Origin of the sequence: Nocardiopsis sp. YSL2, assembly GCF_030555055.1 — a bacterium.
Lineage (GTDB): Bacteria > Actinomycetota > Actinomycetes > Streptosporangiales > Streptosporangiaceae > Nocardiopsis.
In genome coordinates this window covers 629,315-686,107 of record NZ_JAMOAO010000001.1, presented here as the reverse complement: position 1 = coordinate 686,107, position 56,793 = coordinate 629,315, and the positions used below count along the sequence as shown (strand labels likewise).

The window sequence follows — 56,793 nt, the reverse complement described above, 5'->3', positions numbered from 1 at the left end:
GTTCGACGAGTTCAAGCCCTCCTACGGCGGCGGCCTCGTCACCGGCTGGGCCGATCTGCACGGCTACCCCGTGGGCATCCTGGCCAACGACCACGGCGTGCTGTTCAGCGCCGAGGCGCACAAGGCCGCCCAGTTCATCCAGCTCGCCAACCGCGCCGACACCCCGCTGGTCTTCCTGCACAACACCACCGGCTACATGGTCGGCCGCGAGTACGAGCAGGGCGGCATCATCAAGCACGGCGCGATGATGATCAACGCCGTCTCCAACAGCACCGTCCCGCACTTCTCGGTGCTCATCGGCGCCTCCTACGGCGCCGGCCACTACGGCATGTGCGGGCGTGCCTACGACCCCCGCTTCCTGTTCGCCTGGCCCAGCGCCCGCTCGGCCGTCATGGGGCCGCGCCAGCTCGCCGAGGTCCTGTCGATCGTCGCCCGCCAGTCCGCGGCACGCAAGGGCGAGCCCTTCGACGAGGACCAGGACGCGGCCCTGCGCGAGATGGTCGAACGGCAGATCGAGGCCGAGTCGCTGCCCCTGTTCCTGTCCGGCCGGGTCTACGACGACGGCGTCATCGACCCCCGCGACACCCGCACCGTCCTGGGCCTGTGCCTGTCCTTCGCCCACAACGCACCCGTGACCGGCACCGACCGCTTCGGCGTCTTCCGTATGTGAGGCCAGAGTGAACGACCTACCCGGGCCCGTGCCCGCCACCGCCCCCGTCACCACACTGCTCGTCGCCAACCGCGGGGAGATCGCCCGCCGCATCCTGAGCACGTGCCGCGCCCTGGGCATCGCCACCGTCGCCGTCCACGCCGACACCCCCGAGGAGGCCGCCGCCGCGCACGTGGCCGAGGCCGACACCGCCGTCCGCCTGCCCGTCCCCGCGGGCCGGGGGCCGGTCGCCGCCTACCTGGACCCCGACGCCCTGGTCGCGGCGGCCCGCACGGCCGGCGCCGATGCCGTCCACCCCGGGTACGGGTTCCTGTCCGAGAGCCCCGATCTCGCCCGCGCCGTCACCGCGGCCGGACTGACGTGGGTGGGGCCCGCGGCCGAGGCCATCGAGCGGATGGGCGCCAAGACCCGGGCCAAGGACGTCGCCCGCGCGGCCGGGGTGCCCGTCGCCGCCGCACTGGACCCCGACGACGTGCGCACCGAGCACCTGCCGGTCCTGGTCAAGGCGGTCTCGGGGGGTGGCGGACGCGGTATGCGCGTGGTCCGCGACCTCGCAGACCTGCCCGCGGAGGCCGCCGCCGCCCGCACCGAGGCCGCCTCGGCCTTCGGCGACCCCGCCGTGTTCTGCGAGCCCTACGTCGAACGCGGGCGCCACGTCGAGGTCCAGGTCCTGGCCGACGCCCACGGCACGGTCTGGGCCCTGGGCGAGCGCGACTGCTCCGTGCAGCGCCGCCACCAGAAGGTGATCGAGGAGACCCCGGCCCCCGGCCTGTCCGAGGATGTGCGCGCGCGCCTGCACGAGGCCGCCCGCCGGCTGGCCCGCGCCATCGGCTACACCGGGGCCGGGACGGCCGAGTTCCTCGTGCCCGTGGGAGAGGGCACCGACCCCCTGGGCGCGCCCGTCTTCCTGGAGATGAACACCCGCCTGCAGGTCGAGCACCCCGTCACCGAGTGCGTCACCGGCCTGGACCTGGTCGAGTGGCAGATCCGGATCGCCGAGGGCGAGCCCCTGCCCCCGGGCGGACCGCCCGCTCCGCGCGGCCACGCCGTCGAGGCGCGCCTGTACGCCGAGGACCCCCTCGACGGCTGGCGTCCACGCACCGGCACCCTGTACACCTTCGACGTGCCCGCCACCGTCCGTCGCGCCCCGCTCACCCGGCCCGGAGTGCGCCTGGACAGCGGCGTCGAACCCGGCGACACCGTCGGTACCGACTTCGACCCGCTCCTCGCCAAGGTCGTCGCCCTCGGCCGGGACCGCCGCGACGCCGTACGCCGTCTGACCGCCGCGCTGGCCTCCGCCCGCGTTCACGGTGTGGGTACCAACCGCGACCTGCTGGTGCGGGCCCTGCGCCACCCCGCGTTCGCCGACGCGCACACCGATCCCGCCCGGCTGCACACCGGGCACCTGACCGGCGACCGGCTCACCGCCCTCGCCCAGCCGCTGGCCGACCCCGCGACCCGGAGCCTGGCCGCGCTCGCGGCCACCCTCGCCGAGGCCGAGGAGAGCCGCACCGGCGCCACCGTCCCCGCGGGCGTGCCCGCCGGCTGGCGCAACCTGCCGTCCCAGCCGCACACGCGCCGGTACACCGCCGCCGGTACGGGCGGCGGAGCCCCGTCCACCGGACACGGGGCTGAGCGGGCACCGGACGCGGGCCCAGGGGCCGGCGCGGGGGGTGGGACCGACGGGAGCCGCGTGAGCTCGGCGTACCGCAGCGTGCGCGGGTCCTACGTCCCCGACCTGCCGGGCGTGCGCGTGCTCGCGGCCGCCCCCGGCCGCGTGGTGCTGGAGGCCGACGGCCTGCGCCGCACCTTCACCGTCCACCGCGCCGGCGGCGAGGTGTTCGTCGACTCGCCCCTGGGCTCGGTCACCCTGACCCCCGTCGACCCGCTTCCGGTCCCCGAGCCCGCCGTCACCCCCGGAGCCCTGCCCGCGCCCATGCCCGGCACCGTCACGGCCGTGGACGTGTCCGTGGGGGAGAAGGTGCGCGAGGGCCAGACGCTCCTGCGCCTGGAGGCCATGAAGATGGAGCACCGCGTCACCGCGCCCGCGGCCGGCGCCGTCCGGGAGCTCCCGGTCGCGCCGGGGCAGAGAGTGCCCGCCGGAGCGCTCCTCGCCGTCCTCGACCACGCCGTCCTCGACCACGAAGGGCCGACCCCGTGACCGCTGCCATGACCTTCAACGAACCGGCCGAACGCGTCGAGCTGCGCTCGGCCGTCGCCGCCCTGGCCGCCGAGTACGGCTCCGACTACTACAGAGCCAGGGCCCGGGAGGGCGCCTACCTCACCGACCTGTGGCGGGCGGCGGGCGCCCTGGGCTACCTGGGCGTGAACCTCCCCGAGGAGTACGGCGGCGGAGGCGGCGGCATCGGCGACCTGGCCGCCGTCCTGGAGGAGCTCAGCGCCGCCGGGTGCCCCACCCTGATGATGGTCGTCTCACCGGCCATCTGCGGCACCGTGCTGTCCCGGTTCGGCACCGACGACCAGCGCGGGCGCTGGCTGCCCGGCCTGGCCACCGGTGAGACCATCATGGCCTTCGCCATCACCGAGGCCGACGCCGGATCCAACGCCCACAACATCACCACCACGGCCCGACGGGACGGCGACGGGTGGGTGCTCAACGGGCGCAAGACCTTCATCTCCGGTGTGGACGTCGCCGACGCCGTCCTGGTCGTGGGCCGCGTCCAGGACGAGTCCACCGGCCGGCTCAGCGCGGCGCTGTTCACCGTCCCCACCGGCACCCCCGGTTTCGAGGCCCGGCCCATCGAGATGGACCTGGTCAGCCCCGACCACCAGTTCCAGCTGTTCCTGGACGACGTCCGCCTTCCGGGCGACGCCCTGGTCGGCGATCCCGACGCGGGACTGCTCCAGCTCTTCGCCGGACTCAACCCCGAACGCATCATGGCCGCCTCCCTGGCCACCGGCTCGGCCCGCCACGCCCTGGACCTCGCGGTGGCCTACGCCAAGGACCGCAGGGTGTGGCGCGACACGCCCATCGGCGCCCACCAGGGCCTGGCCCACCCCCTCGCCCAGGTGAAGATCGAACTGGAGCAGGCCCGGTTGATGACCCAGCACGCGGCTCTCCGCTACGATTCCGGCGACGACGCGGGGGCGGGCGAGGCGGCCAACATGGCCAAGTACGCCGCGGCCGAGGCGTGCGTGCGCTCGGTCGACCAGGCCGTCCAGACCCTCGGGGGCAACGGCCTGGCCAGTGAGTACGGGCTCGGCGCGGCGATCGCCGCCGCGCGCCTGGCGCGCATCGCCCCGGTCAGCCGGGAGATGGTGCTCAACTACGTGGCCCAGCAGTCCCTCGGCCTGCCCAAGTCGTACTGAGGCGAGGACGGGAAGGGGCGCCGACGTGGACGCCGGTCGCGAACCACAGCAGGAACGCAGCAGGGCCACCCGCGCCCGGCTGCTCGACGCGGCCGTACGAGTGCTGGCCGAGCGCGGAGCGGCCGGTGCCACCGTGGGTGCGGTCGCCGAGGAGGCCGGGGTGTCCCGTGGCGCCGCCCAGCACCACTTCCCCACCCGTGAGGACCTGTCCCTGGCGGCCCTGCGGCACATGCTGGACCGGCGCGGCGAGGAGCTCAGGCGCGGGGTGGCCGCCGTCCCTGAGGGGGCGGGGCGCACCGAGGCCGTCGTGCGGATGGTCGTGGACGCCTTCAGCGGCGTGGACTTCCGCGCCGCCCTCCAGCTGTGGGCGGCCGCCGCCAGCGATCCGGTCCTGCGCGAGCGCGTCACGCCACTGGAGGAGCGGATGGGTCGGGAGGTGCACCGGGCCGCCGTGGACCTGCTCGGCGCCGACGAGTCGGTCCCCGGGGTGCGCGAGACCGTGCAGGCCACCCTGGACCTCGCCCGCGGCCTCGGGCTGGCCAACCTGCTCACCGACGACGGCCCCCGGCGGGCCCGGATCGTGCGCCAGTGGGCACTGACCCTGGACGGCGTCCTGGCCCGGCCCCCGGGCGGATCCTGATGCGCCGACGACGACCTGCACCGATACGAGCCGACCGGCCACCGCGAGTCGTCGCGGTCGGCCGGTTGTCTATCATCGCAAAGGCGGGGCAAAAACCGCGGTGACGGTGTGTTCGACGGACGGCGCGGACGGGGCGGTGTGACGGTGAGTGCGGACACGGGCAGGGACCTGCCCGGCCTGGCCAGGAGGACGACGGACGCGTTCGAGGAGAGCGCCACGCGACGCAGGGACCGCGACGCGCTGATGGACGACGCGTTCGCGGCGCTCTTCGAGCTGTACCGGGCGACCACGCGCGCCGAACGCGAGTCCCCGGCCGGGCAGAACCTCAACGCCGCGCTCGCCCGGCTCCTGGTGTCGGGTAACAACCCCGACCGGCTGGGCCTGTACGTGGTGCGCACCCAGACCGCGGCCGAGAACGGTCGGCACGAGGGCTACCGGCCCGCCTGCTGGCGGCGGTCCATGCTCCAGATCCTGGGCGAGGAGTTCGTCCCCTGGGAGACCTTCCTGCGCCCGGGCGACCTGGAGGCCCTGCCCCGGATCGACGACGCCCTGGTGGCGGTCGCGGCCGAGGCGAGCCCGGTCAGCGGCGAGGAGGTGCCCGCCTGGGTGCCGGAGTCGCACTGGTGGTGGTGGGAGCCCGCGCGCCAGCGCGGCGAGGCCGCCCCCGACCGCGCCGACAGCGGCCCCCTGGACACCGTGGCGGGCGAGTAGCCGCCCCGGGCGGACCACCGGCGCCCGAGCGCGGTGCGGACGGGTCGGCGGACACCGGACCCGCCCCGCGCCGTGCCCGGAGGCGGCCGGCGACCGGGCCGTGCCGACGCCTCCTCTCACCGATCGCCCTCCGCGGAACCCGAACGGCGGGCGATCAGCGACCGGTACCAGTCGAAGGAGTCCTTGGGGCGGCGCCGCTGGGTCGCGTGGTCGACGTGGACCAGGCCGAAGCGCTGGTGGTAGCCCTCCGCCCACTCGAAGTTGTCGGTGAGCGTCCACACGAAGTACCCGCGCACGTCCGCCCCGCGCTCACGCGCCCGGTCCATGGCCTGCACGTGCCCGGCCAGGTAGGCGATCCGCTCCGGGTCGGCCACGCCGCCGCCCGCGTCGACCTCGTCCGGCTGCGAGCAGCCGTTCTCGGTCACGTACATCGGTACGAGCGCGTCGCCGTAGCGGTCGCCGAGCAGGAGCAGCAGGCGCTCCAGGCCGTCGGGTACCACCGGCCACCCGAACGCCGTCGTGGGCACCCCGGTGATCTCGGCGAAGTCGAACGGCAGCGCCGACCCGTGCGGGGGAGCGGCGATGAGCGTGGGGTTGTAGTAGTTGACGCCCAGCCCGTCCGCACTGCCCGCGATCGTCGCCAGGTCCCCCTCGCGCACGGCGTCGATCCCGTCCGCGCCGAACGCGCCCAGGTCCGGGTAGGCGCCGGTGAGGACGGGATCGGTGAACAGGCGGTTGTGCAGGGCGTCGTAGGCGCGGGCCGCCGCCGCGTCGGCCTCGCTGCCGGTGGCCGGGCCCACGGGGGAGTAGTTGTTGGTGAGCAGCACCTCCAGCCCGCGTGAGCGCAGTGCTCCGGCGGCCAGTCCGTGCGCGAGGAGCTGGTGGTGGGCCACCGTCAGCACGTCCGGCACGTCCAGCGCCCTGCCGGGTGCGTGGACGCCGAACGCGTGCCCGTAGGCCATGTGCACGACCGGCTCGTTCAGCGTGATCCACCGGCGTACCCGGTCGCCCAGGCGGTCGGCGACCGCGGCGGCGTAGTCGGCGAAGGCCTGGGCGGTTCCGCGCGCGGACCACCCGCCCGCCTCCTCCAGCGCCTGCGGCAGGTCCCAGTGGAACAGGGTCGGCACCGGCTCGATACCCCGTTCCGCCAGGGCGTCCACCAGGCGGTCGTAGAAGTCCAGGCCCGCCTTGTTGACCGCGCCGCGCCCCTGCGGCACCACCCGCGGCCAGGAGACCGAGAACCGGTAGGCGTTCACCCCCAAGCGGTCGAGCAGGTCCACGTCCTCGGCCCAGCGGTGGTAGTGGTCGCAGGCGGTGGCGGGGCTGTGGCCGTCGCGGACGGCGCCCGGCCGCGCGCTGAAGACGTCCCACACGGACGGGGCGCGCCCGTCCTCGGCCAGGGCCCCCTCGACCTGGAACGCGGACGAGGCCACTCCCCACAGGAACGGTGACGGCACGGTCGACTCCTTCTCCTCGTTCGGGGTCACGCGACCCCCCGGATCTTCCAGACCAGCGCGGCCCCGAGCAGGGTGACCACGCCGCAGGCGGTGTACAGCACCGGGTAGCCGCCCAGGTACACCACGATCGGTCCGGCCAGGGCCGGGGCGATCACCTGTGGTCCGGCGCTGGCGATGTTGACGATCCCCAGGTCCTTGGCCCGGCCCAGGGCGGTCGGGAGTACTTCGGTGACCAGGGCGTTGTCCACGGAGAGGTAGACGCCGAAGCCCATCCCCAGCACCACGGCGCACACCAGGCTCATCGTCCAGGTGGGGGCGAGGGCCAGCAGGAAGGCGGGCACGGCCATGACCACCCCGGACAGGCACACCAGGGCCCGGCGGCGCCCGAGGCGGTCCGACACGGCCCCCGCCACCACGGTGGTGGCGACGACCGCCGCCGTGTAGACGAGGATCAGCACCAGCAGCCCGTCGGCCGCCGACGAACCCGGGAACAGGTCCTCGTAGCCCACGCCGTCGCGCAGGAAGTACAGCAGGTACAGCACGAACATGGCGTTGCCCGTCTGCATGAGGAAGCGGGTCAGCCAGGCCCAGCCGAAGTCGGGATGGCGGCGCGGTGACACCCAGAACCCGCGGGTGAACTCGCGCCACGGGGGGCGGGCCCCGTGCGGCAGCGGTGGGTCGGGGGACAGCAGGGCGAAGGGCAGCGCGCACGCTGCGGTCAGGACGCCGATCAGCGTGTACCCCGGCGCGATCCCGGTGGTCACGACGGTGACCAGCAGGACCGCGGCCACCACGCCCGCCGACTGGGGGATGCCGATCCACCCCGAGACGGCGCCGCGCTGGCGGACCGGTACGTGGTCGGGGACGGCGGCGAGCAGGGTCGCGTTCAGGCAGGACAGTGCGGTCTGGACGAGCGACCAGCCCACCATCACACCGGCGACGGTGTCCTGGCGGCCCAGGACCACCAGGCCGATCCCGCCGAGGACGGCCCCCGCCACCACCCAGGGGCGGCGGCGCCCGAAGCGCCCGGTGGTGCGGTCCGAGAGCGCCCCGGCCAGGGGCGTGGCGACCATGGCCAGAGCGGCGCCCACTCCGGTCACCCAGGCCAGAGCCGTCTCCTTGGCCTCGGGGGCGGCCAGGCCGATCTGCTCGGGCAGCAGGACCTGGAGGGGGCCGAAGAAGGCCATCCACATGCCGAGGTTGGCCAGGCTGAGGCCGGCCACCCACAAGGCGCGGACGGGACGTCGGGGTTCGGCGAGCGCGGCGACGGGGGCGGGGCCGGGCGTGGGGGGTTCGGGCGTGGGCTGGGGCGCGGGGGGCGTGCGCACGTGTGACCTGCCTAACGTGAATTTGCTTCATGTTAGGCAGTGGGGGCGGCGAGCGGAAGGCCTGGACGCGCGCGAACGCGGAGAGCGCTCCGGCGCAGCGGTCGACTTCGGCTCGCGGGTTCCCGGTGCCCGCGCTCGGGGCCGTACCCGCGTGACGCGTGAAGGGAGGTGCCATCGCCAACCGGATCATCGTCACCTGGCGCGACGAACCCCAGGAATCGGAGCACGGCGGTGCCCCGGAGCCGGAGGGCCCGGCCGGGACACTCGACCAGGCCCGCATCTTCCGCGAGTTCCAGCGCGACGACCGGGCCGCGCTGCGCCACGTGCGCTCAGCGCTGCGCAGACACGGAGACCACGCTCGGACGGTGGACGCGGCCCTGGCACCGGCGCTCCTGGACGAGCCCGGTCAGGTCGCGGACACCGCCGCGCCCTCGCCCTGGCGGGCGTGCTCGGCGCCCAGGGCGATGGGCGCGCCCAGCCACTCGTCGCGCAGGCCGAAGGCGTCCGCCAGCGTGACCGCGTAGGGGCGCAGGCCCCGGCACAGGTCGTTGACCGCCTGGGTCACCGCCTTGGCCCGGGACGTCGACAGGCGCTCGTGCTCCAGGAACCACGCGCGGTTCTCCTCCGCGACGGAGAGCACGTACAGGTCGCACAGGCGGTTGAGCAGCTTGGCCGTGGACTGGTCGCCGCAGCGGTCGATCCCCGCCACGAACGCCTCCAGCACCACGCGGTCCATGTGCGCGCGCCCGGCGGTGAGCACGTGGTCCTGGGCCCGGTTGAACACGTCGAAGGCGTCGCTGCCGTCCTTGCGGGCCCGGCGCAGGCGTCCGGCGAGCCCTTCGATGACGTGCTGCTCCCGGTCCTCCAACAGCTCCAGCTGCCAGCCGCGGTTGTACAGGCTCGTCTCGGTGCCGCGGCCCGGAGCGGCGGCCACCAGCCGTTCGATGAGGGGGGTCGCGGCGGTGCGCTCGATGACCGCCTCCACGAACCGGCCGGCGACGAACTTGACCAGTCCGAGCTGGTCGAGGTCGCCGAAGTAGTCCTGGAAGTTGGTCAGCAGGCCCTTGGTGAGCTGCTGGAGCAGGACGGTGTTGTCGCCCTCGAACGTGGTGAAGATGTCGGAGTCGGCCTTGAGCTGCGGGATGCGGTTCTCGGCCAGGTATCCGGCACCGCCGCAGGCCTCGCGGCAGGTCTGGATGGTGTCGGTGGCGTGCCAGGTCGCGATCGCCTTCAGCCCGGCCGCGCGCGACTCCAGCTCGCGCTGGGCGTACTCGTCGCGCTCGCCGCGCTCCTGGGCCCCGTAGAGCTCGTGCAGCCGGGTGACCAGCTCCTCCTGGGCGAAGTGCAGCCCGTAGGTGCGCGCCAGCGCGGGCAGCAGCTTGCGCTGGTGGGCGAGGTAGTCCAGGATCCGCACCTCCTCGGACCGGCCGTCGGCGGCGGGGCGGGCGAACTGGCGGCGGGTGTCGGCGTAGCGCACCGCGATCGCCAGAGCGGCCTTGGTGGCGGTGCCCGCGCCCCCGGCCACGCTGATCCGGCCGCGGATCAGGGTTCCGAGCATCGTGAAGAAGCGGCGGTTCTGGTTCTCGATGGGGCTGGTGTAGGTGCCGTCGGCGGCCACGTCCCCGTACCGGTTGAGCAGGTTCGTGCGCGGGACCCGGACCCGGTCGAACCACAGACGGCCGTTGTCCACGCCGTTGAGCCCGGCCTTGGCGCCGCAGTCCTCGATCCGCACGCCCGGCATCGGGCGGCCCTCGGCGTCGCGGACGGGGACCATCAGGGCGTGGACACCGTGCTCGGCGCCGTCGGTGTTCAGCTGGGCGAAGACCACCGCCATCCGACCGTCCCTGGCGGCGTTGCCGATGTAGTCCTTGCGCGCCGACTCGTCGGGCGTGTGGACCACGAACTCCTCGGTGGCGGGATCGTAGGTGGCGGTGGTGCGCAGGTGCTGCACGTCCGATCCGTGGCCGGTCTCGGTCATCGCGAAGCAGCCGGGCAGGTCCACCGACATCACGCCGGGCAGGTACTCGGCGTGGTGCGGCTCGGTGCCCAGGGCGCGGATGGCGCCGCCGAACAGCCCCCACTGCACGCCCACCTTCACCATGAGTGACAAGTCGCACACGAGCATCTCGAACGCGACGACCGAGGCGCCGATGTCGTCGGACCCGCCCACGGACTCGGGGAACCCGTAGCCGGGTACCTCGGTCCCGGCCAGGGCCTTGAGCTGGGTCAGCACGCGCGCGCGGTGGTCGTCCACCGACAGCCCGGAGACGGGGGCGAACTCGTCGCCGCGCAGCAGGTCGCGGGCGCGCTCGCGCACTCGTGCCCAGCGCCCGTCCAGCAGACCGCGCAGTTCGGCCTCGTCCACCTTCAGTGCCTGATCGGTCATGGTCTCCCCCTGCGATTCGACGCGGCTCCCACGTGCCTACCACTCCCCGGTCCTCGCGGAGAGCGGGAACACGCCCGGGCCGCGGGTACGAGTCACACGATAGGCGTGCGGCGGGGGCCGGACCACGGGGGCCCGGGCACCGCGCGCCGGGACCGGCCGCCGGGGCGCCGTCCGCCGCGCCGGGGCGGGCGCACGCACCCGACGGAGCGGGCGGCCTGCTCACCCGGGCGGCACGGGGCGGCGGTCTCAGACGGCGACGGCGGCGGTGTCGCCGAGGCTGCGCAGCAGGCCGTCCAGGGACAGGCCCAGGGCGTCGGCGATCGCCGCGACGGTGAAGAAGGCGGGGGTCGGGATGCGGCCGCCCTCGATCTTGCGCAGGGTCTCGACCGAGATGCCGGCCTGGTGGGCGACGTCGACCATCGTGCGTCGGCCCCTGGCCTCGCGGAGCAGCCGCCCCAGCAGCCGGCCGCGGGCGATCTGCTCGGGGGTCAGCGGTTCTCGAACCATGCGACGAGTCTATCCACGCATTTCTATACCGGTAGCCCCGAAAAACTCGCCGGGGGTAGCCTTTCCGCGCGCGTCGAAGGCCCGCACCGCACGTCGAAGGCCCGCACCCCGTGGTGCTCCATGACGCCCCGGGTGGAGGGATCGGACCTCTCCCAGTGCGTCAGGACCGGCGCCGACCGCTCACACCAGTCCGGGAACGGCCAGCTCCAGGGTGCCGCGCTCGGCGTCGAGCTCGGCGGGCACGCCCAGGGGCACCGTCAGCTGGGCCGGGCAGTGCCCGAACTCCAGACCCCACAGCACCGGTACGCCCAGCGGCTCCAGGCGTTCGCGCATCAGGTCGGCGATCACACCGAGGTCGGGCGGGCAGTCCGTCCACGTGCCCAGCACGACCCCGGCCACCCCGTCCATCCACCCGGTGCGCAGCAGGTGCGTGAGCATCCGGTCGATCCGGGCGACGTCCTCGCCGATGTCCTCCAGGATCAGCAGTCCGTGGTCGGCCGACAGGCGGCTGTGCGGGGTGGCCAGGCCGTCGTTGAGCAGGCTGAGGTTCCCGCCGAAGGTCACGCCGCGGGCCCGCCCGGGCACCAGGGCGTGCGCGCCCGGCGACGTCAGTACCATGCGCTGGTCGGGGGCGAAGAGCGTCGTGTGCAGCTCGTGCTGGGCCTGCGGGTCGCCCACGAAGTAGCGCGTGCCCACGACGGGGCCGTGGACCGTTCCCACGCCCAGTTCCACGGCGAAGGCCTCGTGCAGCGCGGTGACGTCGCTGAACCCGACCAGCGCCTTGGGCTCGGCCCGCCGCATCGCGTCGAAGTCCAACAGGTCCAGGGTCCGGTGCGCCCCGTCGCCGCCCCGGACGCAGAACACCGCGGCCACGTCCGGATCGCACCAGGCCGACTGGAGGTCGGCGGCGCGCACGGCGTCCTCACCCGCCAGGTAGGGCAGGCGGGCATGCCGCTCGCGTACGTGCGGTGCCGGCTCGACGCGCAGGCCCCACTCGCGCAGCACCGCGACCGAGGCGTCCAGCTGGGCGGCCGGGACCGGACTGCAGGGCGTGACCAGCCGGACCCGGTCGCCGGCGCGCAGCCGCGGCGGCCGCGTCAGCGCGGGCACCCCGCGCGCGTGCACCGTTCTGCCGGCCGGAGCCCCCCGCACGCCGTAGACCCCGGTCGCGGCCCGCCGCCCGCCACCACCCTCAACGGACGCCTCCGGCGCAGCTCCACCCACTCGTCGTCCCCCATCGTCGGCTCATCGGTTCACTCGTTCGGACGCCGCCCGCACCCGAATCGTTCCGGGGGCGGGCGGGCCCGGTCAGGCTCGCAGGAACGTGTCCAGCACGCGCACCCCGAACCTGAGACCGTCCAGCGGAACCCGTTCGTCCACGCCGTGCAGCAGCCCCGTGTAGTCCAGCCCCTCGGGCTGGCTCATCGGGGAGAAGCCGTAGCAGTCGATGCCCAACCGCGCGAAGACCTTGGCGTCGGTGCCGCCCGCCAGACACACCGGTACCACCTGGGCCTCGGGGTCGTGCGCGCGCAGGGCGGCGCCGATCGCGGCGAACGCCGGGCCGTCGACGGGCGCCGCCACCGTCGGAGACCGGTGCGCGTACTCCCAGTCCACGCGGTCGCCGGTCAGTGCGTCCATGGCGGACTCGAAGGCCGCCTCGGCGCCCGGCAGCACGCGTCCGTCCACCGCCGCGGTCGCCTCGCCGGGCACCACGTTCAGCTTGTACCCCGCCGAGAGCATGGTGGGGGTGGCGCTGTTGCGCACCGCGGGGGCGATCAGCGGCGCCGCCTCGCCCAACCGGGCGACCAGGGAGTCGACGGCCTCGTCCGTGGCGGTGTCGCCGGGCGCGCGCTCCACCCCCAGCGCCTTGGCGACCGCGTCGATCGCTTCGAGGGTCACCGGCGTCAGGTGGGACGGCCACGTGTGCCGGTCGATCCGGGCGACCGCCGCCGCGAGCGCGCCCACGGCGTTGTCGCGCGGGGGCCGGGACCCGTGCCCGGCCGTGCCACGGGCACGCAGGGTCAGCCAGGCGCTGCCGCGCTCGGCGGCGCCCACGGGGTAGAGCCGGACCGGGCGGCCGTCGGTGCCGCGCGCGTGCACGGTCTCCCCGCCGCCCTCGCCGATCCCCACGGAACAGCCCTCGAACAGGTCGGCGTGCTCGCGCGCCAGCCAGTCGGCTCCGTAGGCGGCGCTGTCCTCCTCGTCGGCCACGAACGCCAGGACGAGGTCGCGGCGCGGCCTGAGACCGCGGCGGGCCCAGTGGCGTACCACGGCGGAGACCATCGCGACCGTGTTCTTCATGTCCACCGTGCCGCGACCCCACAGCGCGGGGACGCCCGTGACGGGGCAGTCGGCGATCTCACCCGCGAAGGGCGGCAGAGTCCAGTCGCCGGCGTCGGCCGGGACCACGTCCAGGTGGCCGTGCACGAGCAGGGCCGGGGCGGACGGATCGGTGCCGGGCACACGCACGACCACGTTCGCGCGGCGCGGGGCCGACTCCAGGACCAGCGGTTCGAGCCCGGCCTCGCCGAGTGCCGCCGCCGTGTACTCGGCGGCGGCCCGCTCATCGCCCTGTCCGCCGCCGCGGTTGGTGGAGTCCCGGCGCACGAGATCGCGGGCCAGGAGGATCGCGTCCTCCCCGGCCTCGTCGAGACCGGCCTCGGGGGACGTCACGGTGTGGACCACGTGAGCGGCCTCGCTCTCCGGTGGATGGGTGCCAGCAGCGGGAGAGGGTCCCCCGGTCCAGTCTTACCCGTAGTGCGCTTCCATTGCCTGGGAAACGAGAGTAGTCACCGTCTTGAAGCAGCGGATCATCTCGTAGGCGTCGGGCGAGGTGTAGCGGACGCGCCGCGCTCCCACGCGGGTCACACCCGGCACCAGCGCGGCGGCCTGGGCGAGGTGGGCGGCGTCGACCTCCACCTCCACCGCCCGCGCACGCGGCTCGTCGGGGTCCAGCCGCCCGGCCAGGAGCATGGCGGCGCGCGCCCCGGCCCTGATGTCCTCCGCCGTGCGCGCGGGCGGACGGCAGCGCGCGGCGTAGCGGCTCACGTGGTCCTTGACCGCGACGGTCCGCGCGAAGGGGGCGTATCCGGCGGCGTCCTCACAGGTCAGGTCGTCGCCGGTGACGAGGATGACGGGGGTGCCGTACTCCGCGACCACCGCGGCGTTCAGCCGGCCCTCGCTCGCGGGCTCTCCGTCCAGCCACACGCCGGTGATGGCGTTGGGCAGGTAGGTGTGGGCGAGCACGCCCTCGTCGCCGGCGCCGCAGTGGTAGCCGAGGAACACCACCCCGTCGCAGTCGCCCGCCTGAACGCCCTCGACCATGGACAGGTCCTTGTGGCGCCCGGTGACCATGGTCGCGTCCTGGTGCAGGTCCTCCAGGAGGAGGTTGCGCATGGTCGAGTGGGCCTCGTTGACCAGTACCTCCTCGGCCCCGCCCTCGAACAGGCCCGCCACGGCCGCGTTCACGTCGCCGGTGAACATCGTGCGGCAGCGCCGCCACTGCTCGGTGCCCGGCTCGACGTCGGCGGGCCACGTGACGCCCGTGGCCCCCTCCATGTCGGCGGAGATGAGGATCCTCATCCGGCGACACTAGGCCATCCCGTGCGCGCGGTCACCCTGCCGCCCGGCGCCCCGCCCCCGCGGTGGTCCGCGGTGCGGGGGCGGGGCCCGGTGTCACGGCAGGGTGAGGATCTCCGCGCCGGAGTCGGTGATGACCAGGGTGTGCTCGAACTGCGCGGTCCAGCGGCGGTCGGCGGTGACGGCGGTCCAGCCGTCGTCCCACATGTCGTACTCCACCGCGCCGAGGGTGATCATCGGCTCGATGGTGAAGGTCATCCCCGGCTCCATGACGGTGTCCGCGCGCGGGTCGTCGTAGTGGGGGATGACCAGGCCGGAGTGGAACTCCGGGCCCACGCCGTGGCCGGTGAAGTCGCGCACCACGCCGTAGCCGAACCGCCGGGCGTAGGACTCGATGACCCGGCCGATCACGTTGATCTGCCGCCCCGGACGGCAGGCCTTGATCGCGCGCATCGTCGCCTCGTGGGTGCGCTCGACCAGGAGCCGGTGCTCCTCGGTGACGTTCCCGGCCAGGAACGTGGCGTTGGTGTCGCCGTGCACCCCGTCCTTGTAGGCGGTGATGTCGATGTTGACGATGTCGCCGTCGGAGATGACGGTGTCGTCGGGGATGCCGTGGCAGATGACCTCGTTGAGCGAGGAGCACAGCGACTTCGGGTAGCCCTTGTACCCCAGCGTGCTGGGGTAGGCCCCGTGGTCGAGCAGGAACTCGTGGCCGATCCGGTCCAGCTCGTCGGTGGTCACGCCGGGCTCGACGTTCTTGCCGACCTCCTGCAGCGCCCGTGCGGCGATCTGCGAGGTGGCCCTGAGCTTCTCGATGGTCTCCGGGGTCTGCACGTCGCCCAGGACACCCTCCACGGGGTACTTCTGACCGACGTACTCGGGCCGGACGATGTGGGAGGGAACCGAGCGTTGGGGCGATATGCGCCCAGGAACCAGCGGAGTAGTCATGAGATCCGATTGTAGTTCGTGGGTACCCCCGGACGGTCTCGTCAAGTGCCCGCTCCACAGGGGTGTGAGGGCGGTCCCACCACGGGTAGGTGCCTCTCGACGGAGACGACGACAAGGGGGCGAGATGGACGAGAGATCGGACCAGGACCGCTGGTGGTACTGCCTCGTGCACCATCGGGTCGAACACGGTGCGGGCTGCCCCAACAAGAAGCGCATGGGCCCCTACGACAGCGAGGAGGCGGCCTCCCACGCCCTGACCACCGCGGCCGAGCGCAATTCGGCCTGGGAGGAGCAGGAGAAGGAGGACTGGTGACCTGGGTGCGGTCGTGCCGGGGGTGCTCTGACAGGATCGGTGCATGAGTGAACAGAGCACGCCGGAGGGCGTGGACATCGCTGGGCAGACCATCGCCGTCCTGGGCGGTACGGGTGACCAGGGGCGCGGGCTCGCGCGCCGGTTCGCCCTCGCGGGGCAGACCGTGATCATCGGATCGCGCAGCGCCGACCGCGCGGCATCGGTCGCCAAGGAGTTGGTCGACGCGGAGGACGCGCGGGTCGACGTGCGGGGCCTGGACAACGCCGCCGCCGCGGCGGAGGGCGACATCGTCATCGTCGCCGTGCCCTGGGAGGGGCACCGCGACCTGCTGGCGGGACTGGCCGACGAGCTCGCGGACAAGATCGTCGTCGACTGCGTCAACCCGCTGGGCTTCGACAAGCGCGGCCCCTTCGCGCTGGACGTGCCGGAGGGCAGCGCCGCCCAGCAGGCCGCCGAGGTCCTGCCACGGAGCCGCGTCACCGCGGCCTTCCACCACGTGTCCGCGGTGGTGCTGCTGGACCCGGAGGTCTCCGAGGTCGAGCTCGACGTCCTGGTCCTGGGCGAGGACCGCGCGGCCACCGACGTCGTGCGCGCGCTGGCCGACCTGATCCCCGGGGTGCGGGGCGTGTTCGGCGGACGGCTGCGCAACGCCCACCAGGTCGAGGCGCTGACCGCCAACCTCATCGCGGTCAACCGCCGCTACAAGACCCACGCGGGCGTGCGCGTCACGGGGCTGTGAACCCCGGCCCCCGACCCGCGGACCGCGGGTGATCCATGGCCGTGATCCCGGCGCGTGGCGTCGGGAGGGCGAGTCCGGGCCCGGGGCACGGGGCCCGGACTCGGGTCCCGTGCCGTGCCGCGCCGGTCGGGGAACCGGGGGCGCGGCACGGCCGGGAGGTCCGGGTCAGCCGCAGAAGGCGGCGCGCTCCTGATCGGTCATCGGCCTCGTGGACTGGGTGACGGTGCCGCCCTGGTCGTCCGTCGGCCCTTCGGCGGTGAAGGGCGCGTACCAGATGTAGTGGCCCCACTGGCGGCTGCCGAAGTGCAGCTCGTAGGTGCCGTGCACGCGCTGCATCCTCGGCCCGTAGTACACGGTGGCGACCTCGCCCGGCTGGGCGGTGATCTGTGTCCGCTGGGTCTGTGTGTGCTCCGAGCTCCACTCGTGGCCGTAGGAGACGCTGAAGCTCTGCTTGAAGACCACGCCGAACGTGGCCGTCATCGACAGGTTCACGCTGTTGGACTCGCCCGTGGTCTTGGACCAGGCCACCTGGGACAGCTGTTCGTGGTCGGTGCAGTTGTAGACCGGAGAGCCCACCCGCTCGGCGGTGTTCTGGAAGTACTCCGGTGCGCCCGAGGGGTGGAACTCGCACAGGTCGGTGCTCTCACCGCACCTCTCCAGCAGCTCCCGGACCGTCGGGGTGTCCTCGTGGTCGGCCGCGGCCGGGGCGGGGGACAGCGCCAGGGCCGCCGCCACCGCTCCGGCGGCGAGGGTCCGCATCGCGGTGCCCCTCCTGGGGCGGGGGATCACGGGCATGCCGCCTCCTCAGCGTCGGTCATCGGGCGCACGTTCTGTGTGACGACCTCGTCCGGCGAGCCCGGGACGGGTCCTTCGGCGGTGAAGGGCGCGTACCAGATGTAGTGGCCCCACTGGCGGCTGCCGAAGTGCAGCTCGTAGGTGCCGTGCACACGCTGCATCTGCGGTCGGCGCTCGACCCAGCCCACCTCACCGGGGCCGGTGTTGACGAAGGTGGTCTGCGATTCGGTGTGCGAGGTCGTCCAGGTGTGCTCGAAGGACTGCTCGTAGGACACCGAGAAGACCTCGCCGAAGCCGGCCTCCGTGGTCAGGGCCAGGCCGACGCTGTTGCTCTGGGACGTGGTGTCGGACCACCGCACGGCCATGTTCTGGCGGCCCGAGGTGCAGTTGAACACCTCCGATCCCACGACCCGGCCGCCGGCGGCGAAGAGCTCGGGCTCTCCTCCGGGGTGGAACTCGCACAGGTCGGTCGTCACGCCGCACCTCTCCAGCAGCTCACGCACCGTGGGCGTGCCCTCGTGGTCGGCGTGGGCCGGGGTCGGTGCCGTGGTGACCGCGGTCGCCACGGCGACCGCGGCGGCGGTGAGCACGGCGTACGTGCGTCTCATGTCGGTTTCTCCCATCGGAGCGGGGGCGGGGGAAGGGGAGACGGGCGTCAGCCCAGAGTGGTGGAGACGGTGCGGTCGTTCATGTAGCCGCCGATGTCGGGGGTGTTCTCGCGGTAGGGGCCGTCGCGGTCGCCGGTGCCGTCCGGGCCCGCGTGCAGCCACAGCGAGCACCGTGCCCAGGGCTGGGCCGAGGAGATGATGCCCTGCCAGTCCGAGGGGAAGGTGAACCAGAACTCGATGTCGTCACCGCCCTGGCAGGTGTTGTCCCCGTAGAGGGTGAACGTGGCGCCGCCGTAGTTCGCGTGCTCGAAGTAGGTGCCGATGATGACGTCGAAGTCGCTCGCGGCGGCGAGCGTGCCGGTCCGGGAGACGGACAGGGCGCGCTCCTGTTCGGCCAGCGTGCGTCCGACGCGGTCCTCGGCCGCGTCGATGGCCTGTGCGTAGGTGTCGAAGCACTCCTGGCCGCCGCCGTCGATGTCGCCGACGCAGTGCCGCGCGGGTGCGGGGGCGGCGGTCGCCGGCAGGGGGGAGGCCAGGGCCGAGGCGAGGGTTGCCGCCGTGAGGAGGGCGCTCGCGCCGAGTCGGCGGGGTGCGGGGGGCATGCGTTCTCCGTTTCGTCCGGGGGCGGGACGTTACTGAACGCATGTTAACAGGGCGCTACGTGGGGATTTGGCTACCGAGGGTAGCGTTCGCGGGGTGCGCTGCGCCTTCGTCCGAAAAAGAAAATTCGTGTCCCGTCGGGCGCCGCGTGCCCCACGTGAGTGCGGGGCACGCGACCTGGAGTGACGGGTGGGTCAGGAGATCCAGCCCTTGACCTTCTCCACGAGCTTGGCCGGGTTGTCGCCGACGGGGGTCACGTTGAGTTGCGTGACCCCGGCCGCGCGGAAGGCCTCGACGCGCTCGCGCACGTAGGACTCCGGGCCGACCATGTTGGTCAGCTCCACGAACTCCTCGGGCACCGCCGCGGCCGCCTCCTCCTTGCGGCCCTCCAGGTACAGGTCCTGGATCTTCTCCGCGGCTTCCTCGTACCCGTACCTGCGAGCCACGGTGTTGTAGAAGTTCTTGCCCTTGGCACCCATGCCGCCCACGTAGAGCGCGATCATCGGGCGGACGAGGTCGAGCAGCTTCTTGGTGTCCTCGCCCTCACCGATGGCCAGCAGTCCGCCCGCGGAGATCTCCAGCTCCCCCAGGGACGGGTCGCGCTTGGCCTTGCCGGCCTCGATCGACGCGCCCCACACGCTCTCCGCCTTCTCCGGGATGAACAGGTGCGGCAGCCAGCCGTCGGCGATCTCGGCCGTCATCGCCACGTTCTTCTCGCCCAGGGAGGCCAGGTAGATCGGGATGTCGCTGCGCCGGGGGTGGTTGACGAGCTTGAGCGCCTTGCCCAGCCCGGTACCGCGCTCCGGCGGAAGGGGGAGCTGGAAGACGGAGCCGTCGTGGGTGAGGCGCTCCTCCCGCGCCCAGATCTTGCGGCAGATCTCGACGGTCTCGCGGGTGCGCGCCAGCGGCTTGGTGTAGGGCACGCCGTGCCAGCCCTCGATGACCTGCGGCCCGCTGGCCCCCAGGCCGAGGATCGCGCGCCCGTCGGAGAGGTCGTCCAGCCCCGCCGCGGTCATCGCGACCAGGCTGGGCGTGCGGCTGTACAGCGGCAGGATGGCCGAGCCGATGGCCACCGTCTCGGTCCGTGCGGCGATGTAGCCCATCAGGGTGGGGCTGTCGAAGCCGTAGACCTCCGCGACCCACACGGTGTCGAGTCCGGCCTTCTCCAAATCGACGACCAGATCGACGGCCGCCTTGGGCTCGCCCGCGTACTGGAGCGGCATCGAGATGCGCATGTGTCCTCCCGGAGGGCCGGACCCCGGCCCGTGTCGGTGCTCGGTACGGTGCGACTCTACTCCCGAGTACCGTTCGGGTTGTCGTCCGCCTCACACTCCGGAACGGGTCCCGGGCGGAGCCGTGCGCCGACGGGCGGCCGTCGGCGCACGGGTCCGGCGGGCCGTACCGCCGACCGGGACGGACCCGACCGGCGGTACGGCGGTGGTGCGGTGGTGCGGCCGGACCGGCCGCGACCGGGTCAGGCGCTGTAGGAGTGGCGCTCCTCGGGGAAGGCACCCTGGACGACGTCGTCGGCGAAGCTCGACGCGGCCTCGCGCAGCGTCTCGTTGAGGTTGGCGTAGGCCTTGACGAACTTGGCCACCTTGGGGCTGAGTCCCGCCATGTCCTGCCACACCAGCACCTGGGCGTCCGTGGACGGGCCCGCGCCGATGCCGATGGTGGGGATGGACAGCTGCTCGGTGACCTGCGCGGCCAGCTCGGAGGGCACACACTCCAGCACGAGTGAGAACGCGCCCGCGCGCTCCAGCTCCTTGGCGTCCTTGAGCAGGTCGGCCGCGGCCTCGCCGCGCCCCTGGACCCGGTAGCCGCCCAGCGTGTTGACCGACTGCGGGGTCAGGCCGACGTGGCCCATGACCGGGATGCCGGCGGAGACCAGCAGTTCGACCTGGTGGGCCACCGTGTGGCCGCCCTCCAGCTTGACCGCCTGGGCCCGGCCCTCCTTCATGAAGCGGCTGGCCGCTTCCAGGGCCTGCTGGGGCGAGCCCTGGTAGGAGCCGAACGGCAGGTCCGCCACGACCAGTGCCCGCTGGGTGGAGCGCGCGACGGCGGCCGTGAGCGGGACGAGCTCGTCCATGGTGACGGGAACGGTGGTGTCGTAGCCGTAGACGACGTTGGCCGCGGAGTCGCCGACGAGCAGGACGGGGATGCCCGCCTCGTCGAAGACCCGGGCGGTGAGGGCGTCGTAGGCGGTGAGCATCGGCCAGCGCTCGCCGCGCCGCTTGGCGGCGGCCAGGTCGCGGACCGTGACGCGTCGGGAGGTCACTCCGCCGTACAGGGTGTTCCCGCCGGTGGAAGCCTTGGCTGTGGTGTTCATGTGTGAATTCCTCCGTTGTCTCGAAGCACCTCGGGGGTGTCTCCGGACGTATGGACGAGTTGTCGCGCTCGGGCGCGAAGGGCCCTCGGGGGCCAAGGGTGTGCGGCGCGCCGCACGACAGCATCATCGCACGGCGTCCCGACGCCGAATTCCTTGGGATACAACCCGTTTGCGCGGGCGCCGCATTCCCGATAGCCCTGAGTGTCACGGGGCGTGGAGTCCCAGCTCACATCGGAGGTGTCCGTGGATCGGCAGACGGGGTATCGGCGCAGGTGGGGCGGACTGGCGGTGCTGATCATCTGCCTGTTGGTGATCGTCGCCGACAACACGATCCTCAACGTGGCACTGAGAGTGCTCTCCGACCCCGCACTCGGGTTGGGGGCGAGCCAGTCCCAGCTGGCCTGGGCGATCAACTCCTACACCCTCGTGTTCGCGGGGCTGCTGTTCACGTTCGGTGTGCTGGGGGACCGGTGGGGGCGCAGGCGCCTGCTGGTGGCGGGCCTGGTGGTGTTCGGGGCGGCCTCGGCCCTGTCGGCCTACTCCCAGAGCCCCGAGCAACTGATCCTGGCCCGCGCCGTCATGGGGTTCGGCGCGTCCATGGTGATGCCGCAGACCCTGTCGATCATCACCAACGTGTTCCCGCCCGAACAGCGCGGTCGGGCCATCGGCATCTGGGCGGGGTCGGTCGGCCTGGCCCTGGCGATCGGCCCGTCGGCGGGCGGACTGCTGCTGGTGAACTTCTGGTGGGGTTCGATCTTCCTGATCAACGTGCCGTTCGTGCTGATCGGGCTGGCCCTGGTGTTCTTCCTGATCCCGGAGTCGCGCGACGAGAACCCGGGGCGCCCGGACGTCGTCGGCGTCCTGCTGTCCGTCCCGGGCCTGGTGCTGCTGATCTACGGCATCATCACCGCGGGGGAGCGCGCGTCGCTGGCCGACTGGGACGTGTACGGTGCCCTGATCGCTGGTGTGATGGTCATCACACTCTTCCTGTTCCATGAGTCGCGCACCACCGACCCCTCCCTGGACGTGCGTTTCTTCCGCAACCCCAGGTTCAGTGTCTCGATCGCCATCATGATGGTGCTCTTCTTCAGCATGTCCGGGCTGATCTTCTTCCTCAGCTTCTACTGGCAGAGCGTGCGCGAGTTCACCCCGTTCGTGGCGGGGCTGCTGGTGCTGCCCGCCGCGGTGGGGCAGATGATCATGGCGCCCCTGAGCCCCACGCTGGTGCGGTGGGCCGGGCCCCGCCGGGTCGCGGCGGCGGGGGTGCTGGGCGTGTGCGCGACCTTCGCCTTCTTCACCCAGCTCCAGGTGGCGACCCCGCTGGTGCTCATCATCGTCATGACCTTCGTCCAGGCCTCGTCCATGGCGATCGTCCTGACGCCCGCGACCGACGCCATCATGTCCTCCGTCCCGCCCGGCAAGGCCGGGGCCGCCTCCGCGGTGCAGAACACGGTCCGCCAGGTCGCGACCGCGATGGGGGTCGCGGTCCTGGGCGCGCTCATCTCGTTCCGGTACCGCGCCGGGATCACCCCCGAGCTGGAACGGGTCGCCCAGGACGAGGGCACGCCCGACCTCGCGCCCGCCGAGCTGCACGAGGCCGGTGAGTCGGTCGAGGCCACCATGGCGCTGGCGCGGCGGCTGGGGGAGCAGGGGCGGGCCCTGGTCGAACCGGCCAAGGAGTCCTTCCTCGACGGGCTGCACCTGGGGGCGACGCTGTCGCTGGGCTTCGCCGCGCTGGGGCTGGTCGTGGTCCTGATCTGGATGCCGCGCGAGGCGGGCCGCCACCAGTCCGGAGAGGACGCGCCCCGCGAACCGGAGCCAAAGGAGAGCGCGAACTGACCGGCGCGGTGCCAGGGGCGCGGCGTTCCCCCCGGCGGCCCGACGCGGTGTCCTCGGTTCCGGCTACCGTGGTGGCATGCGCCTGACCGCCTTCACCGACGTCTCCCTGCGCCTGGTCATGCGCCTCGCGGTCGCCCGCGAGGACGAGCGCCTCACCACGCGGGACGTCGCCGGCACGCTCGCCGTGCCCTACACCCACATGGCCAAGGCGGTGGCGCGACTGTCGGACCTGGGTCTGGTGGAGGCGCGGCGGGGCCGGGGCGGCGGTCTGCGCCTGACCCCTTCGGGTCTGCGGGCCACGGTCGGGGACATCGTGCGCGAACTCGAGGGGTCGGGCGACCTCGTGGGCTGCGAAGACGATCCGCCGTGCCCGTTGCGGGCCGCGTGCCGTCTGCGCGGTGCCCTGAGCAGGGCGCGCGAGGCCTTCTACGCCTCGCTCGACGAGGTGACGGTGGAGTCCCTCGTCTCGGCGCCCGCCGATGAGGTCCTGACGCTGCTGCGAGGGCCCGAGACACCCGCCTGAGCAGGGGTCTCCTCCGTTGACGCACCCCGGGGAGGGGCGGCCTGCGGGCGGTTTTAATATGCATATCAGATACCAATTATCTGACCCGGGACACCGCCCCGGGAAAGGGAGGACGCATGCTCTCCACCGAGTCCGCCGCCACGGTCCGGGCCACGATCCCCGCCGTGGCAGGGGCCCTGGACGCCATCACCGCGCGCTTCTACCTCACGATGCTCGGCGAACGGCCCGAACTCCTCGACGGCATGTTCAACCGCGGCAACCAGGCCTCGGGCGAACAGCGCCGGGCGCTGGCGGGCTCCATCGCCGCCTTCGCCACCCTGCTGGTGGACCACCCCGACGAGCGCCCCGACGCCATGCTCGCCAGGATCGCGCACAAGCACGTCTCCCTCGGAGTCACCGAGGACCAGTACGTCATCGTGCACAAGTACCTCTTCGACGCCATCGCCCACACGCTCGGCGAGGCCGCCACCCCCGACGTCGTCGCCGCCTGGGACGAGGTGTACTGGCTCATGGCCGGGGCGCTCATCGCGCTGGAGGCCCGGCTGTACGCGGAGAGCGGGATCACCGGGGGCGACGTCTGGCGGCCCTGGCGGGTGGTGGAGCGCGACGAGCAGACCCCCGACACCGCCTCCTTCACGTTGGAGCCCGCCGACGGTGGCCCAGCGCCCGCGTTCCTGCCCGGCCAGTACGTCAGTGTGCGGGTCCGGCTGGCCGACGGCGTCCGCCAGTCGCGCCAGTACTCCCTCATCGGCGCCGCCGACGACCGGCGCCGCATCACGGTCAAGCGCCTGCGCGCCGATGCCGCCCCGGCGGGGGAGGTCTCCACGCACCTGCACGAGCGGACCCGGCCCGGTGACGTCCTCATGGTGTCCGCTCCCGCGGGCGACGTCGCGCTGTCCGAGGGCGAGCACCCGGTCGTGCTGGCCTCGGCCGGGATCGGCTGCACCCCCATGATGGGGATGCTCCAGCACCTGGCCGACCAGGGCAGCACCCGGCCGGTGCTCGCCCTGCACGCCGACCGCGCCGCCCAGGACCACGCGCACCGGGAGGAGGCCGCCGCCCTGGTCGAGCGCCTGCCCCGCGGCCACCGCCACACCTGGTACGAGTCCGGGGCAGGAGGCCGCACGGGCCGGATGGACCTGGCGGGCCTGGACATCCCCGAGAACGCCGAGGCCTACCTGTGCGGTCCCCTGCCGTTCATGCGCGAGGTGCGGGCCCAGCTCATCGGCGCGGGCGTGCCGCCGCGCAGGGTGCACTACGAGGTCTTCGGGCCCGACCTGTGGCTCGCCGCCGACTGAGCGCCGCCGTGCCCCCAGGCGACCGTGCCGAGGCCGCCTGGGGGCGCCCTGCGCGGCCGGGAGCCGCGGCCCCGACCGCCCTGATCGGCCGAGAACGGTCTTGTGGGCAGCGGTCAGGCGACGGAGAGACCGACGTCGTTGAGCCCGTGCAAGGCCGGTGGCCCCGCCTCCGTGTTCGTCGGACGCGACCGCCGGCCCGCCTCCCGGGTGTCAGGTTCGAGGTCGTCCGCGGCCGCATGGGATTTGCTCCCTTTGCGTGGCATGGCCTAAGTTGGCCGCATGGCTAACTTAGCCGATCGGCCAAATTCAGCTCGCGGACACCGCCGCCGCGAGGAACTCATCGATGCCGGGCTCGCCCTGCTCGTCGAGGGCGGCTGGCCCGCTGTCACCGCCCGTGCCGTGGCCGCACGCAGTGGCGCCAACACGGGGCTCATCCACTACCACTTCGGCGGTCTTCCCGCCCTGCACACGGCGATCGCCCGGAGAGCGGGCGACACGGTGGTGATGCCCGTCGTCGAGGCACTGCTCGCCGCCCCGGACGCGAGCGCGGCGCTCGACGCGGTACGCGCCGCGCTGCCCCGGGTCACGGGTGACGAGAAGGTACTCCGGCTGCTCGTGGAGCTGATGGCGGGGATGACGCGCCATCAGGAACTCGGTACGGCGCTGCGGGAGGGGCTGCGGGAGGCACGCGGCCAGATCGCCGACTGGCTCGGAAGGCTGAACCCGCAGTGGTCGGCCGGGCGGAGGGCCGGGACGGCGACGCTCATCGCGGCGCTGCTGGACGGGCTGCTGCTGCACCACCTGCTGGACGCCGAGCTGTCCGTCGAACCCGCCCTGACGGCGCTCGGCGAGTTGATCGGGGAGCGCCCATGAAGGTCCTGGTCTCCGGCGGCGGGATCGCGGGTCTCACCCTCGCCTACTGGCTGCACCACTGGGGCCACACCCCGGTGGTGGTCGAGCGCGCTCCGCACGGGCGCCTGGGCGGCTACGGCATCGCCAGCGGCGTGCCCGCACCCTCGCCCGCTCCCTCGTCCCGGCCACCCGTGCCGGCCTCGCCATGCAGAGCACCATCACCCGGCTCGTCCTGCGCGACGCCTTCACCGGACTGCTGCGCCGCGGATACGGCGACACCACCAGCATCCTCACCCGTACCTGAAAGGCACCACCGTGGAGATCACCAAGCGCCCCACCCCACCCACCGGCATCCGCCGCCTGCTGTTCCGTGCCCCCATCCACCTCTACCGCATGCGCCTGGGCTGGCTCTTCGGCGGACGATTCCTCCTGCTGAACCACACCGGACGGGTGTCGGGCAAGCGCCGCCAGGTCGTCATCGAAGCGGTCGAGCACGACCGCTCCGACGGCAGCTACGTGGTCTGCTCCGGGTTCGGCCGGAAAGCCGCCTGGTACCAGAACCTCCTGGCCACCCCCGAGACCAGCATCCGCGTCGGTGTGCGCACGATCCCCGTCACCGCACACCCCCTTGGCACGGAGGAGGGTGGTGACTTCATGGCCCGCTACGCGCCCCGCCACCCCCGGGCCGCACGCAATCTCGTGCGCTTCATGGGATTCTCCGTCGACGGCACCCAGGAGGACTACCGCGAGGTCGGCCGCCACCTGCCCTTCGTCCGACTCAGTCCGCGCACACGGTGAGGCGGTGCCCGCCCCGCGACGGGCGGCCTCCACGGAACATGCCTTAGGGCGTGTGTGAAGGGGAGGCCCCGACCACCGACACCTCCAGGCAGCCGCGGTCGCCGCATCCCGTCACCAGGACGGTCACGATCCGCATCCCGGGCAGCCGTTCGGCGAGCAGCGCGGCGGCCGGTTCCAGTTGTCGCCCGTGCTCCTCGGCCGAGACCGGGTTGGCCGCGCAGTCCAGATGCCCCGCCAGCACCACGGTGGAACTGGCGTGGGCCCGCCGGGACACCCGGATCCGCTCCAGCAGCGGGGTGAGCCCCTCCTCGTCGGACGTGGCCACGAAGAGGTCGGGCCCCGGCTCCGTGACCATGTCGACGTGCTCGACGCCGAACCGCTCCCTGATCCACCGGGTGAGCGGTTCCTGGACACGGCCGTCGATACACGAGACGGCCGTGGCGAAGCCGCCGCCACCCATCACAGCACCTCCCTGGCGAGTTCCGGCGCGGGCGCGCCGCCTCCGGCGGCGGTGACGGCCGAGACGACGTCCGGGTGCACTCGTCGGGCACCGCGCAGGACCGCCCAGATTCCGTCCCGGGTGAGAACGTCGCGCACGGGGCCGCGGACCGTGGCCAGCCTCAGCTCGATGCCACGGGAGTCCAGGGTCCGGTGGAGTTCGGAGAGCGCGTGGGCCCCGTCGGAGTCGCAGTCGCTGATCGCGGAGGCGTCCAGAACGATGGTGCGCACCTCCGCGCGCTCGTCGGCGATGCCCACCAGGGTGTCGGTGACCCACTGGGCGTTGGCGAAGTACAGCGGCGCGTCCACCCGGACCACCGCGATCCCGGGATCGGTGGTCAGCCCCTCGTACCGGTCCACGTTGCGGAAGGTGCCGGTGCCGGGGACCCGGCCGAGCTCGGCGGTGTGCGGACGGGAGGAGTTCCACAGGACCACCGCGAGGCTGAACACCACGCCGGCGGCGATGCCGGGCTCCACACCGAACAGCAGGGTGACCAGGAACGTGACCCCCAGGGCGAACCCGTCCAGTCGCCGTGTGCGCCACACGGTCGCAGCGCCCCTCAGATCCACCAGCCCCGCGACCGCGACGACGACGATCGCCGCCAGGACCGCCTTGGGCAGGTGGTAGAAGGCCGGTGTGAGCACCAGTGCGGTGACCGCCACGACCGCGGCGGTGACCAGGGTGGCCACGGGTGTGCGCGCTCCCGCGGAGAAGTTCACCGCGCTGCGGGAGAACCCGCCGGCCACGGGGAAGGCCCCGAAGAGCCCGGCCGCGCCGTTGGCGGCACCCACGGCCACCAGTTCGGTGTCGGCCGACACGTGCTGACGGGACTTCGCCGCCAGTGCCTTCGCTACGGCGATGCCCTCCATGTAGCCCACGAGGGCGATGGCCAGAGCGGCGGGCAGCAGCGCCACCACGTCCCCCAGCAGGGCGTCGGGAACCGCGGGCATCGGCAGGCCGGCCGGCACCTCGCCCAGGACGGCCACCCCCCGGTCACCGAAGGAGAGCACGGCGCTGAGTCCTGTGACGGCGGCGACGACCAGCAGCGCGCCGGGGACCTTGGGGAACACCCGCTTGAGCAGGACCAGGGCGAGCACGCTCACCGCGGAGACGGCGATCGTCGGCCAGTGCGCGGTCGTGACCGCACCCGCGAGCGCCAGGATCGTCTCGGGCAGCGTCCCGGCGCGTTCGGCCCGCAACCCCAGCAGGTCCTTGAGCTGGCTGGCAGCGATGATGATCGCGGCCGCTGAGGTGAAACCGCTCAGGACGGGGTGCGACATGAAGTTGACCACGGCACCGAGCCGGAGCGCGCCCATCGAGAACTGGATCGCGCCGACGAGCAGGGCCAGAACACCGGCGAGCGCCGCGTAGCGCGCGGGGTCCCCGTCGGCGAGCGGCGCGAGCGCGGCCGCCGACATGAGCGCGGTGATGGCCACGGGGCCCACCGCGAGTGAGCCGGACGTCCCCAGGAGGGCGTAGACCACCAGCGGGACGACCGCGGCGTACAGACCGGTGGCCGGAGGCATTCCGGCCAGCGCGGCGTAGGCCATGCTCTGAGGAACCAGCATGACGGCCACGGTCAGGCCGGCCACGACGTCCGCCCTCAGAGTGGCCCTGGTGTACTGACCGAACCAGCCCAGCAGCGGGAGGAACCGGGCGGCACCCGTGCGCCGCTGCAAGGGGTAGTCGACTGTCGAAGAGCTCATCGGCGCGCCCCCGTCCCGTGCAGGACCGGTGCTCCCGCGGCGGCCCAGGCGATCATGCCGCCCGTCATCACGACGGCGCCGCGGATTCCCGCGGCCTCGAGATCGGCCCGGCACCGGTGGGCGCGGCGGTCGGACCGGCACACCAGCACCAGGCGGCGGTCTCCGGCCTGCTCCGCCACCTGCTTCAGGCGGTGGTCCGCCTGGCCCAGGGGCAGGTTGACGGCGCCGTCGATGCGTGCGTCCTCGAACTCGGACGGGGTGCGGACGTCCACCAGCAGGGTGTCGGGGGCGGACGCGATGAGCGCGCGTACGGACGCGACGTCGATGGTCTTGTCTGACATGGGTCTGGCTCCTGCCAAGGTACGGGCGGCCGACGGGGCCCGCGGCCCGGCGTTCGGCGCACTGTGGTCTGTGGGAGGCGGCGGGGGCTTCCGGTGCCGGAGGCCCCCGGGGGGGCTCAGGAAGGCGCGGTCCGCGCACCCGTCACCGGGACCGCGCCGGCGGCGGTGGGAAGCGCGGGGCTCCCGTGCGCGGCCGCCGGCGGCGGTCGGTGACCCCGGGTCAAGGCCGGTCGCGGCTGGGGCGCCCTCCCGTGCCGATCCTGGCCAGGGAGGCCTCGACGTCCACCGCGTTGCGCGGCTGGTTGTAGGGCAGCTTGGTCAGCATCATGCCCATGGCGCAGGTGTTGGTCACGGCGGCGAAGGTCAGTCCGGCGCCGATGAACGCCGCGATCCACACCGCGGGCGACCACAGCAGGCTCGCCAGGACCGAGACCAGGACGATGCTTCCCGCCACGAGGCGGACCTGGCGCTCCAGGGCCCAGCGCTCGCGTCCCCGGACGACCGGGGCGCCGACGGATTCCCAGGCGTTCATCCCGCCCGTCATGACGGCGGTGCCTTCCAGCCCGGCCGAGGCCAGTCTGGACTGGCACTGGGTCGCCCGGTTGCCGGACTGGCAGACCAGGACGAGGCGGCCGCCGGCGTCGGAGACGATCCGCTCCAGGTGGCGGTCGACCTGGCCCAGCGGCAGGTTCACCGAACCGGGGATGTGCGAGCTCTCGTATTCGGCCGGGGTGCGGACGTCCACCAGCAGGGTGTCGGGGTCGGAGTCGACCAGGGAACGGACCGTGGCGATGTCGATGGATCTGTTGCTCATGCTTGTGGGCTCCTGAAGTGGGTGTGGGTCGGGGTGACGGGTCTCGGCGGGGTCGCCGCCCGGGTGCCGGGGTGGGAGAGGACGGCTCCCGCCCCGGTCCGGGCCCCCGGGCGTGCGGAACACACCCGGGGGTATGCGGAGGACCTGGGTCCCCGCGGTCGGGGCCGGTCGGACCGGCCGGTGGTCAGGCCGCCACGAACTGGTAGGCGTTGAATCCGCCGACCAGGTCGGACACGTCCTCGCGGCCCTGCGAGCGCAGGTAGCTCGCCGCGACACTGGAGCGGTAGCCTCCGGCGCAGTGGACCACCACGGGGCGGTCGGCGGGCAGCTCCGCCAGCCGCGCCGGGAGGTTGGCCAGCGGGATGTGGACCGAACCCTCGATGAGCCCGGACTCGCGCTCGCCGCTACCGCGGACGTCGACCACGACCGGGGGCTGGTCGCCCTCCAGCGCGCGGGCGAGTTCCTCGGCGCCCACGCGCGGCGCGCGCACGACCTCCTCGGGCACCTGGGCCATGGCCGACTCCGGCGAGGGCAGGTAGCCCGCGACGGACTCCAGCCCCACGCGGGCCAGACGGGTGATGACGTCGCGCTCACCGCCCCGGTCGGCCACCACCAGGATGGTGCTGCCGGGGTCGACCATCATGCCGACGGTCTCGGCGAAGCGTCCGTCGGCGCCGACGTTCACCGCGCCGCGCAGGTGCCCGGCGCTGAAGGCCTGCTGGTCGCGCGCGTCGACCACGACCGCGCCCTTGGCGCGCAGTTCCATGAACGCGTCCAGGTGCAGGGGCTTGACGAGCGCGTCGATGTCGATCGGGTCGCGCTGCTGCCTGTTGCGGGCCGCGTCGTAGGGGAAGTAGGCCGGGATGGCCTCCTGGCCGTCGGTCACCAGCTCGACGAACTCGTCGACGCCCATCGGGCGGCAGGCGTAGTTGCCGACGCGCTGCTGGCCGATGGTGGACCACTTGTCGGTGGACAGATTCTTGCCGCAGGCGGAACCGGCGCCGTGGCCCGGGAAGAGCCGGGTCTCGTCGTCCAGTCCCAGCAGCTTGTTGTGGACCGAGTCGTAGAGCATCGGCGCGAGCTTGTCCGGCGTGTGGCCGAAGGACGCGGCCAGGTCGGGGCGGCCCACGTCGCCGATGAAGAGGGCGTCGCCGGTCAGGACCCCGTACGGGACGGTGTCGTCGGGCTTCTCGTAGACCACGACGCTGACGGACTCGGGTGTGTGGCCCGGAGTGTGCATGATCTCCAGGGTGACCTCGCCGAGGCTGATGCGCTCACCGTCGCCCAGTCTGCGGATGGGGAACTGGGCCTCGGCCCTGTCGCCGTAGCCGATCCATGCGCCGGTGCGCTCGGCGATCTCGAAGTGCCCGGAGATGAAGTCGGCGTGCAGGTGCGTGTTGATGACGCCTTCGACGGTGAGCCCCTGTTCGCGGACGTCGTCGAGGTACTCGTCGACGTCGATGCGCGGATCGACGATCACGGCCTTGCGGGTCGTCTCGTCGGCGATGAGGTAGGAGGCCTGGGAGAGGCAGTCGAGGTAGTACTGGGTGAAGATCACGGATTCTCCTTGTGGGTCACGGACACTCCCGGGGGTATGCGTTGGACACACCCGGGGGTATGTGTTGGACAGTCGTGCCCGCTGGATGCGGGCCCTACGAAGGGCTGTTCCGGCCGGTCAGGCCAGAGCCAGGAAGAGCTTTTCCAGCTCCTGCTCGGTCATCGGGGCTTCCTCGCCGCGCTCGCGGGCCGCGTTGCAGTGGCGAAGTCCGGTGGACACGATCTTGAACCCGGCCCGATCCAGTGCCTTGGACACCGCGGCGAGCTGCTGCAGCACGTCGGTGCAGTCCTGGCCGTCCTCGATCATGGATATCACTCCGGACAGCTGTCCCTGGGCCCGGCGCAGCCGCGTGAGCGCGTCGCCGATCATCTCGGGCTTGAGTTCCATTTCGCATCACCTCTGTCGGTGCCAACATACCCCCTCCCGTATCCATTCCCGCCACGGGTGCGTGGTGTGGGTCACAGGCCGGTCGGGAAGGGTGCCTCTCCTGGGAGCACAGGAACGCTAGAGTGGGCCTCAGAGTGGACAACAGCAACGACGGGGGTGAGAGGTGTGCTCGGGGAAGCCACCATCCGCGCTCTGAACGTCACCAACGCTGTCCAGGGGGTCCGATGACCGTCGCTGAGCACCATACACCGCGCTCCACCGCACCGCCCATGGACACCGAACTGTTCGAGCGCCTCGCCGTGCAGGCGTTCGAAGCCGACCGTGTCTGCATGGAGATGTTCAATGGGAAGGTCTGGGTCCACACGGTGACCGATGGAGCGCACGCGGGCATCCTCACCTGGCTGATGCGTGAGTTCATGGCTCACCGCCCCGACCTCGACCTGATCACCAGTGGTCTGGGGCTCAAGATCGAGACCTACCGCAACGGTCGTGCCCGCCCCGATGGAATCCTCGCTCCGATCGGCCATTTCGACCAGGCGGGCGAGTGGGCCGACCCCGACGGAGTCCTCGCGGTCATCGAAGTGACCTCCTGGGACGCCGACACCCACGCCCGCGACCGGGTGGAGAAGCCCGCCGCCTACGCTGCGACAGGCATCCCCGCCTACCTGCTGGTGGATCGTGACGCCAATGCCGTCGTGGTCCACAGTCGCCCCGTCCGCGGTCAGTACATGGACCGCAGCACCCATCCCTACGGCGAGGCTGTTCGGATTCCCGGGCAAGGGATGGTCCTGGACACCGAAGCCCTCAAGCGGTTCGCGCGCTGACGGCTGACCGGGGGCTGCCTCCCTGCCCTCCAGGGGGAGGGCGCCGACCACGGTCGGCGGTCGGTGCCCTGGGGTCTGTCGTGGTCGGCCGCGATCACGCACCACCCCGCCGTCGGCTGCGGCGGGGGAGCGGTGGAGTGAATCCCGCCCGGTCCTCGATGACGCTTTCCACCAGCACGTCCAGCCGGTCCCGCTGGACGTAGCGCCACCGGCCGTCCCGGTCCTGGTAGCCCCACCGCCATCCGTCCTTGAGGCCGATGGCCACGTGGCCGAGGTAGGAGGGCCCGATCAGGGCCGGTTCGACATCGGCGCCGAACGTCCAGGGAAAGCGCCGCCACTCGCAGGTGAAGACGAGTCCCCTGGCGGAGATGAAGGCGTCCCGGGCTTCGGAGAAAGTGCTGTTCCGGATGGCAGCCGTCGGCTGCTGTCGCTTTTCCATGCCCCCAGCATTCGCCGGAAGACCTCTGTTGCGCCAGAAAGGTGAATCTCTCCGTAAGGCTATGGTTCGGTGTGCATTCTCGTGGTTGTATATGCACCATGGGTGCACATGGTTTTGGGGAATCTCTGCGCAAAGCACGCGAACTGAATGGCTACACCCAACGGCAGCTGGCGAAGAGACTGGGGCCAGGAGTCGCCGCGTCGACCCTGTCCAGGTGGGAGAACGGCCAGGTGCGCCCACGCCAGGACCGGGTCAGGCAACTGAGCGACATTCTGGGAGGTAACGGACTCCTGATGCGCGAGTGGCGTCTGGAGACGTCAGAGTCCGTGCTGCCGCCGTTCATGCGCTCGATCGGGGACATGGAGGACGATGCCTTGTCCATCGATACGGTGACCGTGTCGAACGTTCCGGGATTGGTACAGTGCCTGTCCTATGCTCGCGAAGTGTTCCGGGCAGGGAGACCGACGGCGTCCGATGACGAAATCGAGCGTTTGTCCCAGTTGAGGATGAATCGATACGAGAACCTGCTGCAGAGGAACAACCCCCTCATCACCGCAGTGTTCCCTCAGTTTGCGATTGAATGGATGCCGGAGGCGGTCCGCAAGGAACAGGCGCAGGCTCTACTGCGTATGCTCGAGCGCGGACGCACCACGATTCACCTGATCCCCAACGGGTCGCTGTACCTTGCGTCGGTCGCGCCCGTGCAGGTGTATCGATTGCAGGACGGGTCGATTGTTGCGTCATCGGATCACGGCGACGGCAACATCATGCACCAGACGCCTTCCGCGACTGCCAGAATGGAGAGGAAGGTCCGGGATGCGTTGAGCAAGTCGCTTCCCGTGGACCACACGATCCTGTTACTTCGGGAGATGCTGTGAACACCTGGCACAAGTCCACCTACTCCGAGAACGGTTCCCACTGCGTCGAGGTCCAGGAGACCGCGCGTGGCGCGCACGTGCGGGACACGCAGAACCGGGAAGCCGGCCACCTGTCCTTCCCCGCTGGTGAGTGGTCCGCTCTGGTGACGGTGGCCGCGAACAGGAATCCCTAGCCCTCACCCCTGACCCGCGCCCGGCTGGTGACGGGCCCGAACAGGACGCGGCCCCGCCGGTCACAGACCGGCGGGGCCGCGTGCGTCAGCCAACCGTGGCTAGAGCGTCGGCAGGTAGCGCTGGAGCTCGTACGGCGTCACCTGGCGGCGGTAGGAGTTCCACTCCGCCTTCTTGTTCCGCAGGAAGAAGTCGAACACGTGCTCGCCCAGGGTCTCGGCGACCAGTTCGCTGTTCTCCATGATCCGCAGCGCCTCGTCCAGGCTCTGCGGCAGCGGGCGGATGCCCAGCGCTCGGCGCTCGGAGTCGGTGAGCGCCCACACGTCGTCCTCGGCGCCCGGCGGCAGCTCGTAGCCCTCTTCGATGCCCTTGAGGCCGGCGGCCAGCACCACGGCGTAGGCCAGGTACGGGTTGCAGGCGGTGTCCATCGAGCGGATCTCGATCCGGCTGGAGTTGGACTTGCCCGGCTTGTACATCGGCACCCGCACGAGCGCCGACCGGTTGTTGTGCCCCCAGCAGATGTAGGCGGGCGCCTCGCCGCCCATCCCGGCCGAGGCCGCCGGGTCGTCCCACAGCCGCTTGTAGGAGTTCACCCACTGGTTGGTGACGGCGGTGATCTCGTCCGCGTGCCGGAGCAGGCCCGCGATGAACCCGCGGCCGACCTTGGACAGCTGGAAGTCCGCGCCCGGCTCGTAGAAGGCGTTGCGGTCGCCCTCGAACAGCGACAGGTGCGTGTGCATCCCCGAACCCGGGTACTGCGTGAACGGCTTCGGCATGAAGGTGGCGTAGACGCCCTGCTCCATCGCCACCTCCTTCATCACGAGCCGGAAGGTCATGATGTTGTCGGCGGTGGTCAGCGCGTCCGCGTAGCGCAGGTCGATCTCCTGCTGGCCCGGCCCGCCCTCGTGGTGGCTGAACTCCACCGAGATGCCCATGGCCTCGAGCATGTTGATCGCGTTGCGCCGGAAGTCGTGCGCCGAGTTGTGCGGCGTGTGGTCGAAGTAGCCGCCCGAGTCGTTGGGCTCGGGGAACTCCCCGTGCTCCGGCATCTTCTTGAGCAGGTAGAACTCGATCTCCGGGTGCGTGTAGAACGTGAAGCCCAGATCGGAGGCCTTGCTCAGCTGCCGCTTGAGCACGTGCCGGGGGTCGGCCGGGGAGGGCGACCCGTCCGGCATCAGGATGTCGCAGTACATGCGCGCGGTGCCGTGCGGCTCGTTGCGCCAGGGCAGCACCTGGAAGGTCGACGGGTCCGGTTGGGCCAGCATGTCGGCCTCGTAGACGCGGGCGAAGCCCTCGATGGCGGAGCCGTCGAACCCGATGCCCTCGGAGAAGGCCGCCTCCAGTTCGGCGGGAGCCACCGCCACGGACTTGAGGTACCCGAGCACGTCGGTGAACCACAGCCTCACGAACCGGATGTCGCGCTCCTCCAACGTGCGGAGCACGAATTCCTGCTGTCGATTCACGATCAACCTTCCTCGATGCCGGTCAGTTCCGGACCCGGATCCCCACTCGCGGAGCCAGGCCGGACACAGTGTCCCAGAGCCAGTCTGCCCTGCGGATATTTCCGGAGTATTTCCGCAGGCCCAAGTCAAGCCGTGCGCTGTGTCTCCCGTCCGCATGCGCAGTATGCCGCGACCCACCCCGGCCGTGTCCACCCCGTGCCCACCACGTGCCCGGCGGGACCGGGTTGACTAGGCTCAAGGGCGTGGCACAGCTGAGAATCGCACTCGCCCAGGTCAATCCCACCGTCGGTGATCTCGACGGCAACCGCCGGCTCGTGGTCGCCGCCGCCCGCGAGGCCGCGGACGCCGGAGCACATCTCGTCGTGCTCCCGGAGATGGTCGTCACCGGCTATCCCGTGGAGGACCTCGCCCTGCGCAAGTCCTTCGTGTCGGCCTCCATCAAGGCCACCCGCGCCCTGGCCGCCGACCTCGCCGACGCGGGACTGGCCGACCTGCCCACCGTCGTCGGCTACCTCTCCCGCCGTGAGGACCAGTCGGCGCCCGGTGCCTCCCCTGGCCAGCCCGCCGGCGCCCCGCAGAACGCCGTCGCCGTCCTGCACCAGGGCCGGATGGCGGTCACCTCCGCCAAGCACCACCTGCCCAACTACGGCGTCTTCGACGAGTTCCGCAACTTCGTCCCGGGCGACACCCTGCCGGTCGTGCGCGTGCGCGGGATCGACGTCGCCCTGGCGGTCTGCGAGGACCTGTGGCAGGAGGGCGGCCCCGTCACCGCCGCCCGCGCCGCCCGGGCCGGGCTCCTGGTCTCGCTCAACGGATCGCCCTACGAGCGCCACAAGGACGACGTCCGCCTCGAACTGTGCCAGCGCCGCGCCCGAGAGATCGGCGCCGCCCTGGCCTACGTCAACATGGTCGGGGGCCAGGACGACCTGGTTTTCGAGGGCGACTCCCTGGTGGTCGACGCCGAGGGCGACCTCGTGGCCCGCGCACCCCAGTTCACGGAGACGCTCCTGGTCGCCGACCTCGACCTGCCCGAGGCCGCCGACCACCCCGGGGACCCCGACCGGGCCGACGGGCTGCGCATCGTCCGCCGCACCCTGACCGACACCCCGGTCGCCCCCTACCCGCCCGGCGAGAACACCGTCACCCCGCGCCCGGATCCGCTCTCCGACACCGGCGAGGTCTACCAGGCCCTGGTCACGGGCCTGCGCGACTACGTGGTCAAGAACGGCTTCCGCTCGGTGCTCGTGGCCGTCTCCGGCGGTATCGACTCCGCCCTGACCGCCACCATCGCCGTCGACGCCCTGGGGCCCGACAGCGTCCACGGCCTGTTGCTGCCCAGCGAGCTGTCCAGCGAGCACTCCGTCACCGACGCGGAGGACCTCGCCGAGCGCCAGGGATTCTCCGCCCGTACGGCGGCCATCGGCCCGATGGTCGCCGCCTTCGAGCGGGCCGCCGCCGACACCGGGGCCCCGCTGACCGGCCTGGCCGCGGAGAACCTCCAGGCCCGCGTGCGCGGCACCCTGCTCATGGGCCTGTCCAACCAGGAGGGACACCTGGTCCTGGCCACCGGCAACAAGAGCGAGGCCGCCACCGGGTACTCCACCCTCTACGGCGACTCCGTCGGCGGGTTCGCGCCCATCAAGGACTGCTGGAAGACCCTCGTGTGGGAGCTCGCGCGCTGGCGCAACGACGAGGCGGTCCGCCAGGGCCGCACCCCGCCCATCCCGGAGAACTCCATCACCAAGCCGCCCAGCGCCGAGTTGTCGCCGGACCAGCTCGACTCCGACTCCCTGCCCGACTACGCGATGCTCGACGCCGTCCTGGACGCCTACATCGGCACCGACAAGGGCGAGGCCGAGCTCGTCTTCGCCGGGTACGAGCCCGAGCTGGTGCGCCGTGTCATCCGCATGGTCGACCGCGCCGAGTACAAGCGCCGCCAGTCCGCCCCGGGCACCAAGATCAGCTCCCGCAACCTCAGCCGCGACCGGCGCGTGCCCATCACCAACCGCTGGACCGTGTGAACCGGCCCCCTCGGCCCGGCGGTCAGTAGGACAGCTCGCAGGAGGAACCGGGCACGACCACGCTCTCGTGGCCGCCCGCCACCACCAGGATCGGGGGCGCCGACGACGGCGGCACCTCCACCCGCACCCGGTCCGGTGTCACCTCCACCCGCACGTTCCAGTGCCCGTGGTAGCGGAAGGTGAAGGACAACCGGTCCAGTTCGGCGGGCAGCCGGGGCGCCAGCCGGAGCGCCCCGGCCTCGGCCTCCAGCCCGCTGAAGCAGCGGGTGAGGATGTCCACCGTCCCCGACATCGCGCCCAGGTGGATGCCCTCGGCCGTGGTCCCCGCGTGCAGGTCGTCGATGTCGGAGTGCAGAGCGCGCCGGAAGAACCGCCAGGCCGACGACAGGTCGGTGCGCGCGAGCACCCAGGTGTGCACCACCTCGCTGAGCGTCGACCCGTGCGAGGTCCGCTCCTGGTAGTACTCGGCCGTAGCGGGGAGGATGCCCGTCTCGCACGGGTAGCCCAGGCGGCACAGCAGGTCGACGACCTCCTGCTCGGCCAGCACGAAGAACAGCATCAGCACGTCGGCCTGCTTGGAGGCCTTGTACCTGTTGCAGGTGTCCCCCTCGGCCTCCAGGATCCGGTCCAGGCGCCGGATGTCGCCGTAGGCGGCCCGGTAGCGGTCCCAGTCCAGCTCCTCCAGGTCCCCGTAGCCGTCGAACTGGCTGATCACCCCGTCGTGGAAGGGCACCCGCATCTTGCGGCTGACGTCGGCGAACAGGTCGATCTCGTGCGGGGCCATCCCCGTGGTCTCCTCCAGCTCCCGGCGCCGCGGCTCGGGCAGCAGGTCGAGGGTCTCCATCGCCCGCATCAGCACCCACACCGTCATCACGTTGGTGTAGGCGTTGTCGTCCAGCCCCGGCTCGGCGCGGCCGACGTAGCCGTCGTGGTACTCGTCGGGCCCCATCACACCGCGGATCACGTACCGGTCCAGGGCCTTGTCGTACTCGGTGAGTCCGGCCAGGAAGCGGGCGATCTCCAGGAGCAGTTCGGCGCCCTGGCCGAGCAGGAACTCCCGGTCGCCGGTGTACTGGTAGTACTGCCACACGTTGTGCGCGATGGCGATGCCCACGTGCCGCTGGCGGTGCGAACGGTCCTCCAACCAGTGCCCCGACCGCGGGTTCAGGTGGATCCGCTGCGTCTGCTCGCGCCCGTCGCTGCCGCTCTGCCAGGGGAACATCGCGCCGGGCCGCCCCGCCTCGGCCGCGGCCGCCCGCGCCGCCGGCAGCCGCCGCCACCGGTACCGCAGCAGGGCCCGCGCCGTCTCGGGGAAGTTCATGCTCAGGAAGGGGAAGATGAACAGCTCGTCCCAGAACACGTGCCCGCGGTAGGCCTCCCCGTGCAGCCCCCGGGCGGGGGCGCCCGCGTCCAGGTCGGCCGTGTGCGGTGAGAGCGTCTGCACCAGGTGGAACAGGTGCAGGTTGAGCACGCGCTGGGTTTCCTCGTCGGTGATGCCGATGGCGCAGGTGTCCCATATCCGCCGCCAGGCCGCCTCGTGGCGGGACAGCAGCGTGTCGAAGTCGGCCGCGCGGCCGACGTCGCGCACGGCCGAGGCCAGGGGCTCCTCGATCGCGGGGTCGCGCGAGGTGCGCACCGACACCACCTTGGCGAACGTGACCGCCTCCCCCTGGGCGACCGTGCCGTGCAGGTCGTGGGCGATCCACGCGCCGTCGTCGTCACGCGTGAAGGCGCCGTCGGCGGGCTTGTCGCAGGTGGTCCGCGACGCCAGCGCCAACCGGATCCCCGACGTCGCCGTCTCCGTGTGCAGCCAGGCCACGTCGTCGCCGTCGGAGCCCGTGCCCCGCGGCCGCAGGTGGTCGCCGCGCAGGGCCCGGTAGCGCTCCACCCCCCGGTTGGCCACCCGGCCGTCCAGCGCCGATCGCACCGTCAGCACACCGCTCCAGTTCAGCGGTGCGAAGGTGGTCTCCAGCGCGGCCAGTGACGGATCGGCCATCGACACGAAGCGGCGCTGGACCAGGCGCGTGCGCTGTCCCCGGTCGTCCCGCACCTCCAGCTCGCGGGTGAGCACGCCCCGGCGCACGTCCAGCTCCCAGCGCTGCCACTGCGGGCCGGACACGGCGGGAAGGGCCCCGTCCCCCTCCTCGGCGGGCATCTCGGCGGCCCCGGAGCCGAACCACGGCCCCTGGCCGATCCGGAAGGTGAGCGGCAGCCAGTTGGGGACGTTCACCAGGTCCTCGTTGTCGACCTCGTGCCCGTCCACCACCGAGGCCAGCCGGTCGTAGCAGCCCGCGACATAGGTTCCGGGGTAGTGCGTGCCGTCGTCCGCCACCTCCGGTGCCGCCCCCCGCGTGGCGAAGCGGCCGTTGCCCAGGGTGCACAGCGCCTCGCGGTGCCCCTCGTCGTCGGTCGGGGGCCTGCGGCTGTCCCACTCCAGCCTCCACCGGCTCATCGCGGCCCCACCCCCGGAGCAGGCTCCAACTCGGCCAGGTCCTCGACGACGACGTCGGCGCCGCGCTCGGCGAGGGCCGCGGCCTGCCCCGCCCGGTCCACACCCACCACCAGGGCGAAGCCGCCCCGGCGTCCCGCCTCGACGCCGGCGAGGGAGTCCTCGACCACCGCCGTGCGCTCGGGCCGGGCCCCCAGACGCCGAGCGGCCTCCAGGAACAGGTCCGGTGCGGGCTTGCCCGCCAGCGCCAGGCGCGCCGCGTCCACGCCGTCGACCCGAACGTCGAAGAGCGTGTCCAGCCCCGCCGCGGCCAGGACGCGGGCGCAGTTGCGGCTCGCCGAGACGGCCGCGACGCGCACTCCGTCCCGGCGCAGGCGCCGGACCAGAGCGACGGTGGAGGGGAAGGCGGTGACGCCGTCACGGTCCAGGACCGCGAGGAACGCGGCGTCCTTGTCCTCGGCCAGGGAGGTCACGGACGCCTGCCCGGAACCGGGCGGCGACTCCTCGGGCAGGTCGATGCCGCGCGAGGCGAGGAAGGCGCGCACGCCGTCGGCACGCGGTCGTCCGTCCACGTGCCGCAGGTAGTCGGCGCCGGTGTCGAAGGGGCGCGGCTCCTCGCCGCGCTCGCGGGCCCGGCGGTACAGGAAGGCGTCGAACGTGCGCTTCCAGGCGGCCGCGTGGACGCGTGCCGTGTCGGTGATGACCCCGTCGGTGTCCAGGACCACCGCGTCCAGGGACAGGCCCTCCAGGGCCCTCGGGCGCGGTTCCTTCGGGATCGCCATCGCGGTCTCCTCCTCGGCTCGGGTCTGCCATCCCATCGCGCCGGCACCGTGGCGGACAGGGGCCGAACGCCCGTGCCGACGAGCCCTTCGGCCCTGCCCCGCCCCGCGGGCGACCGCCAACATGGAGTCGTATGTCAGGCGTTCCCGTTGCCGATCGGCGATAACAGGGGGAAGAGTGGCGACTTCCGGTTCGCGGATCGACGAGGCGTGGCACGTCATGGGGCCCCAGGAGGCGATCGAGGCCCTGGACACCTCCCCCCAGGGGCTCGCGGGCGACGAAGCCGCGCGGCGCCTGGTCACGTACGGGCCCAACGCCCTGAGGGAGAGCGCACCGCCCTCGGTACCGCGGCTCCTGGTACGCCAGTTCGTCAGCCCCCTCATCGCGATCCTCCTGGCGGCCGCCTTCGTGACGTTCGTGCTCGGGGAGTGGATCGACACCGGCGTGATCGTCGCGGTCCTGTTGTTCAACGCCGGTATCGGATTCGTCCAGGAACGCCGGGCCGACACCGCGGTGCGGGCTCTGCGCAAGCTGGCGGTCCCACGCGCCCGCGTCCTGCGCGACGGCACGGACCGCGAGGTCGACGGCCGCGATCTGGTCCCCGGTGACGTGGTGCTGCTGGAGTCGGGTGTCCGTGTGCCCGCCGACCTCCGTCTGATCCGGGCGCAGGCGCTGCGGATCGACGAGTCCCCGCTGACGGGGGAGTCGGCACCCGTCACCAAGCACACCCGAGCCCTGGACCGCGACCTGGCGGTCGGCGACCTCGGATCGCTCGCCCACTCGGGCACCATGGTGACCAGCGGGCGCGGTGAGGGCGTGGTCTTCGCCACCGGGCGGTCCACACGGCTGGGCGGGATCGCCGACCTCATCGAGACCGAGCGCCAACCGGAGACCCCGCTGAACCGACACCTGCGGCGCCTGGCCCGGCTGATCATGGTGGTGGTGCTGGTCGCCTGTGCCCTGGTCCTCGTCCTGGGCCTCATCAACGGTGGGGAGCCGCGCGAGCTGTTCCTGGCCGCGGTGGCGCTCGCGGTGGCCGCGATCCCCGAGGGGCTGCCGATCGTGCTCACCATCGCGCTGGCGATCGGGGTCACCCGGATGGCGCGCGGCGGGGCCATCGTGCGGCACCTGCGGGCCGTGGAGACCCTGGGCAGCGCCACCGTCATCGGCGCGGACAAGACCGGAACGCTCACGGAGAACCGGATGACGGTCCGCCGGCTGTGGGCGGGCGGCCGGGAGCGGGACCTGGAACGGCCGGACCCGGCGCGACCCGCGTCGGTGGACGCGGCGGCCTCACCGCTCGACCTGGACCCGCTCGTTCTCGCCCTGGTCACCGGGGTCCTGACGAACGAGGCCGCGGTCGAGCCGGGTGGGGACGGCGGTGTCGGCGACCCCACCGAGATCGCTCTGCTCAGGGCGGCCTCGCGCGCGGGGCTGGAGCCGGAGCCGTTGCGCGACGCGTTCGGACTGGTGGCCGACGTGCCCTTCGAACCCGCCCAGCAGTACTCGGCGTCGCTGCGGCACTGGGGCGTGGGCGGCGGCGCGGCGCTGTTCGTCAAGGGGTCTCCCGAGCGGGTGGCCGCGATGTGCGACTCCGTCCACGGGGAGGGTGAAGGGGGCGACGGCGCCGCCGACCCGGACCTGGACGCGGTGCGGGAGGCGGCCCACGCGATGGCCGGTACGGGGCTGCGCGTCCTGGCCCTGGCGGTGGGGCGCTCGCGCGCGCCCGGTGACACGCCCATCGACCTGGAGGACCCGCGCGGCCTGGTGTTCGTCGGGCTGGTGGGGCTCGTGGATCCGCCGCGCGCAGGAGTGCGGGAGGCGGTGCGGGCCTGCCACGCGGCGGGTGTGCGCGTGCTGATGATCACGGGCGACCACGCGCTGACCGCTCGGGCGATCGCCGCCGAACTGGACATCGCGGACGGCGCGGGGCCGGCCGTCACCGGGGCCGAAGTCGACGCCATGGACGACGCGGCCCTGTCCGCGGCCCTGGACGGCACCACCGTGTTCGCGCGCGTGTCGCCCGAGGGCAAGCTGCGCATCGTCCGTGCCCTCCAGGAGTGCGGCGAGACGGTCGCGGTGACCGGTGACGGCGTCAACGACGCCCCCGCGCTCAAGGCGGCCTCCATCGGGGTGTCGATGGGGCGGGCGGGCACCGACGTGGCCCGCGAGGCATCGGAGATCGTGCTCACCGACGACGACTTCACCAGCATCGTGCGCGCGGTCGAACTCGGCCGGGTCACCTTCGAGAACGTCCGGCGGGCCACGTTCTTCCTGGTGTCCACGGCGGTGGCGACGATCCTGGCCCTGATCGTGTCGGTCGCGGCGGGCTGGCCCCTGCTCATGCTGCCCGCGCAGCTGCTGTGGCTCAACCTCGTCACCAACGGGCTCCAGGACGTGGCGCTGGTGTTCGAGCGCGGTGACCGCGACGTCCTGCGCCGTGCGCCGCGCGCGGCGCAGGAAGGGATCCTCTCACCGCTGATGTGGCGGCGGACGGTCCTGACCGGGCTCGTACAGGCCGTCGGGGCGGTGGCGCTGTTCGCCTGGGCACTGGAGGACACCGGGTCGGCCACCACCGCCCAGACGGTGGCGCTGACCACCCTGGTCCTCTTCGCCGCCTTCCAGGCGGGCAACGCCCGGTCCCAGCACCGGTCCGTCCTGTCCGTGCCGCTGCGCGACAACCGCTTCCTGGTGGTGGCGACCGCGGCCACACTGGCCCTGCACGCCGCGGCCCTGTACTTCCCCCCGACACGGTTCGTGTTGAGGGTCGAACCGCTGCCGCTGGAGTACTGGCCGGTCATGGTGGCCGTCGCGGCCAGTGTCCTGGTGGCGGTGGAGGCGGAGAAGGCGCTGCGCCGATGGGCCGGGCGCGCCGGCCGCAGCGGCGGGCGCAGCGCCACGGGACGCTCCGGCCGGGCTCACCCCGCGGGCGACGCGGTGCGGCGGAAGAGCGTGTAGTCGGCTCCGTCGCCGAGGACGGTGCTCCGCACGCGCTCGAAGGCCGCCGGGGCGAAGGCAGCGTCGACGAACGGCCGCCCGGCTCCGGCGATCACCGGGTAGCGCTTGATCATCAGCTCGTCGATCTCCGGCAGCAGCACACCGGCGGCGGTCGGGCCGCCGACCAGGCAGAGCCCCAGGTCACCTTCCTGCCGCTTGAGTGCGCGGACCAGAGCGAGCGGATCGGTGTCGACGATCGTCACGTCCGGGTCGGTGTCCTTGGCCAGGGTCCGCGAGAGCACGTACTGGCGCATGTGGGCGTAGGGGCTGGTGATGCCCTCGTCCAGGGCGACCTGGTAGGACCCCCGGCCCTGGAGGAGGGTGTCGAACCTCTGGTTGGGGACGTCGAGGCCGAGCTGTTCGCGGACGTGGGTCGGGATCAGCTCGGGGTACTCGCGGGCGTGGTAGGCCCCGGACTCGTCGGACTGGGGGAAGAAGTCGAAGGTGCCGTCGGGTGCGCAGACGAAGCCGTCCAGTGACACCGCGACGAAGTAGGTGAGCGTGCGCATGGTCCTCCTTTGTGCGGTCCACAGACCACAACGATTGAAGTGCTTCGCTCAAAGTACTTGATTCGTAGTGGTTTGTCGAGCACGCCGGGGCCGGGGTCCGGTCCGGGATCCGTCGGCTCAGGCCAGGCCGAGTTCGCGGGCGCGCGCCCCGGCGGCGGCGCGGTTGGCCACCTCCAGCTTCGCCAGGATGTTGGACACGTGCACGCTCGCGGTCTTGGGGCTGATGAACAGCTCCGCCGCGATCTGCGCGTTGGTGCGTCCCGACGCCAGCAGCCGGGTGACCTCCAGCTCCCGCGCGGTCAGCCCAGCCGGGGACGGCGGCGGCGCCGCGTCCTCACCCAGCCCCACGCCGAGCCGACGCGCCAGGTCGGCGGCCGCGCCCGCCAGCGGGGCCGCCCCGCAGGCGGACGCCGTCTCGAACACCTGGCGCGTCCACTCCGCGGCACGCTCCCGTTCGCCCGCAGCGACCGCCGCCTCGGCGGCCCGCAGCCGGACCTCGGACAGGTGCAGCCGCAGGGGCGTGCGCTCCCAGGCCCGCACCGCCTCGCACCAGTACTCCAGCAGGTCCGGGCCACCCGCCCCCTCCGCCGCCGCCGTGCGCGCCGTGACGGCGGCGCGGTGCGCCCGCTGGACGGGACCGTGCACGGACATCTGCTCGGTGACCTTGACCGTGAGGGCGCGCACCCGGGCGGCGTGCTCGACCGTCGCCGGCGCCCGACCGGCGGCAGCCCCGCGCCGGACGGCCTCCGCCATCACGTCGGCCATCGGCCAGGAGTAGCCCGGGGCGGCCTCCAGCTCCAGCTCCTCCAACAGCCGCCGCGCCACCTCCAGCGCGGTGTCCAGCCGGTCCTCGGCCAACCGCGTGTCCAGGATGCCCAGGGCGGCCAACTGCACGATGTTCATCCGGTGCGCGCGCAGGGTCTCCTGCTCCAGCATGGGCTGGACCCACGCCCGGGCCGTCGCGGTGTCGCCCTGGGCCACGGCGACGCGCATCAGCACACTCGCGATGTAGACGCGCTGCTTGTCCGAGGGGCGGGTGCGCAGCACCCGCTCCACGATCTCGCGCGCGGTGGCCAGGTCGCCCAGCTCGAAGTGGATCTCGGCGCGGTTCTGGTGGTTGAAGTGGCTGTGCACGGACGCCCACCCCAGGGCCCTGTGCCGCTCCAGGGCGTCCTCCAGGACCACCAGGCCCTCCTCGTGCCGGCCCAGCTCCCGCAGGAAGTGCGCCAGGTTGCCGACCCCGCGCGCCTCCAGGTTGGGGTCGTTGGTCTGGTGCGAGCGCGCGATGCCCTCCAGGAACAGGGGGCGCCCGGTCTCCAGGTCGCCCTCGGCCAGGCTGATCCCGCCCAGGGTGATCCGGGCGTCGGCGGCGGCGCACGCGTCGCCCCCGCGCCCGGAGGCGGAGACCTCCACGGCCAACTCCGCCAGCCGCCGTCCCGTCAGTCCGCGCTCCGCCAGCTCCCGCAGTTGGAGCTGGTCCGGCGACGGCTCACGGTCCACGCGGTAGAGCAGGCTCGTCTTGGCCAGGATCGACAGCAACAGGCCGTACCCCGGCATGTGCGGCGGGTGCAGTTCCAGGGCGCGCACCAGGTCCTCGACACCGCCGCCGTTGAGCTGCTGGGCGCGTGCCTGGCCCCGGAGGCGCAGCAGCTCGGCCCGCACCGTGAGGGTGTGGTCGTCGTCGGCGTCCCCCGCCAGGGTCGCCAGTGCCTCGTCGGCCAGCTCGCGGGCCCGCTTGTGCCGGCCCGCCTCCAGCGCCGCGGCGGCGGCCGCGCTGACCACCTGCGCCCACGTGCGTCCCCCGACCCGCTCCGCGGCGTCGGGCACCTGGTCCCACATGTCCAGTACGCGCTCCAGCATGTCCAGCTCCTCGCTGAACGCCAGGGTGTCGCCGGCCCGGACCGCCGCCCACCACGCGGCCTGGAGCGCGCTCGGCAGGTCCCGCGCCGCCAGGAAGTGGTGTGCCTGCTCGGCGGCGCGGCGGTCGGCTGGCACGGCGTCGGGGTACTCCTCGATGAGCTGGGCGAAGCGCAGGTGCAGCCGCGAGTGGGGGCCCGGCAGGATCTCCTCGTGCACGGCGTCGCGCAGCAGGGCGTGCCGGAACCGGTAGTCGGTACGGCCCGACCGCAGCACGTTGGCGTCCACCAGGGTGTGCAGCGCGCGCTCCAGCTCGTGTTCGGGCAGCCCCGCCGCGTGGTAGAGGATCTCGTGCTCGATGCTCTCGGAGACCGCTCCCACCGACGCCACCCGCAGCACCGACAGCGCGGTGTCGTCGAACCGGTGCAGCGGTTCCAGCAGCAGGTCGCGGAAGTGCTCCGGCACGTCGGGGTTCTCACCGGTGGTGCAGGAGTCGTCCGCCGCCAGGGACTCCACGAACAAAGGGATGCCGTCGGTGCGGCGGTAGAGGGCGTCCAGCTTCTCCGGCGTCAGCTCCGCGCCCCGGATGGCCGCGGCCTGGCGGCCCACCTCCTCCCGCGTCAGAGGCTCCAGGCGCAGCCCCAGCACGTTGGGCGCGCGCTCCAGTTCGGGGATCAGCCGCCGCAGGGGGTGGGTGCGGTGCAGGTCGTCGCTGCGGTAGGTGCCGATGATCAGTATCCCCGGCAGGTCCAGGTTGCGCACCAGGAACACCAGGAGGTCGCGCGTGGCGCCGTCGGCCCAGTGCAGGTCCTCCAGGACCACGGTCAGCGGTGAGTCCTGGGCGGCCTGGGTGAACAGGCGCAGCACCTGCTCGAAGAGGATGCCCCGGTTCTCCCTGCGGTCCCCGGGCGCCTCGCCCAGCTCGGGCAGCAGCCGGGCGAACTCGCCCACCCCGCCCGGGGCAGCGGCCTCGAACGCCGCCCTCCCGCGCTCGCGCAGCACCTGGCGCAGGACCGCGGTGAAGGGGGCGTAGGAGAGCCCGTCCACCCCCAGCTGGAGGCAGCCGCCCACGTACACCGACCCCGTGGTCGGGGCGGCGGTGAACTCGCCCACCAGTCGGCTCTTGCCGACCCCCGCGTCACCGCCGACCAGGACCATGCCGGAGGACTCCGTGTGCGAGCGCTCGGCGTGCTCGCCCAGGAGCCGCAGCGGTCGCTCGCGTCCGACAAAGACGGGACAGGACTGTACGAGTTGGGGCATAGAGGCCATTATGCCGTCGGTCGTGTGGACCGCCTGTGGTTTTCCCCAGGCCCGGTCAGGCCGGGCCCGGCTCGCGGGCGAGAGCCGGACCCCGGCGGCGGTGGCCGGCCAGAGCGTCGTCCACCAGTTCCGGCGACGCATGGTGCCGCCCCTGCCCGCGCGCGGTGCCGCCCGCGCCCCGGGCCTCCGTCAGGGGCCGCCGGCCTCTCGCGAGAGCGCGCTCGGGCGCTCCACGGCCGCCCGCCCGTCGGACCCTCCTCCCGGTCGCGTGCGGGACGCCGTGGATCGGAGACCGCCCACGGGATCAGGCGGCGCGGCCGAAGCGCGCGCGGGCCCCGGAATCCGGTACGTCCTCCCTGCCCTGCCGGTGGCCCTTCTTCTTCTCGGCGCGGCGCGCGGCACGCTCCTCGGCGCGGGCCCGCTTGATCGCGCGGACGTGCTCCGCCTCGCGTCGGCGCTCGCGGCTGACGTAGTCGGCGGTCGAGCTGAACAGGTCCGGGTGGTACATGGTGGGCCTTCCCCCGTGGGCGGAGACCCTGTGTCCCCGCCGCCTGAGAACAACGATCGGTCTAAGGCCCCGCCCCGCGCATGGGGAGGATGCCCAGTCCTGACCGCGTCCGGCGCCCGGGTCGGCCCGGTCGGCCTAAGGCCCCCGCCGGAGGACCTGAGGCGGTCTCAGGAGGCCCGGAGCGTTGGTCCGCCGTGCGGCGGCCAGACCCGGGCGGAGCACTCGAGCCGAGACCAAGGTGTGTCACTGAAGGCGTTCTCACGGTGACTCGTAGTTGTCTAGGGCTGACAGGGTGGACGTACAGGAGGTGCGTGATGTCGCGAGTGCTCGGGGGGAGCCGGTACCGCGCGGTACCGGTGTTGATCGGCGCGGTCGCGGTCGGGGCGGCGGCCCTGGTCGCGAGCGGGGCCGCGGCCGACGAGCAGGCGGCGCCGGTGAGCCTGTCCGTGTCGGGGGAGGACGGGGCGGCTCCGGGGGAGGAGGTCGTCCTGCGGACGAGCGTGACCAACGGCGACAGCGCCCCGGTGGAGGGCGCCCTCCTGGCCCAGCACGTCCCGGAGGGGATGGAGGTCCTGGAGGTCGGCCAGGGCGGCATGGTGGAGGAGGGCATCGCCAACTGGGGGGTCGGGATCCCCGCCGGCGGGGAGGCCCACCACACGGTGCGCGTGCGGATCGCCGAGGACACCGCCGTGGACGAGCGCCTGATGAGCACGGCCTGCCTGCTGTTGGACCGCGACGCCGAGCCCACGGCGTGCGCGAGCGACACCGTGCTGGTCACCGAGCGGTCGGCGGCCCTCGGCGGGCTCGCGGACCGGGCGACACTGGTCGGTTCGGTCGGTGCGGGGCTGGTACTCGTGCTGGTCTGGTTCCTGTGGCGGCGCAGGGGCGCGCTCCGGAGCCGGTGACCGGGCCGTGACGTCAACGCGTCATATCCGGGGCCGGAAAAACTACGACGCGTAGTAGTGTGTCGCCATGGACATCATCTACTCCGCGCTCGTCTTCCTGCACATGATCGGTCTCGCCGGCATCCTCGCGGGCTTCCTCATGCAGGTCATGACCGGTCACGCCAAGTCGACCAAGGTGCTGCTGCACAGCTCCCTGCTCCAACTGGTCACCGGCCTGGCCCTCGTGGGGGTCGCCGAGATGTCCGGGGTCGCCGAGGTCGACAACATCAAGGTGGGCGTCAAGCTCATCGTCGCCCTGGCCGTGGTGGTCGTGGGCGTCATGAACCTGCGCAAGCCGTCCAGCCGCCTGGCCACCATCGCGGGCGTGCTCGCCATCCTCAACATCGGTGTCGCCGTCTTCTGGTGATCCGCCCTCCCCGCTGCGCCGGTGGCGGCGCGGTCCCCCGCAGGGCCGCGCCGCCACCGGCTTCTTCACGCCCTCTTGCCGAAATCTTGCGTGCATCTTTCACGCAGAACCGCGGCGTATCGCGCCTGGTCACGCGGTGGGCGTGTGTTCGGTGGTCCGCGTCATCCCTGCGCCAAGGCCCTGAACTTCGCAGTTCAACGGACTGATCTCACTCAGTGTGCGCGTCGCGGCACGAGGAGATCCGGCGGCAATCTCCTGTTCACAACGCTGGACTCTTCTGTTAAGTTCACCACATTCACGCAAACTCTTGCAGAGTCTGCAAGAGAGCGGCGGTGTGGCAGCGCGGCCCCACCGCGCAACTCCCTCCCCCCAAGGAGCGAACATGAACAGACGCAGACTCGGCTCCCTCGCGGGGGCCGCGGCGCTGGCCGCCGGCCTTCTCGCGGCTCCGGCCCCGGCGTCGGCCGCCCCCGCCCCCGCGGAGGTCCCCGCAGCCGAGCAGAACGGCGGGACGATCGTCCACCTGTTCCAGTGGAACTGGGACTCGGTGGCCGCCGAGTGCGAGGACTTCCTCGGCCCGAACGGGTTCGGCGGCGTCCAGGTCTCCCCGCCCCAGGAGCACGTGGTCATCCCCTCCGCCGAGGGCGGCAACTACCCCTGGTGGCAGGACTACCAGCCGGTCTCCTACCAGATCGACAACACCCGGCGCGGCACGGCGGCGGAGTTCGAGGCCATGGTCGCCACGTGCCGCGACAACGGCGTCCGGATCTACGCCGACGTCATCATCAACCACATGACCGGCAACGGCTCGGGCACCGGCAGCAACGGCACCGCGTGGGAGAAGTACGCCAATCCGGACCTGTTCGGCGACGGCAGCGCCGCCTACGACAGTGACGACTTCGGCCCCTGCTTCGAGACCATCAGCGACTGGAACGACAAGTGGGAGGTCCAGAACTGTGAGCTCCTGGAGCTCTCGAACCTGAACACCGCCACCCCGCACGTGCGTGAGCAGCTCCGGCGCTACCTCAACGGGCTCGTGGACATGGGCGTGGGCGGATTCCGCGTGGACGCCTCCAAGCACGTTCCCGAGGCCGATGTCGAGGCGATCTTCGGCGGACTGAACGAGGTCCCCGGCTTCGGCGGGCAGCCCGACGTCTACCACGAGGTCTACGGCGACCAGACGGTGCCCTACACCGCCTACACCCCGTACGGCAAGGTCACCAACTTCGACTACAAGAACGACTTCGCGGGCAAGTTCGCCGGCGGCGACCTCGCCGGACTGGTCGACATGCCCGACTACGGGGGCCTGACCGCCGACGAGGCCATGGTGTTCGTCGACAACCACGACACCCAGCGCTACACGCCGACCCTCACCTACAAGGACGGCGACCGCTACCACCTCGCCACCGCCTTCATGCTCGCCCACCCCTACGGCACCCCCGTGGTGATGTCGAGCTACGACTTCGGCGACAACCAGACCGAGGGCCCGCCCAGCGTCGGCGAGGTCGACGGCAACCCCGCCGGGTGGATCACCGAGGACAGCGACTGCGCCGACGCCGACTGGGTCTGCGAGCACCGCGACGGCACCGTCGCGGGGATGGCCTCCTTCCGCAACTCCACCGACGGCACCGGCATCACCCAGCGCGCCGCCGACGGCAGCTCTCGGGTCGCCTTCGACCGCGGTGACCGCGGCTTCGCGGCCTTCAACGCCGGCGGCGGCACCTGGAACGTCACCGCCAGCACGTCCATGCCCGACGGCGTGTACGAGAACGCGGCGGGCACCGGCTCGGCCACCGTCTCCGGCGGCCAGGTCACCGTGGAGGTCCCGGCCGAGGGCGCCGTCGCCATCCACGTCGACGGCGTCTGCGACCCCGTCGACTGCGACGACGACGGCGGCAGCGACACCTTCGAGATCTCCGCCACCGCCTACACCAACTGGGGCCAGGAGGTGTACGTCGTCGGCAACACCGACGCCCTCGGCTCCTGGAACCCCACCAGCGGCGTGAAGCTGTCCACCGACGGCAGCACCTACCCGCAGTGGACCGGAGAGGTCACCATCGGTGACGACGACGAGTGGAAGCTCGTCAAGGTCGACGGCGCCGGCAACGTCCAGTGGGAGTCCGGCGGCAACCGCGTCGGCCCCGACTCCGCCCCCGTCTGGCGCGACTGAACCACCCGGGCCGCCTCACTCCACGGCCCCTCCCACGGCACCCCCGCGCCACACTCCTCCGGCGCGGGGGTGCCCGCTCGTGGGCCCGGCTCAGCCGTCGTAGAACACGCGCTCCATCACCGCGCGGGCCCGCCGCGTCGTGCGCAGGTAGGCCTCGGCCAGCTGCTCGGCCGCGCCCTCCCACACGTCGTCCTCGCCCTCGCCGCTGCGGCAGCCCATCGCCTCGGCCAGCGCCGAACGCACCCGCAGGTCCGTGGGCAGCGAGTCCCCGGGCCGGCCGCGCACCAGCATGACCATCCCGCGCACCCGCGAGGCCAGACGCCAGGCCTGCTCCAGCACCACACCGTCGTCCGCGGCCAGCATCCCGTGCGCCACCGCCACGTCCAGGGCCTCCAGCGTGCCCGTCGTGCGCAGGTCCGGGTACTCGTGGGCGTGGCGGAGCTGGACCAGCTGCGCCACCCACTCCACGTCCGACAGGCCGCCCCGGCCCAGCTTCGTGTGCAGTGTCGGATCCGCCCCGCGCGGCAGCCGCTCGGCCTCCATCCGTGCCTTGAGCTTGCGGATCTCCAGCACGGCCGCGGAGTCGATCCCGCCCTCCGGGTAGCGGATCGGGTCGATGAGCGCGGTGAACGCCTGGCGCAGCTCCGGGTCGCCGGCGATCGGGCGGGCGCGCAGCAGTGCCTGGCTCTCCCACACCTGCGACCAGCGGCCGTAGTAGGCGGCGTAGGAGTCCAGAGTGCGCACGACCGGTCCGCTGCGCCCCTCCGGGCGCAGGTCGGTGTCCACCTTCAGCGGCGGCTCGGCGGCCGGCATCTCCAGCAGTCGCGCCAGCTCGCGCACCACCTCCAGCGCCTGCCTGGTGGCCGCGCCCGTCTCGACCCCCGGCAGGGGGTCGTGCACGTACATCACGTCGGCGTCGCTGGCGTAGGTCAGCTCACCGCCGCCGAAGCGGCCCATGGCGATGACGCACACCCGTGTCAGCGGCTCGTCGCCCGAGGCCGCCACCACGCGGTTGACGGCCAGGCGCAGCGCGGCCTCGATGGTCACCGCCGCGATATCGGTGAGCGCCGAGCCCACGTCCTGGACCGTCGACACCTCCAGCAGGTCCGCGACGGCCGTGCGCAGCAGTTCGCGGCGGCGCAGCGCCCGCACCGCCGCCACCGACTCCTCGGCCGTGTCGTAGCGGCGCAGCGCCGCCTCGGCCTCCGCGGCCAGCACCTCGGGCCTGCGCCGCGTGAGGTCGGCGTCGTCGGCGAGCATCCCCACGGCCTCCGGGGCCCGCAGCAGCAGCTCCGTCACGTACCGGCTCGTGCCCAGCAGCCAGGCCATCCGCTCGGCCACCCGCACGTCGTCGCGGAGCAGCCGCAGGTACCAGGGCGTCGTGCCCAGGGCGTCACTGACCTGCCGGAACCCGAGCAGCCCCGCGTCGGGGTCGGGCGCGTCGGAGAACCAGCCCAACATGACCGGCAGCAGGGTGCGCTGGATCGCCGCGCGCCGCGACACCCCGGACGTCAGCGACTCCAGGTGGCGCAGCGCCCCCGCGGGATCGGCGAATCCCAGCGCCTCCAGGCGTACCCGGGCCTGTTCGGGGGTGAGCCGCGCCTCCTCGCCCGGCAGCTTGGCCACCGCGTTGAGCAGCGGCCGGTAGAACAGCTTCTCGTGCAGGCGCCGCACCTCCGAGGACACGCGGCGGCGCGCCTCGGTCAGCTCCCGCACGGGGTCGGCCGTGTAGCCCAGCGACCGTCCCAGCCGCCGGAGCTGGTGCGGGCCGTCGGGGCTGGCGGGGTCGGGCATCAGGTGGGTCCGCCGCAGCCGCTCCAGCTGCAGCAGGTGCTCGACCCGGCGCAGGAACCGGTAGGCCTCGGCCAGGCCCACCGCGTCGCCGCGGCCCACGTACCCGTGCTCGGACAGGGCCGCCAGCGCGTCGAGGGTGTTGCCCGAGCGCAGTCGCTCGTCCGTGCGCCCGTGCACCAACTGGAGCAGTTGGACGGAGAACTCGATGTCGCGCAGCCCGCCCGGCCCGAGCTTCAGCTCGTGCTCGGTGTGCGCGACCGGGATGTGCGCCACCACGCGGCGGCGCATCGCCTGTACGTCCTCGACGAAGTTGGCGCGCTCGGTCGCCCCCCACACCATCGGGGCGATCGCGGCCTCGTAGGCGCGGCCCAGCTCCATGTCACCCGCGACGGGCCGTGCCTTGAGCAGTGCCTGGAACTCCCAGGTCTTGGCCCAGCGCTCGTAGTAGGCCACGTGGCCCGACAACGGCCGTACCAGGGGACCGTTCTTGCCCTCCGGGCGCAGCGCCGGGTCCACCTCCCAGAGGGTGCCCTCGGCGTCGGTCTCGGAGGGGATCCGCATCATCGCCGTGGCCAGCCGGGTGGCCGAGCGCATCGCCGCCTGGTCGTCCACGGGTGTGTCGGAACCGGGCTCCTCGGTGGGCTCGGCCACGAACACCACGTCCACGTCGCTGACGTAGTTGAGCTCCCGTCCGCCGCACTTGCCCATCGCGATGACGGCCAGGCGGCAGCGGTCGGCGTCCTCGGGGAACTCCGCGCGCGCCACCGCCAACGCGGCGTCCAGGGTGGCGGCCGCCAGGTCGGCGAGCTCCGCGGCGACCTGGTCGACCGTGCACAGCCCCGTCAGGTCGCGTCCGGCCAGGCGCAGGACGCGCCGCCGGTAGGCCACGCGCAGGGTGTGCTTGAGGGCGTGCAGCGACCCGTCGTCGGACACGACGGGGTCGGCCCGCGGCGCCCGCGCGTTGGGGTCGGCGCCCACGGTGTGCAGCAGTCCGTGCCGCAGCTCCTCGGGCTCGGGGGAGCGGGCGGCGTCGGCTCCCCGCAGCTCCCGCCAGTCCCCGGGGTGGCGGACCAGGTGGTCGGTCAGCGCCGTGCTGGCCCCCAGCACCCGGCACAGCCGGGCCCGCAGATCGGGGTCCTCGCGCAGCACGGCGAGCATCTCGTCGGGGTCGGAGGAGGCCTCCAGGACCCGGATCAGGCCGAGCAGGGCCTGGTCGGGGTCGGGGGCCGCCGCGAGGTCGCTGATGACGTCGGTGTCGGCCTCGGCGTTCAGGCCCGCCTCGGTCATCAGGCGCAGGGCCCGGGTGCTGTCACTGAAGCCGCGCCTGGCGAGTGCGCCTGCCGTCATGGTGTTGATTCCGTCCCTTGCCACGCGTCAACGGTAGTCCCGAAACCGGTCGGGGCCGGTATCCGAACGGATACCGGCCCCGTGGGGGAGTGGCGCGCCTCGGGCGCGCCACTCCGGGGAACTGCTGTGTTCCTGGCCCGTCGGCCCGTCCGAGCGAGCGGAACGGGCCGGCCGACACCGACCTAGATGTCGTAGTAGAGCTCGAACTCGCGCGGGTGCGGACGCAGACGCAGGGAGTCGATCTCCTCGGTGCGCTTGAAGTCGATGTAGGTCTCCAGGAGGTCCTTGGTGAACACGCCGCCCTCGAGCAGGAACTCGTGGTCGGCCTCCAGGGCCTCCAGCGCCTCGTCCAGGGACGCCGGGACGGTCTTGATGGCCTGGGCCTCCGCGGGCGGAAGCTCGTACAGGTCCTTGTCGACCGGCTCCGGCGGCTCGATCTTGTTCTTGATGCCGTCCAGGCCCGCCATCATCATGGCCGAGAAGGCCAGGTACGGGTTGGCCGAGGGGTCCGGCACGCGGAACTCGATGCGCTTGGCCTTCGGGTTCGACCCGGTCAGCGGCAGGCGGATGCAGGCCGAGCGGTTGCGCTGGCTGTAGACCAGGTTGATCGGGGCCTCGTAGCCGGGCACCAGGCGGTGGTAGGAGTTCACCGTGGGGTTGGTGAAGGCCAGCAGCGCGGAGGCGTGCTTGAGCAGGCCGCCGATGTAGTAGCGGGCCGTGTCGGAGAGCTGGCCGTAGCCGGACTCGTCGAAGAACAGCGGCTCGCCGTCCTTCCACAGGCTCTGGTGGCAGTGCATGCCGGAGCCGTTGTCACCGAAGAGCGGCTTGGGCATGAACGTGGCCGTCTTGCCCGCCTCGTTGGCGACGTTCTTGACGATGTACTTGTACAGCTGCACCTTGTCGGCCTGCTGGAGCAGGGTGCCGAAACGGATGCCGATCTCGGCCTGGCCGGCGGTGCCGACCTCGTGGTGCTGGAGCTCGACGTCGACGCCGGAGTCGATCAGGGTGCGGACCATGTCGGAGCGCAGGTCGCTGTAGTGGTCGACCGGCTCGACGGGGAAGTAGCCGCCCTTGTAGCGCGGACGGTAGCCGCGGTTGCCGCCCTCGACCGCGGAGCCGGTGTTCCAGGCGCCCTCGATGGAGTCGATCTCGTAGAAGCCGGTGTTCGAGCGGGTCTCGAACTTGACGTCGTCGAAGATGTAGAACTCGGCCTCGGGGCCGAAGAACGCGGTGTCGGCGACGCCGGAGCTGGCGAGGTAGGCCTCGGCCTTGCGCGCCACGTTGCGGGGGTCGCGGCTGTAGGACTCCAGCGTGAGCGGGTCGTGGACGAAGAACGTCATGTTCAGCGTCTTGTGCTTGCGGAACGGGTCCACGACACCGGTGCTCAGGTCGGGGAGCAGCAGCATGTCGGACTCGTGGATGGCCTGGAAGCCGCGGATCGACGACCCGTCGAACATCTGGCCGTCCTTGAACGTGCCCTCGTCGACGTTCTCGATCGGGAGGGTGACGTGGTTCACGCCCCCGAACAGGTCCGTGAAGCGGACGTCGAGGAACTTGACGTCCTCGTCGCGGATAAAGTCGAGCACCTCGCTGATGCTGCTGAACAAAACGAACCTCCGTGCAGGTGGCTGAGACGCCGGATCACCGGGTCCGCCCCATCGCGGACATGTCGGAACACGCGACGTCTCCCGGCTTCGTCATCGAAGCTAGGAGCGCGTCATTTCCGCGCCATGTCTCTATTGTTTCCTGCATGTTACGGAGCCAGGTGTTTTCGCAGACCAACACGCTTGACTCGGTGATTCCACCACGGATCACCCTAAAACAGGGTGTTCTGCCCACTGTCCGTGGTCGCTCCTGTGGCATACGCCATGCTCCCACCCGCGGCGTTCCGCCTCGGACGCCACCGCGTTCGGTCACAGCCCCGCAACCGGTCGCCGCCACCGTGCGGATAGCGTGGACGGCATGACTGACAAGCGCCGGAGCGGTACCGAGGCCGCCGACCCCGACGACGACTTCCGCTACCGGGGCAACCGGCTGGGCCTGCCGGAGACCGGGACCGGATCGGTGCCGGGCGTCGGCCGCCGCCTCGTCGGACTGGCCCTGGACTGGATCCTGGCCCTGCTGGTCGCCTGGGGCGCCTACGGCGCGGGGCTCATCGGTGCCGGGCTCTCCGTCCCGGAAGCGGCCTCGACCCTGGTCGGCAACACCGCCCTGGTGGTGTTCGCGGCGATGAACATCCTGCTGCTGACGCTTTTCGGCACGACCTTCGGCCGCCGCCTCGTCGGCGTGGGCATCACCGCCACGGGGGAGCGGTCCTGGCCGTGGTTCGTGTCCATGGCCGTGCGCACACTGCTGTTGTGCCTGGTGATCCCGGCCGTCATCTACGACCGCGACACCCGCGGACTGCACGACCGGGCCGCCGGGACCGTGGCCACCCGCTTCTGAGGCCGGGGCGGAGCC

Annotated in this window: 50 protein-coding genes (1 of these 50 running past the window's edge); 22 read left to right on the top strand and 28 right to left on the bottom strand. The window is 72.5% G+C overall.

The window, feature by feature from the left end; translation table 11 throughout:
* The 5 genes from M1P99_RS02990 to M1P99_RS02970 form a co-directional block, all read left to right on the top strand.
* Nucleotides 1-670, top strand: the end of a protein-coding gene (locus M1P99_RS02990; protein ID WP_304451152.1) for an acyl-CoA carboxylase subunit beta. Its footprint begins 980 nt before the window's first position; the window shows 670 of its 1,650 coding nt (coding positions 981-1,650); the start codon falls outside the window, past its left edge; it ends in the stop codon at nt 668-670.
* A 7-nt stretch (nt 671-677) separates the two neighbouring features.
* Complete coding sequence (locus tag M1P99_RS02985; RefSeq protein WP_304451151.1) at nt 678-2,831, top strand: biotin carboxylase N-terminal domain-containing protein; 2,154 nt, start codon at nt 678-680, stop codon at nt 2,829-2,831.
* Nucleotides 2,828-4,000, top strand: coding sequence for an acyl-CoA dehydrogenase family protein (locus M1P99_RS02980; protein WP_304451150.1), 1,173 nt, complete (start codon nt 2,828-2,830; stop codon nt 3,998-4,000). Before M1P99_RS02985 ends, M1P99_RS02980 begins: the two co-directional genes overlap by 4 nt.
* Before the next feature lie 25 nt (nt 4,001-4,025).
* On the top strand, nt 4,026-4,640 hold the full coding sequence (locus tag M1P99_RS02975) for a TetR/AcrR family transcriptional regulator (RefSeq protein WP_304451149.1): 615 nt from the start codon (nt 4,026-4,028) through the stop codon (nt 4,638-4,640).
* Nucleotides 4,641-4,778: 138 nt separating this feature from the next.
* A complete protein-coding gene (locus tag M1P99_RS02970; protein ID WP_304451148.1) occupies nt 4,779-5,351 on the top strand; it encodes a hypothetical protein in 573 nt (190 codons plus the stop codon).
* Nucleotides 5,352-5,467: 116 nt separating this feature from the next.
* Here the strand turns inward: M1P99_RS02970 and M1P99_RS02965 are convergent, their stop codons facing one another.
* Nucleotides 5,468-6,808 (bottom strand): GH1 family beta-glucosidase, encoded by a 1,341-nt coding sequence (locus tag M1P99_RS02965; protein ID WP_304451147.1) that lies wholly within the window; start codon nt 6,806-6,808, stop codon nt 5,468-5,470.
* A 26-nt stretch (nt 6,809-6,834) separates the two neighbouring features.
* Nucleotides 6,835-8,136 (bottom strand): MFS transporter, encoded by a 1,302-nt coding sequence (locus tag M1P99_RS02960; RefSeq protein WP_304451146.1) that lies wholly within the window; start codon nt 8,134-8,136, stop codon nt 6,835-6,837.
* 158 nt (nt 8,137-8,294) lie between these two features.
* Between M1P99_RS02960 and M1P99_RS02955 the strand changes: the two genes are divergently transcribed.
* Entirely contained in the window at nt 8,295-8,660 is a 366-nt protein-coding gene (locus tag M1P99_RS02955; RefSeq protein ID WP_304451145.1) for a hypothetical protein, read from the top strand.
* Here the strand turns inward: M1P99_RS02955 and M1P99_RS02950 are convergent.
* From M1P99_RS02950 to map, 6 genes are all read right to left on the bottom strand, one after another.
* The gene (locus M1P99_RS02950; RefSeq protein WP_304451144.1) at nt 8,543-10,522 is read right to left on the bottom strand and encodes an acyl-CoA dehydrogenase; all 1,980 of its coding nucleotides are present in this window, start codon (nt 10,520-10,522) and stop codon (nt 8,543-8,545) included. The two genes, M1P99_RS02955 and M1P99_RS02950, sit on opposite strands and share 118 nt — an antisense overlap.
* Nucleotides 10,523-10,768: 246 nt before the next feature.
* The gene (locus M1P99_RS02945) at nt 10,769-11,029 is read right to left on the bottom strand and encodes a helix-turn-helix domain-containing protein (protein WP_304451143.1); all 261 of its coding nucleotides are present in this window, start codon (nt 11,027-11,029) and stop codon (nt 10,769-10,771) included.
* A gap of 180 nt (nt 11,030-11,209) precedes the next feature.
* On the bottom strand, nt 11,210-12,181 hold the full coding sequence (locus tag M1P99_RS02940) for an LD-carboxypeptidase (protein WP_369696578.1): 972 nt from the start codon (nt 12,179-12,181) through the stop codon (nt 11,210-11,212).
* Between the two features lie 156 nt (nt 12,182-12,337).
* A complete protein-coding gene (locus M1P99_RS02935; protein ID WP_304451141.1) occupies nt 12,338-13,702 on the bottom strand; it encodes a M20/M25/M40 family metallo-hydrolase in 1,365 nt (454 codons plus the stop codon).
* A 75-nt stretch (nt 13,703-13,777) separates the two neighbouring features.
* The gene (locus M1P99_RS02930) at nt 13,778-14,611 is read right to left on the bottom strand and encodes a M55 family metallopeptidase (protein WP_304451140.1); all 834 of its coding nucleotides are present in this window, start codon (nt 14,609-14,611) and stop codon (nt 13,778-13,780) included.
* Nucleotides 14,612-14,704: 93 nt separating this feature from the next.
* Nucleotides 14,705-15,556, bottom strand: a complete 852-nt coding sequence (gene map / locus M1P99_RS02925) for a type I methionyl aminopeptidase (protein ID WP_304451139.1) — start codon at nt 15,554-15,556, stop codon at nt 14,705-14,707.
* Nucleotides 15,557-15,680: 124 nt separating this feature from the next.
* Between map and M1P99_RS02920 the strand changes: the two genes are divergently transcribed.
* Together M1P99_RS02920 and npdG are read left to right on the top strand one after the other, a co-directional pair.
* Complete coding sequence (locus tag M1P99_RS02920; protein WP_304451138.1) at nt 15,681-15,869, top strand: hypothetical protein; 189 nt, start codon at nt 15,681-15,683, stop codon at nt 15,867-15,869.
* A 43-nt stretch (nt 15,870-15,912) separates the two neighbouring features.
* A complete protein-coding gene (gene npdG, locus M1P99_RS02915) occupies nt 15,913-16,608 on the top strand; it encodes an NADPH-dependent F420 reductase (RefSeq protein WP_304451137.1) in 696 nt (231 codons plus the stop codon).
* 165 nt (nt 16,609-16,773) lie between these two features.
* Here npdG and M1P99_RS02910 read toward each other — a convergent pair whose 3' ends face one another.
* From M1P99_RS02910 to panB, 5 genes are all read right to left on the bottom strand, one after another.
* Nucleotides 16,774-17,403: a hypothetical protein gene (locus tag M1P99_RS02910; RefSeq protein WP_304451136.1), complete on the bottom strand. Its 630-nt coding sequence runs from the start codon at nt 17,401-17,403 to the stop codon at nt 16,774-16,776.
* Nucleotides 17,394-18,011: a hypothetical protein gene (locus M1P99_RS02905; protein WP_304451135.1), complete on the bottom strand. Its 618-nt coding sequence runs from the start codon at nt 18,009-18,011 to the stop codon at nt 17,394-17,396. The genes M1P99_RS02910 and M1P99_RS02905 overlap by 10 nt, the downstream gene beginning before the upstream one ends.
* A gap of 47 nt (nt 18,012-18,058) precedes the next feature.
* Nucleotides 18,059-18,613, bottom strand: coding sequence for a hypothetical protein (locus M1P99_RS02900; RefSeq protein WP_304451134.1), 555 nt, complete (start codon nt 18,611-18,613; stop codon nt 18,059-18,061).
* A 192-nt stretch (nt 18,614-18,805) separates the two neighbouring features.
* A complete protein-coding gene (locus M1P99_RS02895; RefSeq protein ID WP_304451133.1) occupies nt 18,806-19,846 on the bottom strand; it encodes an LLM class F420-dependent oxidoreductase in 1,041 nt (346 codons plus the stop codon).
* A gap of 239 nt (nt 19,847-20,085) precedes the next feature.
* On the bottom strand, nt 20,086-20,940 hold the full coding sequence (gene panB / locus M1P99_RS02890; protein WP_304451132.1) for a 3-methyl-2-oxobutanoate hydroxymethyltransferase: 855 nt from the start codon (nt 20,938-20,940) through the stop codon (nt 20,086-20,088).
* A 243-nt stretch (nt 20,941-21,183) separates the two neighbouring features.
* Between panB and M1P99_RS02885 the strand changes: the two genes are divergently transcribed.
* The 5 genes from M1P99_RS02885 (at nt 21,184) to M1P99_RS02865 (ending at nt 26,250) form a co-directional block, all read left to right on the top strand.
* Entirely contained in the window at nt 21,184-22,779 is a 1,596-nt protein-coding gene (locus M1P99_RS02885; RefSeq protein ID WP_304451131.1) for an MFS transporter, read from the top strand.
* A 76-nt stretch (nt 22,780-22,855) separates the two neighbouring features.
* The gene (locus tag M1P99_RS02880; RefSeq protein ID WP_304451130.1) at nt 22,856-23,302 is read left to right on the top strand and encodes an Rrf2 family transcriptional regulator; all 447 of its coding nucleotides are present in this window, start codon (nt 22,856-22,858) and stop codon (nt 23,300-23,302) included.
* A 116-nt stretch (nt 23,303-23,418) separates the two neighbouring features.
* The gene (locus tag M1P99_RS02875) at nt 23,419-24,600 is read left to right on the top strand and encodes a globin domain-containing protein (protein WP_304451129.1); all 1,182 of its coding nucleotides are present in this window, start codon (nt 23,419-23,421) and stop codon (nt 24,598-24,600) included.
* A gap of 279 nt (nt 24,601-24,879) precedes the next feature.
* Nucleotides 24,880-25,473 carry a TetR family transcriptional regulator gene (locus tag M1P99_RS02870; protein WP_304451128.1) on the top strand — a complete coding sequence of 198 codons (594 nt, stop codon included), beginning with the start codon at nt 24,880-24,882 and terminating at the stop codon, nt 25,471-25,473.
* Between the two features lie 294 nt (nt 25,474-25,767).
* Nucleotides 25,768-26,250 carry a nitroreductase family deazaflavin-dependent oxidoreductase gene (locus M1P99_RS02865; RefSeq protein WP_304451127.1) on the top strand — a complete coding sequence of 161 codons (483 nt, stop codon included), beginning with the start codon at nt 25,768-25,770 and terminating at the stop codon, nt 26,248-26,250.
* A gap of 43 nt (nt 26,251-26,293) precedes the next feature.
* Here M1P99_RS02865 and M1P99_RS02860 read toward each other — a convergent pair whose 3' ends face one another.
* The 6 genes from M1P99_RS02860 to M1P99_RS02835 all read right to left on the bottom strand — a co-directional run bounded on the left by M1P99_RS02860 (nt 26,294) and on the right by M1P99_RS02835 (nt 31,555).
* Nucleotides 26,294-26,710, bottom strand: a complete 417-nt coding sequence (locus tag M1P99_RS02860) for a carbonic anhydrase (protein ID WP_304451126.1) — start codon at nt 26,708-26,710, stop codon at nt 26,294-26,296.
* Nucleotides 26,710-28,455, bottom strand: coding sequence for a SulP family inorganic anion transporter (locus M1P99_RS02855; RefSeq protein WP_304451125.1), 1,746 nt, complete (start codon nt 28,453-28,455; stop codon nt 26,710-26,712). Before M1P99_RS02855 ends, M1P99_RS02860 begins: the two co-directional genes overlap by 1 nt.
* A complete protein-coding gene (locus M1P99_RS02850; RefSeq protein WP_304451124.1) occupies nt 28,452-28,796 on the bottom strand; it encodes a rhodanese-like domain-containing protein in 345 nt (114 codons plus the stop codon). The genes M1P99_RS02855 and M1P99_RS02850 overlap by 4 nt, the downstream gene beginning before the upstream one ends.
* A gap of 220 nt (nt 28,797-29,016) precedes the next feature.
* Entirely contained in the window at nt 29,017-29,610 is a 594-nt protein-coding gene (locus tag M1P99_RS02845) for a rhodanese-like domain-containing protein (protein ID WP_304451123.1), read from the bottom strand.
* A gap of 184 nt (nt 29,611-29,794) precedes the next feature.
* Nucleotides 29,795-31,168 carry an MBL fold metallo-hydrolase gene (locus M1P99_RS02840; RefSeq protein WP_304451122.1) on the bottom strand — a complete coding sequence of 458 codons (1,374 nt, stop codon included), beginning with the start codon at nt 31,166-31,168 and terminating at the stop codon, nt 29,795-29,797.
* Nucleotides 31,169-31,285: 117 nt separating this feature from the next.
* Nucleotides 31,286-31,555, bottom strand: a complete 270-nt coding sequence (locus M1P99_RS02835) for a metal-sensitive transcriptional regulator (RefSeq protein WP_304451121.1) — start codon at nt 31,553-31,555, stop codon at nt 31,286-31,288.
* A 224-nt stretch (nt 31,556-31,779) separates the two neighbouring features.
* Between M1P99_RS02835 and M1P99_RS02830 the strand changes: the two genes are divergently transcribed.
* The gene (locus M1P99_RS02830; protein WP_304451120.1) at nt 31,780-32,379 is read left to right on the top strand and encodes a Uma2 family endonuclease; all 600 of its coding nucleotides are present in this window, start codon (nt 31,780-31,782) and stop codon (nt 32,377-32,379) included.
* Nucleotides 32,380-32,473: 94 nt separating this feature from the next.
* Here the strand turns inward: M1P99_RS02830 and M1P99_RS02825 are convergent, their stop codons facing one another.
* Nucleotides 32,474-32,818 (bottom strand): hypothetical protein, encoded by a 345-nt coding sequence (locus tag M1P99_RS02825; protein ID WP_304451119.1) that lies wholly within the window; start codon nt 32,816-32,818, stop codon nt 32,474-32,476.
* A 98-nt stretch (nt 32,819-32,916) separates the two neighbouring features.
* Between M1P99_RS02825 and M1P99_RS02820 the strand changes: the two genes are divergently transcribed.
* Nucleotides 32,917-33,696 carry a helix-turn-helix transcriptional regulator gene (locus tag M1P99_RS02820; RefSeq protein ID WP_304451118.1) on the top strand — a complete coding sequence of 260 codons (780 nt, stop codon included), beginning with the start codon at nt 32,917-32,919 and terminating at the stop codon, nt 33,694-33,696.
* Nucleotides 33,693-33,869, top strand: a complete 177-nt coding sequence (locus M1P99_RS02815; RefSeq protein WP_304451117.1) for a DUF397 domain-containing protein — start codon at nt 33,693-33,695, stop codon at nt 33,867-33,869. Before M1P99_RS02820 ends, M1P99_RS02815 begins: the two co-directional genes overlap by 4 nt.
* 99 nt (nt 33,870-33,968) lie before the next feature.
* On the opposite strand, the gene M1P99_RS02810 is transcribed toward M1P99_RS02815, so the two are convergent.
* Nucleotides 33,969-35,330 (bottom strand): glutamine synthetase family protein, encoded by a 1,362-nt coding sequence (locus tag M1P99_RS02810; protein WP_304451116.1) that lies wholly within the window; start codon nt 35,328-35,330, stop codon nt 33,969-33,971.
* A 242-nt stretch (nt 35,331-35,572) separates the two neighbouring features.
* On the opposite strand from M1P99_RS02810, the gene M1P99_RS02805 reads away from it, so the two are divergent.
* Nucleotides 35,573-37,351: an NAD+ synthase gene (locus M1P99_RS02805; protein ID WP_304451115.1), complete on the top strand. Its 1,779-nt coding sequence runs from the start codon at nt 35,573-35,575 to the stop codon at nt 37,349-37,351.
* 22 nt (nt 37,352-37,373) lie between these two features.
* Here the strand turns inward: M1P99_RS02805 and M1P99_RS02800 are convergent, their stop codons facing one another.
* Both M1P99_RS02800 and M1P99_RS02795 read right to left on the bottom strand, forming a co-directional pair.
* Complete coding sequence (locus tag M1P99_RS02800; protein WP_304451114.1) at nt 37,374-39,803, bottom strand: glycoside hydrolase family 65 protein; 2,430 nt, start codon at nt 39,801-39,803, stop codon at nt 37,374-37,376.
* Complete coding sequence (locus M1P99_RS02795) at nt 39,800-40,582, bottom strand: HAD family phosphatase (protein ID WP_304455552.1); 783 nt, start codon at nt 40,580-40,582, stop codon at nt 39,800-39,802. Before M1P99_RS02795 ends, M1P99_RS02800 begins: the two co-directional genes overlap by 4 nt.
* Before the next feature lie 175 nt (nt 40,583-40,757).
* On the opposite strand from M1P99_RS02795, the gene M1P99_RS02790 reads away from it, so the two are divergent.
* On the top strand, nt 40,758-43,538 hold the full coding sequence (locus M1P99_RS02790) for an HAD-IC family P-type ATPase (RefSeq protein ID WP_304451113.1): 2,781 nt from the start codon (nt 40,758-40,760) through the stop codon (nt 43,536-43,538).
* On the opposite strand, the gene M1P99_RS02785 is transcribed toward M1P99_RS02790, so the two are convergent.
* The 3 genes from M1P99_RS02785 to M1P99_RS02775 all read right to left on the bottom strand — a co-directional run bounded on the left by M1P99_RS02785 (nt 43,499) and on the right by M1P99_RS02775 (nt 47,711).
* Nucleotides 43,499-44,086 carry a dihydrofolate reductase family protein gene (locus M1P99_RS02785; RefSeq protein ID WP_304451112.1) on the bottom strand — a complete coding sequence of 196 codons (588 nt, stop codon included), beginning with the start codon at nt 44,084-44,086 and terminating at the stop codon, nt 43,499-43,501. The genes M1P99_RS02790 and M1P99_RS02785 overlap by 40 nt on opposite strands.
* Nucleotides 44,087-44,203: 117 nt before the next feature.
* Nucleotides 44,204-47,203 carry an AAA family ATPase gene (locus tag M1P99_RS02780; protein WP_369696489.1) on the bottom strand — a complete coding sequence of 1,000 codons (3,000 nt, stop codon included), beginning with the start codon at nt 47,201-47,203 and terminating at the stop codon, nt 44,204-44,206.
* 304 nt (nt 47,204-47,507) lie between these two features.
* Nucleotides 47,508-47,711 (bottom strand): hypothetical protein, encoded by a 204-nt coding sequence (locus M1P99_RS02775; protein WP_304451110.1) that lies wholly within the window; start codon nt 47,709-47,711, stop codon nt 47,508-47,510.
* Nucleotides 47,712-48,025: 314 nt separating this feature from the next.
* On the opposite strand from M1P99_RS02775, the gene M1P99_RS02770 reads away from it, so the two are divergent.
* The 3 genes from M1P99_RS02770 (at nt 48,026) to M1P99_RS02760 (ending at nt 51,192) form a co-directional block, all read left to right on the top strand.
* Nucleotides 48,026-48,616: a hypothetical protein gene (locus M1P99_RS02770; protein ID WP_304451109.1), complete on the top strand. Its 591-nt coding sequence runs from the start codon at nt 48,026-48,028 to the stop codon at nt 48,614-48,616.
* Nucleotides 48,617-48,683: 67 nt separating this feature from the next.
* The gene (locus M1P99_RS02765) at nt 48,684-49,022 is read left to right on the top strand and encodes a hypothetical protein (protein ID WP_304451108.1); all 339 of its coding nucleotides are present in this window, start codon (nt 48,684-48,686) and stop codon (nt 49,020-49,022) included.
* Between the two features lie 382 nt (nt 49,023-49,404).
* Nucleotides 49,405-51,192 carry a carbohydrate-binding module family 20 domain-containing protein gene (locus M1P99_RS02760; protein ID WP_304451107.1) on the top strand — a complete coding sequence of 596 codons (1,788 nt, stop codon included), beginning with the start codon at nt 49,405-49,407 and terminating at the stop codon, nt 51,190-51,192.
* Nucleotides 51,193-51,282: 90 nt separating this feature from the next.
* On the opposite strand, the gene M1P99_RS02755 is transcribed toward M1P99_RS02760, so the two are convergent.
* Nucleotides 51,283-54,333, bottom strand: coding sequence for a bifunctional [glutamine synthetase] adenylyltransferase/[glutamine synthetase]-adenylyl-L-tyrosine phosphorylase (locus M1P99_RS02755; protein ID WP_304455551.1), 3,051 nt, complete (start codon nt 54,331-54,333; stop codon nt 51,283-51,285).
* A 182-nt stretch (nt 54,334-54,515) separates the two neighbouring features.
* Nucleotides 54,516-55,940 (bottom strand): type I glutamate--ammonia ligase, encoded by a 1,425-nt coding sequence (glnA, locus tag M1P99_RS02750; protein WP_304451106.1) that lies wholly within the window; start codon nt 55,938-55,940, stop codon nt 54,516-54,518.
* Nucleotides 55,941-56,295: 355 nt separating this feature from the next.
* Here glnA and M1P99_RS02745 point away from each other — a divergent pair, with 355 nt between their 5' ends.
* Nucleotides 56,296-56,778 carry an RDD family protein gene (locus M1P99_RS02745; RefSeq protein WP_304451105.1) on the top strand — a complete coding sequence of 161 codons (483 nt, stop codon included), beginning with the start codon at nt 56,296-56,298 and terminating at the stop codon, nt 56,776-56,778.
* The last annotated feature ends 15 nt before the right edge of the window (nt 56,779-56,793 follow it).

Excerpts from the sequence above, each read along its gene's own strand:
- M1P99_RS02895 (WP_304451133.1), bottom strand. The coding sequence starts at position 19,846 with ATGCGCATCTCGATGCCGCTCCAGTACGCGGGCGAGCCCAAGGCGGCC.
- M1P99_RS02770 (WP_304451109.1), top strand. The coding sequence starts at position 48,026 with ATGTCGCGAGTGCTCGGGGGGAGCCGGTACCGCGCGGTACCGGTGTTG.
- M1P99_RS02875 (WP_304451129.1), top strand. The coding sequence starts at position 23,419 with ATGCTCTCCACCGAGTCCGCCGCCACGGTCCGGGCCACGATCCCCGCC.
- M1P99_RS02860 (WP_304451126.1), bottom strand. The coding sequence starts at position 26,710 with ATGGGTGGCGGCGGCTTCGCCACGGCCGTCTCGTGTATCGACGGCCGT.
- M1P99_RS02850 (WP_304451124.1), bottom strand. The coding sequence starts at position 28,796 with ATGTCAGACAAGACCATCGACGTCGCGTCCGTACGCGCGCTCATCGCG.
- map (WP_304451139.1), bottom strand. The coding sequence starts at position 15,556 with ATGACTACTCCGCTGGTTCCTGGGCGCATATCGCCCCAACGCTCGGTT.
- M1P99_RS02845 (WP_304451123.1), bottom strand. The coding sequence starts at position 29,610 with ATGAGCAACAGATCCATCGACATCGCCACGGTCCGTTCCCTGGTCGAC.
- M1P99_RS02930 (WP_304451140.1), bottom strand. The coding sequence starts at position 14,611 with ATGAGGATCCTCATCTCCGCCGACATGGAGGGGGCCACGGGCGTCACG.
- npdG (WP_304451137.1), top strand. The coding sequence starts at position 15,913 with ATGAGTGAACAGAGCACGCCGGAGGGCGTGGACATCGCTGGGCAGACC.
- M1P99_RS02760 (WP_304451107.1), top strand. The coding sequence starts at position 49,405 with ATGAACAGACGCAGACTCGGCTCCCTCGCGGGGGCCGCGGCGCTGGCC.
- M1P99_RS02795 (WP_304455552.1), bottom strand. The coding sequence starts at position 40,582 with ATGGCGATCCCGAAGGAACCGCGCCCGAGGGCCCTGGAGGGCCTGTCC.
- M1P99_RS02780 (WP_369696489.1), bottom strand. The coding sequence starts at position 47,203 with ATGCCCCAACTCGTACAGTCCTGTCCCGTCTTTGTCGGACGCGAGCGA.
- M1P99_RS02830 (WP_304451120.1), top strand. The coding sequence starts at position 31,780 with ATGACCGTCGCTGAGCACCATACACCGCGCTCCACCGCACCGCCCATG.
- M1P99_RS02945 (WP_304451143.1), bottom strand. The coding sequence starts at position 11,029 with ATGGTTCGAGAACCGCTGACCCCCGAGCAGATCGCCCGCGGCCGGCTG.
- M1P99_RS02785 (WP_304451112.1), bottom strand. The coding sequence starts at position 44,086 with ATGCGCACGCTCACCTACTTCGTCGCGGTGTCACTGGACGGCTTCGTC.
- M1P99_RS02900 (WP_304451134.1), bottom strand. The coding sequence starts at position 18,613 with ATGCCCCCCGCACCCCGCCGACTCGGCGCGAGCGCCCTCCTCACGGCG.
- M1P99_RS02870 (WP_304451128.1), top strand. The coding sequence starts at position 24,880 with ATGGCTAACTTAGCCGATCGGCCAAATTCAGCTCGCGGACACCGCCGC.
- M1P99_RS02825 (WP_304451119.1), bottom strand. The coding sequence starts at position 32,818 with ATGGAAAAGCGACAGCAGCCGACGGCTGCCATCCGGAACAGCACTTTC.
- M1P99_RS02835 (WP_304451121.1), bottom strand. The coding sequence starts at position 31,555 with ATGGAACTCAAGCCCGAGATGATCGGCGACGCGCTCACGCGGCTGCGC.
- M1P99_RS02920 (WP_304451138.1), top strand. The coding sequence starts at position 15,681 with ATGGACGAGAGATCGGACCAGGACCGCTGGTGGTACTGCCTCGTGCAC.
- panB (WP_304451132.1), bottom strand. The coding sequence starts at position 20,940 with ATGAACACCACAGCCAAGGCTTCCACCGGCGGGAACACCCTGTACGGC.
- M1P99_RS02880 (WP_304451130.1), top strand. The coding sequence starts at position 22,856 with ATGCGCCTGACCGCCTTCACCGACGTCTCCCTGCGCCTGGTCATGCGC.
- M1P99_RS02755 (WP_304455551.1), bottom strand. The coding sequence starts at position 54,333 with ATGACGGCAGGCGCACTCGCCAGGCGCGGCTTCAGTGACAGCACCCGG.
- M1P99_RS02910 (WP_304451136.1), bottom strand. The coding sequence starts at position 17,403 with ATGCCCGTGATCCCCCGCCCCAGGAGGGGCACCGCGATGCGGACCCTC.
- M1P99_RS02820 (WP_304451118.1), top strand. The coding sequence starts at position 32,917 with ATGGGTGCACATGGTTTTGGGGAATCTCTGCGCAAAGCACGCGAACTG.
- M1P99_RS02800 (WP_304451114.1), bottom strand. The coding sequence starts at position 39,803 with ATGAGCCGGTGGAGGCTGGAGTGGGACAGCCGCAGGCCCCCGACCGAC.
- M1P99_RS02905 (WP_304451135.1), bottom strand. The coding sequence starts at position 18,011 with ATGAGACGCACGTACGCCGTGCTCACCGCCGCCGCGGTCGCCGTGGCG.
- M1P99_RS02950 (WP_304451144.1), bottom strand. The coding sequence starts at position 10,522 with ATGACCGATCAGGCACTGAAGGTGGACGAGGCCGAACTGCGCGGTCTG.
- M1P99_RS02765 (WP_304451108.1), top strand. The coding sequence starts at position 48,684 with ATGGACATCATCTACTCCGCGCTCGTCTTCCTGCACATGATCGGTCTC.
- M1P99_RS02775 (WP_304451110.1), bottom strand. The coding sequence starts at position 47,711 with ATGTACCACCCGGACCTGTTCAGCTCGACCGCCGACTACGTCAGCCGC.
- M1P99_RS02855 (WP_304451125.1), bottom strand. The coding sequence starts at position 28,455 with ATGAGCTCTTCGACAGTCGACTACCCCTTGCAGCGGCGCACGGGTGCC.
- M1P99_RS02745 (WP_304451105.1), top strand. The coding sequence starts at position 56,296 with ATGACTGACAAGCGCCGGAGCGGTACCGAGGCCGCCGACCCCGACGAC.